Here is a 57,671-nt window from a genome sequence, read left to right as displayed (position 1 = left end):
TCGTCACGGCGCGCGCCTTGGCCTCGCTTTCGACCTTGCTGGACCTGTCGGCGCCCTGGCTTACGTCAGGCGCACGCGGCCTGTTCCACAAAGGCCGGGATTACCGCGCGGAAGTGCAAGAAAGCGCTCACCGATGGGCCTTCGATCTGGTAGAACATCCAAGCGTGACCGACCCGCATGGGGTCATCCTTGAACTGTCGAATCTGCGACCTGTCTGATTTGCTCCAGGCGACCCAAAAATGAATTTCTGGCATAGATCCATGATGAAGAATGGCCCCCGAATCATCACCGTAGCCAACCAGAAGGGCGGCGTCGGCAAGACGACCACCGCCATCAATCTGGCCACTGCGCTCGCGGCAATCGGTGAAAAGGTGCTGATCATCGACCTCGATCCGCAGGGAAATGCGAGCACCGGCCTCGGCATCGACCGCAAAGATCGGACGGTCTCGTCCTATGACGTGCTGACGGGCGAACTGGATCTGGAAGCCGCGGCGATCCCGACGGCTGTGCCTGGCCTGTCGATCGTGCCGTCAACGCTCGATCTGCTCGGCATCGAGATGGAGATTGCTTCGGCGCCGGACCGGGTGCTGCGGCTGCGCAACGCCTTGCGTGCCTCGGCCGACCGTTCGGCCGGCTTCGGCTATGTGCTGATCGACTGCCCGCCGTCGCTCAATCTTTTGACGCTGAATTCGATGGCAGCGGCCGATTCGGTGCTGGTGCCGCTGCAATGCGAATTTTTCGCGCTGGAAGGTCTCAGCCAGTTGCTGGAGACCGTCGAGCAGGTGCGCCGTTCAATCAATCCGGATCTGACCATCCAGGGTATCGTGCTGACCATGTATGACGGCCGCAACAATCTCGCCAACCAGGTGGTGCAGGATGTGCGGGCGCACATGGGCGACAAGGTCTACGAGACCATCATTCCGCGCAATGTGCGGGTGTCCGAGGCCCCGTCCTACGGCAAGCCGGCGATCCTTTACGATTTGAAATGCTCAGGCAGCCAGGCCTATCTGCAGCTTGCGTCGGAAGTGATCCGCCGCGAGCGCAAATTGCGCGCCGCTTGATTAGCTGGAATGCATAATTAAAAGCCGATTCGATACCGAAACGATCAGGAATGTTAACTGGAAGTGTTATGAGCGAAGACCTTTCGAGAAAAAGACTGGGGCGTGGACTGGCAGCACTGATCGGCGAGATCGATCGCCCGGCCGCACCTGAAAAGCCTGGTATGAGCGCCGACGGCAAGGTACCGATCGAGTTCCTGACCCCCAATCCGAAAAATCCGCGCCGGCATTTCGGCGAGGCCGAGCTGACCGACCTCGCGCAGTCGATCCGCGAACATGGCGTGGTCCAGCCGGTGGTGGCGCGGCCGTCGCCGACGCTGGCCGGCCGCTACGAGATCATTGCCGGCGAGCGGCGCTGGCGTGCGGCGCAGCGCGCCGGGCTGACCGAGATTCCGGTCATCATCCGCGAGGTCAACGACCGCACCGCGCTCGAGCTGGCGATCATCGAGAACGTCCAGCGCACCGACCTCAATGCGGTCGAGGAAGCGCTTGGCTACCAGCAATTGATCGACGATCACGGCTACACCCAGGCCGACCTCGGCCAGGTGATCGGCAAGAGCCGCAGCCATGTCGCCAACACGCTCAGGCTGTTGAAGCTGCCGGATGTGATCCGCGACATGCTGGTCGACGGCGCGCTGTCGGCGGGCCATGCCCGCACGCTGGTGACGGCGGAGGATCCGGCCGGCCTTGCCAAGCGCATTGTCGAAGAAGGACTCTCGGTGCGCCAGGCCGAGGCGCTGGCGCAGATGCCGGCCGGCAGCACGCCAAAGGAAGCCAAGCCGGCCGCAAGCCCGGAACAGAAGGACGCCGACACGCTGGCGCTGGAAAAGCTGTTGACCGACACGACCGGCATGATCGTGTCGATCGACCACAAGAGCAAGGGCGGCACGCTTCGTGTCGCGTATCGTTCGCTGGAACAGCTTGATGAATTGTGTCGCCGGCTAAAACAGGAGCGGTAGTTAGCCGGCGAAGTTTCTGACCTGGAAGCTCCGTCGCTAGGGTCTGAACTCAGCCGATCTGGGGCGAGCCACTGCCAACGTTGAAGGCCTCGCGCGGCCCCACCTTCTCCCACAAAGGGGAGAAGGTCAGGCGAGGTCCCGCCCGCGTCGACACGAGTGGTGTCTACCGTTGCGCCAGCCGGCTGCTTTCCACGACAATGCCGAGCAGCGCCTGGCGCGCCAGTGCGACGGAAAGATCCGGCCGCCGGCGCGTCTGCAGCACGGCGGTCTGCAGCCGGGTCAGCGCGCGGCCGAGGGCTTCGCTGCTCCAGCGCTCCAGCGCTTTCTCCACCAGCTTGCGCCGCGAGAAAAACACCGGCGGGCGGGCCGCGGCAACCACCGAAGCCGCGTTGCGGCCAGCAGAGTCCATCTGGCCACGCATGGCCTGGATACTTTGCAGCTGCCGCATCGCCGAGGACAGCACCAGGAACGGCTGGCCGCCGGATTGGCAATGGCGGGTGAAGGCGGTGTCGAAGTCGCCGACCTTGCCTTCGAGAAGTGCGTCGACCGCGTCATCGAACGAGGCGCCGGACACGTCTCCCGACATCGCCCTGACCTCTTCCAGCCCGATCTCCTTCTGGCCATGCGCATAGAGGATGAGCTTTTCGATCTCGCCGCGCGAGGCCAGCCGGTCGCCGCCGAGATTGCGGCGCAGCGCCTGTCTGGCTTCCATGGTCATCGACATCCCGGCCTTGTGCAGTTCGCCATCGATGACGGCGTCGATGTCGCGGGCCTCGTCGGCATAGCACGGCAGCGCCATGGCAATGTCCGCCGCCTCGACGATGGCGCGCAGCCCGACGCCCTTCTTGAGATCGCCGGCCTCGATCAGGATGATGGCGTCGCGCGGCGGCTCTGCCGTCAGCGCCTTGACGTCGTCGGCAAGCGTCTTCTGGCCGCTGGCATTGCGCACCCACAAAAGGCGCCGGTCGGAAAACATCGGCACGGTGCGCGCTTCGTCAAGCAGCCGGCCCTCGTCGCGGTCGACCTCCGAGCCCTCCAGCCTGACCACGGAGAACGGATCGTCGAGCGGCAGGCCGGTCTTTTCGGCAAAGGCTTTTGCGCGCTCGGCGACGAGGCCGCGATCTGGACCATAGAGCAGGACGATCGAGATGCGCTGGTCCGGCCGGGCCAGCCAGGTATCGACCTCGAAAGCTTTCTTCTGTGCCATGGAGGGTGGTTAGCACAGGGCGAGTGCGAGGTGAACGGCGATCGAGCGAAACGGCGGAGCGCGATCTCCCCCCTTGTGGGGGAGATGTCCGGCAGGACAGAGGGGGGCGCTGTCCCGCCGACCTCTCTGTCGGCTGCGATGTGCCCCAAAAGCCTGTTTTCGGCTGTTTCTAAAGCGAGCAAAGTGGTGATCCTTCACGCCCCCCTCTGCCCTGCCGGGCATCTCCCCCACGAGGGGGGAGATCGGCGGCTCCTGCCGCTGCACCAGTCGCCCAATCCGCCCCCAATCACCTTATCTTCCGGCAAACCTCGTGCAATCTTGCCCCTAATTGCGCGTCGCTGCCCAACATCGACAAGAAATTTCGCGGACATATCTTCATCCTGTGCTGGGGAGGCTGCATCGGCCGGCGCGGCCGGGACCGAGGCCCGAAGGCTTGCCCGACGAATTCGCACTGGTCTGGCGGCGCAGATATGCAAATATCCTTGGCCAGGCAACATTGGAGGACAAAGGTCATGGCCGATGCTGGGATGTTGCGTTTTCACGTTCCGGAACCGGAAGTGCGGCCGGGCGGAACGCCTGACTTTTCCAACGTGCCCATCCCCAAGGCCGGCTCGGTGCCGCGCCCCGACATTGATGTCGATCCGCGCACCATCCGCGAACACGCCTTCTCGATCATCCGGGTGCTGAACCGCAATGGCGAAGCCGTCGGCCCCTGGGCGGGCCTGCTTTCCAGCGACGAGATTCTGGCTGGCCTGCGCCACATGATGACGCTCAGGACCTTCGATGCCCGCATGCAGATGGCGCAGCGCCAGGGCAAGACCTCGTTCTACATGCAGCATCTGGGCGAAGAGGCGGTGGCCTGCGCCTTCCGCAAGGCCCTCGCGCCCGGCGACATGAATTTCCCGACCTATCGCCAGGCCGGCCTGCTCATCGCCGACGGCTATCCGATGGTCACCATGATGAACCAGATCTATTCCAACGAGGCCGACCCGCTGAAGGGCCGGCAATTGCCGATCATGTATTCGTCGAAGGAGCACGGCTTCTTCTCGATCTCCGGCAATCTGGCGACGCAGTATATCCAGGCGGTCGGCTGGGCGATGGCCTCGGCGATATCGAACGATTCAAAGATCGCCGCCGCCTGGATCGGCGACGGCTCGACGGCCGAATCCGACTTCCATTCGGCGCTGGTGTTCGCTTCCACCTACAAGGCGCCCGTCGTGCTCAATGTCGTCAACAACCAGTGGGCGATCTCGACTTTTCAGGGCATTGCGCGTGGTGGCTCGGGCACTTTCGCGGCCCGCGGCCTCGGCTTCGGCATTCCGTCGCTGCGCGTCGACGGCAATGATTATCTCGCCGTCCATGCGGTGGCCAAATGGGCGGCGGAGCGTGCGCGCAGCAATCTCGGGCCGACGCTGGTCGAATATGTCACCTACCGCGCCGGCGCGCATTCGAGCTCGGACGATCCCTCGGCCTACCGGCCAAAGACCGAATCCGACGCCTGGCCGCTCGGCGATCCGATCGTGCGGCTGAAGAACCATCTCATCCAGCTCGGGGTCTGGTCGGACGAGCGGCATGCGCAGGCCGAGGCGGAAATCCTCGACACGGTGATCGCGGCGCAGAAGGAAGCCGAAAGCCACGGCACGCTGCATGCCGGCGGCAAGCCGTCGACGCGCGACATGTTCGAGGGGCTCTATGCCGAGATGCCGCCGCATCTGCGGCGCCAGCGCCAGCAGGCGGGAGTCTGACCATGCCAAGACGGACCATGATCGAGGCCATTCGTGATGCCATGGATGTGTCGATGGGGCGTGACGAACGCGTTGTCGTGTTCGGCGAGGATGTCGGCTTCTTCGGCGGTGTCTTCCGCTGCACGCAAGGCCTACAGGCCAAATACGGCAAGAGCCGCTGCTTCGACGCGCCGATCAACGAATCCGGCATTGTCGGCTCGGCCATCGGCATGGCCGCCTACGGGCTGAAGCCCTGCGTGGAGATTCAGTTTGCCGACTACATGTATCCGGCCTACGACCAGCTGACCCAGGAGGCGGCGCGGCTGCGCTATCGCTCGAACGGCGATTTCACCTGCCCGATCGTGGTGCGCATGCCGACCGGCGGCGGCATCTTTGGCGGCCAGACGCACAGCCAGAGCCCGGAGGCGCTGTTCACCCATGTGTCTGGGCTGAAGACTGTGGTGCCGTCCAATCCGCATGACGCCAAGGGGCTGCTGATCGCGGCGATCGAGGACCCCGACCCGGTGATCTTCCTCGAGCCGAAGCGGCTCTACAACGGGCCGTTCGACGGCCATCACGACCGGCCGGTGACGCCTTGGTCGAAGCACGAGCTCGGCGAGGTCGCCGACGGCCACTACACCGTGCCGCTCGGCAAGGCGGCGATCCGAAGGGCGGGCTCGGCGGTCACCGTGCTGGCCTATGGCACCATGGTCTATGTCGCGCAGGCCGCTGTCGAGGAGACCGGCATCGATGCCGAGATCATCGATCTGAGAACCCTTTTGCCGCTCGATCTCGATACGATCGTCGCTTCGGTCAAGAAGACCGGGCGCTGCGTCATCGTGCATGAGGCGACGCTGACCTCGGGCTTCGGCGCCGAGCTGTCGGCGCTGGTGCAGGAAAACTGCTTCTACCATCTGGAGGCGCCGGTGGCGCGGGTCGCCGGCTGGGACACGCCCTATCCGCATGCGCAGGAATGGGACTATTTCCCGGGTCCCGCCCGCGTCGGCCGGGCCCTGCTTGAAACCATGGGAGCTTAAGATGGGCGAACACATCATCAAGCTGCCCGATGTCGGCGAAGGCGTCGCCGAGGCCGAGCTGGTCGAATGGCACGTCAAGATTGGCGACATCGTTCGCGAGGACACCGTGCTCGCCGCCGTCATGACCGACAAGGCGACGGTCGAAATCCCGTCGCCCGTCGATGGCGAGATTCTTTGGCTGGGCGCCGAGATCGGCGACACGGTGGCGATCGGCTCGCCGATCGTGCGGCTGAAGGTGGCGGGCGAGGGCAATGTGAAGCCGCAAGGCGGCGACGTGGAAGCGGTGGCCGCTGAACCGCCGGCGAAGCTGCCGATCCCGAAGCCCGAGACTGCCGCGCCAGCCGCGAAGGCGCCGCCAAAGGCGGGCGGGACAGACGCGAAACCTGCACCGGCCGTGTCGAAGAGCCCGCAGCAGCCTTCCGTCTCCGGCGCGCCACGCCCCGAAGGCGAAAAGCCGCTGGCCTCGCCGGCCGTCCGCCTGCGGGCAAAAGAGACCGGTATTGATCTCAGACAGGTTTCGGGAACCGGCCCGGCCGGCCGCATCGGCCACGAAGACATCGACGCCTTCCTGGCGCGCGGTCCGCAGGTCGCCAGGGCATCCGGCCTCGCCCGCAACGACGCGGTCGAGGACATCAAGGTGGTGGGCTTGAGGCGCAAGATCGCCGAGAAGATGACGCTGTCCAAATCGCGCATCCCGCACATCACCTATGTCGAGGAGATCGACGTCACCGCGCTCGAGGATCTGCGCGCCGCGCTCAACAAGGAAAAGCGCGCGGGCAAGGCGGAGCGGCCCAAGCTGACGCTGCTGCCGTTCCTGATGCGGGCGATGGTCAAGGCGATATCAGACCAGCCCAACCTCAATTCGCTGTTCGACGACGAGGCCGGCATCATCCACCAGCATGGCGGCATCCATATCGGCATTGCCGCGCAGACGCCGTCGGGGCTGGTGGTGCCGGTGGTCAAGCATGCCGAGGCGCGCGACATCTGGGAGTGCGGCGCCGAGGTGATCAGGCTTGCCGAGGCGGCCAAGTCGGGCACCGCGACACGCGACGAGCTGTCCGGCTCGACCATCACCATCACCTCGCTCGGCGCCATGGGCGGCGTGGCGACGACGCCGGTCATCAACCATCCGGAAGTGGCGATCATCGGTGTCAACAAGATGATGGTGCGGCCGGTGTGGGACGGCACCCAGTTCATCCCGCGCAAGATGATGAACCTGTCCTCCAGCTTCGACCACCGGGTGATCGACGGCTGGGACGCCGCCGTCTTCATCCAGCGCATCAAGACGCTGCTGGAGACGCCGGCGCTGATTTTTGTGGATTGAGGGAACGATCGAGATGCCGGCGGGACAGCGCCCCCCTCTGCCTTGCCAGGCATCTCCCCCACAAGGGGGGAGATCGGACGTCACGCCGGCTTTCGCCAATTTTCACCGTTTGAGGAGTGAGCGGAGCGCCGATGCAGCCAATCTCCCCCCTCGTGGGGGAGATGTCCGGCAGGACAGAGGGGGGGCGCGAAGGATCGCGGCAGAGTGTTCTTTCCGATCCAGCGCGACAACGAGTTAGGGTGCCACGATGAAAGAAATCTCCTGCAAGCTGCTCGTCATCGGCGCCGGGCCCGGCGGTTATGTCTGCGCGATCCGTGCCGGCCAGCTCGGTGTCGATACGGTGATCGTCGAGGTCGGCAAGCCCGGAGGCACTTGCCTCAATGTCGGCTGCATCCCCTCCAAGGCGCTGATCCACGCGGCGGAAGAGTTCGAGAAGGTGTCGCATATGGCCGGCGGCAACAGCCCGCTTGGCATTTCGGTCACGGCTCCCGTGCTCGACCTTGCCAGGACCGTCGCCTGGAAGGACGGCATCGTCAGCCGGCTCAACAGTGGCGTCGCCGGTCTGCTCAAGAAAGCCGGGGTGAAGACCGTGCATGGCTGGGCGACGTTCCGCGACGGCAAGACCGTCGCGGTCGAGACCGAAACCGGCGTGCAGGTGATCCGGGCCGAGGCGATCGTCATCGCCACCGGCTCGGCGCCTGTCGAACTGCCGTTCCTGCCGTTCGGCGGCCCGGTGATTTCCTCGACCGAGGCGCTTGCGTTGAGCGAAGTGCCGAAGAAGCTCGCGGTTGTCGGGGGCGGCTATATCGGCCTCGAGCTTGGCATCGCCTTTGCCAAGATGGGGGCTGAGGTGACCGTGGTCGAGGCCTTGCCGCGCGTGCTGGCGCAGTACGACGCGGAGCTGACCCGGCCGGTGGTCAAGCGGCTCACCGCACTCGGCATCGAGGTGATGCTGGGTGCCAGGGCCAAGGGGACCAAGGGCGACGCGCTGCTGGTCGAGACCGCTGATGGCAAGAGCGCCAAGGTCGCCGCAGACAAGATCCTGGTGACGGTCGGGCGCAAGCCGGTGACCGAAGGCTGGGGGCTCGACCAGATCGATCTTGATATGGCGGGAAAGTTCATCCGCATCGACGATCAGTGCCGCACCTCGATGCGCGGCGTCTTTGCCATCGGCGACGTCACCGGCGAGCCGATGCTGGCGCACCGGGCGATGGCGCAAGGCGAAATGGTCGCCGAGTTCGTTGCCGGCCACAAGCGCAGCTGGGACAAGCGCTCAATTCCCGCGGTTTGCTTCACCGATCCCGAACTGGTGATGGCTGGCCTGTCGCCGGAGGAGGCCAAGGCTCTTGGCGGCGAAATCAAGATCGGGATGTTCCCGTTCGCCGCCAATGGCCGGGCGATGACGAAGCTTGGCGAGGATGGTTTCGTTCGTGTTGTCGCCCGCGCCGACAATCATTTGGTGCTCGGTATCCAGGCGGTTGGGCAGGGCGTGTCGGAACTGGCGGCGGCTTTCGGGCTGGCGCTGGAAATGGGTTCGCGGCTGGAGGATATCGCCGGGACGATCCATGCGCATCCGACGCAAGGCGAAGGGTTCCAGGAAGCAGCGCTCAAGGCGCTGGGGCATGCGCTGCATATCTAATTCGCGACGGCGCAAAACGCAGTGATGCCGGCGGGACAGCGCCCCCCTCTATCCTGCCGGACATCTCCCCCACAAGGGGGGAGATCGGCTGTTACCGCCGCTTTCGCCAACCTTCCAACATTGTAGAATGTGCGGAGCGCCGAAGCTGCCAATCTCCCCCCTTGTGGGGGAGATGCCCGGTAGGGCAGAGGGGGGCGCGAAGGATCGCGAACCTATCTTATTCCAGACACTCAGCTCGCGAGCCGGCTCACCATCTCGTGTTGCGCGTAGGCGCGACCAAAACGGTTGGCGAGGAAGGCGTCGAGCGCGATGTCTTCCTGTTTGACGAAACCGGTCGCCGGCAGGCTGCCGTCGGCCAGCATGTCGAGCACGGCGCAGATGCCGGAGGCGGTGGTGATCTGGATGGCGCTGCGCACGACGTCGCCGACGCGCTTGGAATAGATCTTGTTGGCGTAGGTTTCCTGCAGCAGGCGGCCGTTCTTGCGGCCCGAGACGGTGACGAAGACGATGACGACATCCTGCAGCGTCGCCGGTAGGGCGCTTTCAAAGATGTCCTTCAGCACGTCGCGGCGGTGGCGCAGGCCAAGGTCGTTGAGCAGCGCCTTCATGATCGCGGCGTGGCCGGGGTAGCGGATGGTGCGGTAGTTCAGCGTGCGCACCTTGCCCTTCAGCGTCTCGGCCAAAGTGCCCAGTCCGCCCGAGGTGTTGAACGCCTCATAGGTGACGCCGTCGAGCGAGAATTCCTCGCGCTCCTCCAGCGGCGGCACTTCGATCAGCTCGCCCTCGACGATCGCCTCGCAAGGCTCGCAATATTCGTTGATGACGCCGTCGGTGCTCCAGGTCAGATTGTAGTTCAAGGCATTCGACGGATACTGTGGCAGCGCGCCGACGCGCATGCGCACGCTTTCCAGCGAATCGAAGCGGCTGGCGAGATCATTGGCGACGATCGAGATGAAGCCCGGCGCCAACCCGCATTGCGGGATGAAGGCGCTCTTGCCCGAACGCGCCAGTTCCTTGACCCGCCTGGTGCTGACGACATCCTCGGTGAGGTCGAGATAATGCACGCCGGCGTTTGCCGCCGCCTCGGCGATGCGCGTCGTCAGGTGGAAGGGCGCGGCGCTGAGCACCGCGAACTTGCCCGCCAAAACGGTTTCAAGCGTGCCTGATGCTTCGATGTCGAGTTCCAGCGTGGCAACCGTTGCCGGCAGTTCGGCAGCAGTGAATTGCGCCGCCGAGCGGTCGACGAGGGTGACCTGATAGTCACCCGTGGCGGCGAGCATCTCGGCAATGGTCGAGCCGATCTTGCCGGCGCCGACAACAACAATATTCTTCATGACCGATCCCTCACGCAAATGCCTTTGTTCCCACTAGATTCGCAGCTTGCCCGTCGAAAGGAAGCGTGGAATTGTTCGAAACGAAACTCTGATTGCGCACTCTGCCGATGGGATTCGTCGAAATGCTCAGTGAAGCCGAACAGGCCCTGCTTTCCCTGCTGCGCGACAACGCCCGCGCCTCGACCGCCGAACTTGCGCGCAAGCTTGGCGTGTCACGCACGACGGTGCAGAGCCGGATCGAACGGCTGGAGCAGCGCGGCATCATCACCGGCTATGGCGTCCGGCTGGCGCCGGATTACGAACAGGGGCTGGTGCGGGCGCATGTGCTGCTCACCGTGACGCCCAAGCTCGCCGACAAGGTGGTGCGCGGCCTGCAGGCGCTGGCGCCGGTCAGGACGCTGCATTCGGTCAGCGGCAATTTCGACATGATCGTCATCGTCGACGCGCCGTCGATCCGCGACCTCGATATGCTGCTCGACGAGATCGGCGCCATGGACGGGGTCGAGCGGACCCTGTCGTCGATCATCCTGTCGACGCGCATCGATCGGTGAGCGGGCTTGCCGAAAGTTTGCCGGCTAACCCGGCGCTAGCGGAAAACTCACCACCACGGCAAGCCCCGGCCGGCAATCGTCAAGGGCAATGGATGCGCCATGCAAATCGGCGATGGCCCGCACAAGGCTGAGGCCGAGGCCGCTGCCCGGCGTCGACCGGCTTTGGTCCAGCCGGTATAGCCGCTGAAACACTTTCTCGCGCTCGTCGGTGGCAATGCCTGGTCCATTGTCGGCGACGCCGGCGACAATGCGTTCGCCCTGGCGCGCCACCGACAGTTTGACGGTCGTACCGGGCGGGCAATGGCGCAGCGCATTCTCCACCAGATTGGCGAACATCTGCGTCAACAGCTCGCAATCGCCATGGATCCGGTCCGCCGTTTCATGCAGTTTGGTCGATGACAACACCTTGCCGTCGTCCTCGGCAACGTCGGTGTAGATCTCGGCGATGGTTTGCAGGATCTCGCCGAGATCGACATCGGTAAAGCGCGCCTTGCGGGCGCCGGCCTCGATCTGGGCGATCCGCAACAGCGCATCGAAGGTCTCGTTGATCTGATAGCCCTCGGCGCGCGCATCGGCCAGATCGTCGGAGACCTCCTGACCTTGCGCGGCTTTGTCGGCGGCGCCTTCCAGGATCATCTGCAGCCGGTTGAGCGGCGTCTTCAGATCGTGGGCGATGTCGGCGCTGACCTGTTTCATGCCTTCGACCAGCGCCGACAGGCGGTCGAGCGCCGCATTGATCTGGCTGGAGACGATGTCGATATCGTCGTCCTTGCCGGTCAGCGGGATGCGGGTGTCCAGCCGGCCATGCGAGACGTCAACCATGGTGGCGGCGATGCCGTCGAGCCGGCGCTGGACGCGCGAGGCGAGCAGTGCGCCGCCGGCGACCGCCAGCCCAGTGATGATCAGGGTTGCCCAGCCGAAGCTCATCACCTCCGTTTCGGAAAGGCTGAAAGCGACCGTCAGATTGTTGCCGCCGACCGAGCCGGAATAGGCCCGGTACTCGGTGTCCGGCGGGACGCCGGGCAGTACGGCGTCGAACATCGAGAAGCCGTCGGGAAGCCCCGCCGCGGTGAAGTTGCCGGCCAGATGATTGCCGGCCGCGTCGGTCAGCGAAAACAGCTGCTCCTTCCTGGGGTTGAGCTTTGCATGGCTTTCGATCGTGGCAACCAGGTCCTCACGATCATTCCCGGCGTAGGTCGCCGTCACCACCGAATAGGTTTCCTTGATGGTCTCGTCGAGCCGTTCGGCAAGATCGGCGCTCATCATCTGATAGACGATGGCGCCCGACAGCACGAAGGCCAGCATGAACAGGAAGGCGAACGTCAGCGCGAGCCGGAACGGCGTGCTGCGCAGCAGGCGGGACCATGTCTCCGTCATGGCGGTGCGTGCAGGCTGTAGCCGGTGTTGCGGACGGTGTGGATGAGCTGGGTTTCGAACGGCTTGTCGACCTTGGCCCGCAACCGGCTGATATGGGTTTCGACGACGCTGGTCCTGGGATCGAAATGAAAATCCCAGACGCGCTCCAGAAGCATGGTGCGGGTGATGACGCGGCCTTCGCCGCGCATCAGCACCTCCAGCAGGCTGAACTCCCGCGGCTGCAGGTCGATCGGCTGGCCCCGCCGCGTGACGCGGCGCATGATCAGGTCCATTTCGAGGTCGGCAACCCGCAAAACGGTCTTCTGCTCCTGCGCAGCCGGCCGGCGGCCAAGCGCGTTGATGCGGGCGAGAAGCTCGGAAAAGGCGAAGGGCTTGACCAGATAGTCGTCGCCGCCGGCCTCGAGCCCTTCGACGCGGTCGTCGACGCCGCCGACGGAAGTGAGGAAGATCGCCGGTGTGCGCACCCCGGCGGCGCGCACCGCCTTGATCATCGACAGGCCGTCGAGATCCGGGATCATGCGATCGGCTATGATCACGTCGTAGCTGCCGCTGGTCGCCGCGAAAAGCGCGTCATGCCCGTTGCGCAGCAAGTCACAGACATGGCCGGCCTCGGTCAATCCCCGGACGATGTAGTCGGCCGTCCTGTGGTCGTCCTCGACAAGCAGAAGTCGCATGGCTGTTCCGGTCCGTGATCGGCGACAGGCTAACACCGGCATGGGTCTGTTCCTAGGATGGCAGGAGGCCGCGGGCATTTGGGACGCCTCCCAACTTCGTCATCCTCGGGTCTGCGCTGTGTCGCTGCGCTCCTTGCTCCGCCCGTGGATGACGAAGCGATGGGCCTAGTCCGACTCCAGCAGGATTTCGTCGGCCTCGTCGGCTGTCTTCTTCAGGGTCATGTAAAGAACAAGTGCGATGATGCAGCCAAGGAAGATCAGGCTGGTGAAAATGGTGCCGAAACCCAAGCCGCCCTGTTCGACCGGTTGCGACAGCAGATCGCCTAAGGAGGCGCCAAGCGGCCGCGTCAGGATGTAGGCGAGCCAGAAGGCCAGGATGCCGTCGAGATGGAGCAGGTAATAGGCAAGCGCAATGAGCGCGATGACGCCGCCGAACAGCAGGCCTGAGGTCAGATAGCCCATGTCGAAGCTCTCGGCGACCAGGTCGCCGGCGGCGGTGCCGAGCGAGAAGGTGAACAGGATCGCCAGCCAGTAGAAGATCTCGCGACGGGTGGTGACGATGGTGTGGATCGACAGCGTTCTTTCGCTGGCATACCAGACCGCGAATGTCGCGGCGAGCGCCACCGAGAAGGCGATGGTCGTCGTCTGCAGGCGCACACCGAAATTGTCGACCAGATTGTCGGTGATCAGCGTGCCGACGCCGCTGATCGGCACCACCGCCACCCAGTAGGCCCAGGGCACGTAGCGCTTCTGCGCGAACTGCAGGACAAGGGCAGCGATCAGCAAGCCGGTCATGATCAGCGAGGTAACCGTCAGCCCAAGGCCGAGGTTGACGGCGAGATAATCGGCCGCCGTTTCACCCATGGTCACCGCCATCAGCTTGATCAGCCAGAAATCGACGGTGACGTCCGGGACCCGGTTGTGGCTCGGTGCGGCGGGGTGTTGCGTAGTGGGAGAGAGCATGGCGGACGTCCCAATGGATGCGGCGGAGCGAATCGATCCGGCATCCGCACAGTAGGCAGCAGAGTTCACGCTCGCCTGTCCGGCGGCTTACAAATTCGTAAGAATGGGCGCGGACCGCGCGAAAAGCCTTTACGAACGCCTCGCCGTGCGCTGATAGAAGGCCGATGCCATGCATCCGCCATCAATGGGGTGGCCCAGTGTCCGCAAGCTTGCCAAACGCCCGCTTGCCAGCGCGCCAGGAAACACGATGACCTACGCTTCCCTAAAACCGGTTTCACGGGCCTTCGACCAGCGCAAGCGGCTGATCTTCGTGCGGGTTGCGGCGGTGCTGGCGGTGCTGCTGCTTTTTCTCACCAAACCGGCTTTCAGCGAGGGTTCGAACGGGCACGAGACGCTCGAATTCTTCGGCTTCTGCCTGGTGCTGGTTTGTGTTGCCGGACGGCTGTGGAGCATCCTTTATGTCGGCGGCAAGAAGAACGAGGAGCTGGTCTCGACGGGACCGTTTTCGATCACCCAGAACCCGCTCTATTTCTTCTCGACGGTCGGGGCGGTCGGCGTCGGACTGCTCTACGGCTCGCTGCTGGCGGCCGTCGCGCTTGGCCTTGCCAGCTTTTTCATCTTCCGCGTCACGGCGCGCAAGGAAGCCGGATTTCTGCTGGGCAAGTTCGGCCCGACCTACCTTGCCTATGTCAAGAACACGCCCCGGTTCTGGCCAAATCCGCTTCTGTACCATGACCATGACCAGATGCTGTTTTCGACGCAGGCGCTGAAGCGCACGTTCTATGACGGGCTCTATTTCCTCGCCATTTTTCCGGCCATCGAACTGGTCGAGCATTTCCGGGCGACCGGCCTGCTGTTTCCGGCCTTCGTCACGCTCTACTGATCATCTGATCATCGACGCCGTATCTAGCCGCCAAGCGGATGCGGCATGTAGCCGACGAAGCCTGCGATCTTCCAGCTTCCGCCGACCTTGGTGCAGAAATACAGCGTCTGCCATTTCAGCCTGTCGACGCTGCCGTCCGCCTTGGCGACCGACCCGTCGAATTTCTTGTGCAGCACGGCGCGGTCGCCGTCGACATCGATGTCGCGCATGTTGGTGACGCGAAACAGCGCCTCGCGCAGCGGCTCGGCGAATTTTGTCGTTGCCGTCTCCTTGGCCTGGCGCAGCCACTCGTCGCGATAGATGTCCAGCCGCGGAAACTGCAGCCGCCAGGCGTCGGCATTGCCGAGGAAATGCGCGTGCATGCCGAAGAAGCTCGAGGCCACGAAATCATCCTCGACCATCGACCAGTCCTGGCCGATGAAGGCGTCGATGTCGCGCCGTACCAGCATTTCCCAGAGCGCGTGGCGATCGGCATCGCCGGCCGGAAACGGGTTCTTGTCGTAGGTCATCTTTTTACTCTCCCGGTCTGGAAAATGCGTCTGTGCGTTGCAGCGCCATAGCCGCCGACGGCGCGCACGATGCAAGCGCTTCTGTAATAAAGCAACATGAATTCCTGGGAATGTTGCTTTCCAACAAGGCCCCTATGAGGATCGCCCCGATCGCGGTAAATGTCGACCGAAGCGGGCGCCGCGACGGCATCCCGCCCTGTCATCAGAGGAGGTCATCCCTTGCCGAAGCAGTGTTTTGGAACGTCGCATGTGCCGTTGTCGCCGGCAGTGCGCGCCGGCGATTTCGTCTATGTCTCGGGCCAGGTTCCCATCGGCAGCGACGGCATCGTGGTCAAGGGCGGCATAACGGAACAGACCGAACAGGTGCTCGCCAATGTGAAGGCCGCACTGGCGCTGGCCGGCTGCACCCTGGACGATGTCGTCAAGACGACCGTCTGGCTGGAAGACGCGCGCGATTTCGGCGCCTTCAACGCCGTCTATGCCAGGCATTTTCCGAAGAACCCGCCGGCCCGCTCCACGGTCGAATCGCGGCTGATGATCGACATCAAGATCGAAGTCGAGGCGGTCGCCTACCGGCCCGCCTGAGGAGACTGTAGTCTCTGAGGCGGCAAAACAACGAACCGGAGGTGACCTCCATGCAATTCGACCTCCTGCTGAAGGGCGGCCGGCTGATCGATCCGGCGTCCGGGCTCGATGCGCCGCGCGACGTCGCCATCGCCAATGGCCGCATTGCCGCGGTCGATGCCGATATCCCGGCCGGCCGCGCCGCGCAGGTCGTCGATGCCAGCGGCTGCGTCGTCACGCCCGGCCTCGTCGACCTGCACAGCCACGTCTACTGGGGCGGCACCTCGCTCGGCGTCGACGCCGACCGGCTGGCCGCCAAGAGCGGCACCACCACCTTCATCGATGCGGGCAGTGCGGGTGCGGGCAATTTCCTCGGCTTCCGCCGCCACGTCATGGAGCGCTCGAAGGTGCGCATCCTGGCCTATGTCAACATTTCCTTTGCCGGCATCTTCGGCTTTTCGCAGACGGTGTCGGTCGGCGAGTGCAGCGATCTCAGGCTCTGTGAGCCGCGCGAGGTCGTGGCTACGGCGCGCGAGCACCGCGATGTCGTCGTCGGCGTGAAAGTCCGCTCCGGCCGCCATGCCGGCGGCACCAGCGGCATTGCCCCGGTCGACCTGGCGCTGGAGGCCGCCGACCAGGCCGGCCTGCCGCTGATGGCGCATATCGACGAGCCGCCGCCCGGCCGTTCCGAAGTGCTGCCGCGGCTGCGCAATGGTGACATCCTCACCCATTGCTTCCGGCCGTTCCCCAACGCGCCGGTGTTCGCCTCCGGCGCGGTGCGGCCGGACATGCGGCTGGCGCGCGAGCGCGGCGTCATCTTCGACCTCGGCCATGGCATGGGCTCGTTCGATTTCGCGGTCGCGCGGGCCATGCTCGAGGAGGGGCTGGCGCCCGACGTGATCAGCAGCGACGTGCATCTCTACTGCGTCGACGGGCCGGCCTTCGACATCCTGGTCTGCATGTCGAAGCTCTTGGCGCTCGGCATGCCGCTGGTCGAGGTTTTGCGCGCGGCGACGCAAGCGCCGGCTCGGGCGATCGCCAGGCCTGATCTCGGCACACTGGCGGTTGGCACCGTCGGCGATGTCGCCGTGCTCCGGCAGCGCCCGGGCCGCTTCACCTTCGTCGACGCGGTCGGCGCCTCGCTGGTCGCCGACCAGCGGCTGGTTTCGGAAGGCATCGTCATCGGCGGCACCTGGTGGCCGAACGAAGCGGTCAACGATGCCAGCGAGACCGAGCGTTTCGAGGCGCATGCGCACCACACCCATATCGAGGTCGCGGCCCGGCATTTCGGGCACCGGCATGAGTGACAGCTTACGACCGGCCGGAATTGCTCGGCGCCCCATAAACCGGCGTTGCGATGCCTTCCATCCGTGCCTTGATCTGCAGCGCGACGTATTTCGAATAGAAGCGCGATAGAGCCAGATTGCCGCCGTGGAACCACAGCGCCTCCTGCGCCGTCGGCTTCCACATGTTGCGCAGCTCGCCTTGCCATGGTCCGGGGTCGCCTTTCACGCCCGAGCCGAGCCCCCAGCAGGGGCCGACCTTGTCGGCGACCTCGCGCGAGACGATCGCGGCCACGGTCTCGTTCATCGACTGATAGCCGGTGCAGGCGATGATCGCGTCGGCGGCAAGCTCGCTGCCATCCTCGAAAAGGATGCCGGTAGGCGTCAGCGACTTGATGGCGACGCCGCTGCGGACGCCGATCTCGCCGTCGATGATCAGGTCGGAGGCGCCGACATCGATGTAGAAGCCGGAGCCGGTGCGGTAGGCCTTCATCAACAGGCCAGTCTCGTCATCGCCGAAATCGATGGCGAAGCCGGCGGCGCGCAGGCGGTCGTAGAAGGCCGCGTCGCGGGCCTTGATCACCTCGTAGAGTGCCCGCTGGCCCTTCGGCACCAGCGCGAAGGGCGTCGAGGCGACGATCATGTCGGCCTTCTCGGTGCTGATGCCGCGCGCCAGCGCGTTCTCCGAGAAGATCTCGAAGCCGACCTCCATCAGCGTGTCCGATTTGACCACCGTCGTCGGCGCGCGCTGGATCATGGTCACCTCGGCGCCGCTCTCCCAGAGATCGACGCTGACATCATGGCCCGAGCTTGCCGCGCCGATGACGGCAACGCGTCTGCCACGGAATTTCTCGCCGCTGGAATACTGGCTGGAATGCAGCAACTCGCCCTTGAATTGATCGGCACCCGACAGATCGATCCGCCGTGGCGGACCATAGGCGCCGGTGGCAAAGACGATGTGCTTGGGTTTCAGCGTGATGTGCCGCCCGACGCGGTCGACGACGACGGTCCAGACCTTTTCGGCCTCGTCATAGGAGGCGCTGAGGCACTTGGTGGCGACCCAATAATTGAGCTCCATGACGCGCGTGTACATTTCCAGCCAGTCGCCCATCTTGTCCTTGGGCGTGAACACCGGCCAGTTTTCCGGAAACGGAATGTAGGGCAGATGGTCGTACCAGACCGGGTCGTGCAGCACGAGCGAGCGGTAGCGGTTGCGCCAGGAATCGCCGGGCCGCGCGTTCTTCTCGATGACGATGGTGGGCACGCCGAGCTGGCGCAGCCGTGCGCCCAGCATGATGCCGCCCTGGCCGCCGCCGATGACCAGGCAGTAGGGCTGTTCCCCGGCGCCGAGGTCGCGCGTCTCGCGCGCCCGTGCCTCCGACCAGGTTTCGCGGTCGGGGTCGGCCTTGTGGCGCACGCCCAGCGGCCGCGCCGGTCCCTTGCGTTCTTCGAACCCCTTGAGGTCGGTCATCGCCGTGAACAGGGTGCGGCAGCGGCCATCGCGCAGGCGCATGACGCCCTGGCCAGAAGCATCAGCTGTTTCGAAGCTGAACCAGGCCTCGATGGTGCCCTCGTCCGAGGTCGCCTCGCCGGTCAGCTGCCACGCGGCCGGCTTCGTCGTCGCCAGCGTCGACGCCAGCATGCCGGCGATCGCCTCGCGACCTTCCATGGTCGTGATGTTCCAGGTGAAGGTCAGGAGATCGCGCCAGTAGCAGTCGTCGACGAACAGGTTGCTTGCCGCTGTCCCATCGCTCGCTTCGAGCGCCTTGGCAAAAGATCCGAGCCATGCGGCTGCCTGTTTCGATGGTGCCATGTCGAGCATTTCTGTCCTCTTTCTGCCATGTTGCACGGCCCGGTCTTCCCTTCTCCCACAAGGGGAGAAGGAAAAGGCCCCGCCTCAATCCCCGAGCGGCTCCATCTCCTTGCCGGTGCGGTGGATCTGGGCGTTGTACTTGATGCGGCGCACGGTCTCGCGGGCCGAGCCGTCGAGCCTGTAGGCGGACGCCACCGCCAGCAGGTCGATCGCCGCCAGGAAGGCGAATCGCGAGGCCGTCGGCTTCAGCGTGTCGGGATATTCGGGCACTGCCACCGTCAGCCGGATATCGCAGGCGCGCGCGAGTTCGGTGTCGGGCGCCGTCACGGCGATCGCGTTGGCGCGGTAGTGCTTGGCGAGTTCGACGGCCTCGATCACTTCGCGCGTGCGTCCCGTCGCCGAAATGGCGATCACCAGGTCGCCCGGCTTCAGGGTCGAGGCGGTCATCCGCATCAGATAGGGGTCGCACTGGGCGCTGATGGTGATGCCATAGCGAAACAGTCGGTACTGGGTTTCCTGCGCCAGCGCCGAAGAGCTGCCGCCGAGGCCAAAGACGGTGACCTGGCGTGCCTTGGCGATCAGCTCGGCCGCCTTCTGCAGCTGTGCCGGGTCGAGCTGCCGCTCGGCCTCCTGCAGCGCCCGGCGGGCTTCGCCGAACACGGCGTTCCAGAATGGCATGCCATTGTCGCCGCTGGTCGGCAGTGGCTTGCTCAGATAGAGCGCGCCGACGACGAGGCTCTGCGCCAGCTTCAGCTTGAAGTCGCGCACGCCCTCGCAGCCGATGGCGCGGCAGAACCGGGTCACCGTCGGTTCGCTGACCCCGGCACGCTGGGCCAGGGCGGCGTTGGAAGCATCGACGGCGTATTTGACGTCGTCGAGCACGACATCGGCGACGCGGCGTTCGGCCGGGCGCAACTCGCTGTAGGAATCCTTGACCATCGAGATGATGTCAGGGATGCGCCGGACAGGTTCGCACCCCTCCGCATCGCGGCTTGGAACAGGCTCTTCCTGGCTGCCAGCTTCGGTCATGAAGTCATGTCTTTCCCGGCGTTTCACAGAGCTGGCTTCTTACCATGTTTGCACGCCATGGCTCCATGCAGCGGGCTACGATCTCTTCGCCGGCGCTAGGGACTGGCCTAGGCTACCCAATCGTCTCCAGCCGCCTTGGCAAACGGTTCATGGCAACAGGCCCGTCCGGCGTGATCAGGAACTGGTCCTCGAGATTGAAGCTGGCGAGGCCGTCGATGTAGAGCGGGATTTCGAAGGCCAGCACCATGCCGGTTTCGATCACGACATCGCTGCCGGCCGCAATGAACGGCCATTGTTCGGAAAAGACCGACTGGCCGACGCCATGGCCGAAATGGCCGCGGCGGTAGGAGCGCAGCCCTTGCCGCGCCAGGCTGTTGCTGGCGGTGCGGTGCACGTGGCCGAGCGCGTTTCCCGGAATAAGGGCTGCGAGCCCATCCTCGAAGGCCTGCTCGGCGATCGCGTGCAGTTCGGCCTGTTCGGCGGATGGCGGCCCGAAAATGAAGTTGCGCGACATATCGGAAGCATAGCCGCCGACGGTGCAGACCATATCGCATTTCAGCGGATCGCCGGGCATGGCCTTCGCATCGGCGCCTTTGGCCCGGGCGCCCAGCGTCACATATTCGGCGGTCGCGACCGGATGCGACAGGCCGGCCGCGGCCGTGGCAACACCTTCCCGGTAGAGGGAAATGAGATCGCCCTGGCGCATGCCGGCCATGGCATCCACCTGCAGCCGGTCCAGTCCGGCTTCCGACAGGATAATGCCTTGCTGGAGCAGCTCGATCTCGCGTTGCGACTTGATCGCCCGCAACCGATCGAGCACCGCCGAACCGTCGACCATCGGACAGCCCGGCAGCATCGCCTGCAGGACCGAAAAATCGGTGACGGCGATGAAATCGAGATCGATGCCGATCGTGGCGTGGTCAAGCCCGAACCCGGCGAGGATCTGCTTCAGCTCGCGGGCGGAATTGGCCAGCTCGAATGTCGCCGGTCGGGAAAAGTCCGGCGGCCGACCAGAGGATGCGAGACCGGCCTCGATGCGTTGCGCCAGCGCGGAGGTCGAGGCGTCAAGCGTGGTGGATTCGATCCAGATCGGGTGGCTGCGGAGCACGGCGTCCGGCAATGCCGCCTGCAACTGTGCGGCGTTGAAATCCGCCACGACGACGCCGATCGGCAGCTCTTGCCGGGCCGGGATGACGACGAAGCCGGCGCCCGCCCGCCGGAACAGCCCCGCCGGGCCGATCCAGGCACCGGTCGCATAGTGGAATGCCTCGGGCGCGCAGAGTACCAGCGCCTCAATGCCGGCGCGTTCCATCAGTTGCGTCGCGCGCAGGCGGTCGACAAAGCCCGTCATGAATTTTCTCCGGATGTCCGAAGCGGCAACGGAGCATTACGGGTATGGACAATCAAGCTGGTTTCATGGGGCAGAGGTGTTGATGGGTCGGATGTACCCGTGTTGACGGACCGCATGCGTTTGGCGATTAGCGAAGACGCCCATCGCTTCGTCATCCACGGGCGGAGCAAGGAGCGAAGCGACGCGGCGCAGACCCGAGGATCCATGCCGTGAACTTCGAGCGCTGCTAGGGTGCAGAATTCTGCTCCGCCGCACTCTTCGGTTGATGCCACGGCATGGATCCTCGGGTCTGCGCCGCGTCGCTTCGCTCCCGCTCCGCCCGTGGATGACGAATGCAGGGTTCGACTAATCGCGGCTATAGCAGACGGCGTCAGCTATTTGATGGATTCCAGTTTGGCGACGGCGGCCGTGAAGCCAGCCAGCGACACCGGGATGGTGACCGGCTTGCGGGTGACCGATTCCATGCCGATGTTCAGATTGGTTCCCGACTTCATGGCCTTGATGAGGTCGGCTGACAGCGGCGTGGCGGCATAGGCGCCGTTCTGGTCGCTGGTCTGGATGGCAAGCGTCGTCTTCTGCCCCTGGTCGATCTGGAAGGAGGCGCCGGAGGGCAGGAACAGCCCGTGCGGCAAGGCCAGCAGCATGGCCAGGCCGCCATTGCCGCTTTCGCGGCGCACGGTCACGGTCAGCACGCGCTGCCCGGACTTGGCTTCGGTCAGGTTCTGCGACACTTGGCACTGAAGCTCGGCGCTCGCCGAGCCGCTGGAGCAGTTCACCGCCCACGGATTGGCATCAGCGGGTTTTGGACTGGCGTCGGCAGGCTTCGGCTGTGCCGGCTTGGCCTCTTCGGCAAGGGCCGGTCCAGCGGCCGCCAAGGTCAGCCACAGGGCGGCCGAACTCGCGATCAATAGATTAGTGCGAGCTAAAATTACTGCCATGTTCTTTATACCCCGCATTCTTTCTTGCCTCCGTCAGGTATTCTCTTCGGTGGGATTTGATACAACACCCCCGACTGTTTAGGAAGTCGTGCCGGAGCCAAGAAAGCCGGCAAAAGTACTGTGACCTTTCGGACACACGAAAGAAAATTGGAGGAAACCCCTAGAAATCGAAGGGTTCGAGACTCGCTCTACAATACAATTCGAGTAAGAAATAACACGCGGGACGTGCAGTCCCAGAAGGACTCGCCAGGGATGGGCACTACCGAGAATTCTCGGCAAGTTGGTGAGATGGCGGCGCGTGGGGAGGATTTCCGCGTGCGCGCCGGCTATCGCCGTTCGTATTTTGCAAGACATCTCTGGAAGACGACGGCGCTCACGACGCTGGCGCTCGGCCTTTCCAGCATGGCCGCCTATGCCGACCCGAACGGGTTGTGGCAGCCGCAGATCCGCGCCATCGTCGGCGCCGACAACAATGGCGGCAACGCCGCGCTCGAAGGCTTCATCCCGCTCAAGCAGACCGCCGAATCAGTGCTGTTCCTGGATCTCCGGGCCAAGCACGATTTCAAGGATGGCTTCGGCCAGGATGTCGGCCTCGGCATCCGCCGCATCGTCAATCCGGACCTGATGATCGGCGGCTACGCCTATCTCAATGTCGAGAACTTCAACAGCAACCAGTTCACCGCCGCGACGCTCGGCGCCGAGGCGATCACGCCGCATTTCGACGCGCATGTGAACGTCTATCTGCCGATCAAGGGCGACTACAACGATCACTCGACCAACTCGACCCTGTCGCTGGTCGGAAACCAGCTGCTCGAGCAGATCTCGGTGCTTGATCATCGCCAATACGCGGCATGGGGCATCGAGGGCGAGGTCGGCGCACAGGTGCCGATCAACCTACCCGACAAGCATTCGCTGCGCGTGGATATCGGCGGCTATCACTTCGAGGACCCGCACGGCGACGACCACGGCGTCACCGGCGCCAAGGCCGGGTTCGAGTATACGATCGGCGATGTCTTCGGCAGCAACACCTCGCTGGTCTTCGCCGGCGAAGTCCGCAACGACAATCGCGACGACACCCAGTTCGCCGGCAGCGTCCGGCTGAACATCCCGTTCAATCCCGGCCATGGCTCGGACAATGCCGACAATGGGGCCGACAATGGGGCCGACAACGGGCCGGAGCCGGTCTATCCGGCCAGCGAAGGCCTGCGCAAACGCGTCAACGAGCGCGTGCGCGGCGATATCGGCGTGAGGATCCAGTCGCAGGACGTGGACGGCGGCACGACGACGCGCATCGCCATCAATGCCGCCACGGGCGCTGCTTTCGGCAATTTCTTCTTCGCCGATGGCGGCAACTCGCTCGGCCTCGGCACCATTGGCGATCCGACGACGCTGGACGATGCCGTCACCAAGGCCGGTAGCGGCTTTGTCGTGGCGCTTGGCGGCGCCGGCAACCTGACGACCGCCGGTGTGACGCTTGCCAATGGCGAGACCGTCATCGGTGGTGGCAGCAGCGTCACCGCTTTGCTTGCCGGCGGCAGCACCAGCACCTTCAACCTGGGCGGTAGCAACGGCACGATCCAGGGCACCAATCCGGCCAACAATGTCATTACGCTGGGCAACGGCAACACGCTGAACGGCATCACCATCACCGGCGGCGCCGACGGCATCTTCGGCAACAACATCACCGGCGCCACGCTGACCCATGTCACTGTGACAGGGACCGGTGGCAATGGCGCCGACTTCACGGGCACCTCGACCGGCATCAAGGGTTCGGACTTCACCGCGAAGAACAATGGCCTCGACGGCCTGCACATCGAGGGCGACGGCACCTACAATTTCACCGGCACGACGCTGTTGCAGGGCAATGGCGACGACGGGCTCGATGCCACCGGCAAGGGCACCTATACGTTCGCCACGCTCAATGCGAAGGACAATGCCGACCGCGGCATCACCGTGCAAGGCACCGCGACATCAGGCAGCTTCACCACCAGCGGCGGCACCGTGTCGGGCAATGGCGGCACCGCCGTGTTCATCGATCCGATCACCGCGCATGTGGTGCTGGATTCGATCACGCAGTCCGGCGGCATATCGGGCGTCGTCCTCGATCAGGTCTCGGGCAGCTTCACCGTCAGCGGTGCGACGACGATCTCGAACACGACCGGACCGGCGATCGACATTTCGGATTCGCCGGCGGCGATCCGCTTCGGCGATATCGCCATCTCGGCACCTGGCGGCGACGGCATTTCGTTTGCCGGCGTCAATGCGGCGGTGGTCGCCGGCAACATCGTCATCTCCGGCCTCGGCGTCGGCACCGGCCTCGACTTCTCCGGCAGCCATACGAATTTCACCGCGCAGTCGCTCAACATCACCGGCACCGATGCTGCCGGCTCGATCGGCATCGATCTTTCGTCGCCGACCTCGGGCGGGGCTACGATCGTCATCACCGATGGCGGTGCGATCGCCGGAGTCGCCACCGGCGTGCGCTTCGGCATTTCCGGCTCGCTGGCCAATTCGGCCAATGCCGAGTTCAGCTTCGGCGGCGGTTCCATTGCCGGCACCACCGCTTCGCTCGACGCGCGCGGCCTCAACCAGACGCTCGGCCACTATGCGTTCGGCTCGACCACGTTCAGCGGCCCGCAGCAGTTCGACGTGCAGAATGTGATCTTCGTCGGCGCCTCCGCGACAGGCACCGGCACCGGCTCCTCGCTGCTGGACCTGGCCTCGATCGCGACGGCTGATGCCAACACCGACGCCGACGCGATCTTCGTGCTGGTCAATCGCGGCACGGCCATCGACGACGCTGGCGGCTTCTTGCTCGGCGCCGGGCAGACGCTGGCCTCGTTCGCCAACGGGCGGACCTTCTCGCTCGGCGGCATCCCGGTCAATGTGACCGGCGACAATGTCACCCACACCGATGCCATCTCGGATGCAGGCGGCGCGGCGACGCTGACCAATAGCGGCGCCGGCGATGTCGTCACCTTGGCCAGCAACAGCTCGCTGCTCGATTTCAACGTCGCCGGCGGCAGCGCCAACGGCGTCCATGGCAGCAATGTCAGCAATGTCACGATCTCCGGCCTGACCGTTTCGGGCGCCGGTCTCAACGGCGTGCTGTTCGATGGCACCAACAGCGTCACCGCCGACAATTTGAACTCGAGCGGCAACGGCGGCATCGGCCTGTTGATCAACGGCGGCAGCAGCACCTTCAATTTCACAGGCACGACGACATTTTCGAACAATTCCGACACCGGTCTGTTCATCGTCGGTGACGGATCTTATGGATTCGAGACGCTGGAAGCGAACGACAACAGCAAAGGGGGCGTCGCGCTTGCTACGGTTGGCGCCTTACAACTGACGATAGCGGGCGGTACGGTTTCGGGAAACGGCATTTCGGCGTTCTCCGGCGGCGGCGTTGGCGGGTTTGGCGTCACCATTCTCGATGTCACGCTGAACACAGTGAGCCAGTCCGGCGGGCAAGCTGGGATCGACCTGTCCAACGCCACCGGCAATTTCTCCGTTGCCGGCACGACGACGATTTCCGACACCTCCTCGGATGGCATTTCCATCTCCGACAGCTCCGCCACGGTGAACTTCGGCGGCGCGGTCACCGTCACCCAGACATCCGGCAACGGCATCTCGCTCACCAACGATTCCGGCGCCGTCACGCTCGGCCAGGTGACGATCAATCAGCCGGCCCAGAACGGCATAGCCCTCAATGGCAATTCCGGTGCCGTCACGTTCGGCGATGTGAGCGTCGGCCAGCCGACCCAGAACGGCATCGACGTTTCGGGCACCAACGGCGCGATTTCCTTCGGCAATATCGACATCACCGGCCTGCCGACCGGCAAGACCGGGCTCGACCTGTCGGGCAGCCAGTCGACCTTCACCGCCACCTCGCTCGACATCACCGGCGCCGGCACTTCGACCGGCATCGACCTTTCCGGCACCACAGGCGGCTCGGTGACGATCGGCACCGGCACCATTTCGGCCGGCACCGGTGTGCAGATGGGCACGCATGGCGCGGCTGGAACCACCGCCAACACGGACTTCTCGTTCGGCGGCGGTTCGATTACCGGCACGACGGCTTCGCTCGACATGCGCGGCCTGAACCCGGGCAGCGGCACCTATGCCTTCAACGATACGGCGCTGAACGGGCCGCAGCTGTTCGACGTCGCCAATGTCATCTATGTCGGTGCGACCAGCACGGGCCTCGGCGATGGCTCCAGCGCCAGCAATTTGATCAATGCGGCGGCGGCAGACGACCTGACCACCGTTGGCAACACGATCTTCGTTCTGGTCAAGACGGCGGCTGTCCAGACCACCAACACAGACGCCGACGGCTTCACGCTCGCCAATGGCCAGTCGATTGTTTCCTTCGCCAATGGCGGCACCGTCACGCTGGGCGGGCCGCCCGCCAACGTCACTGGCGCCCATCTCGTCACCGGCGCGACGCAGGCCGATCCGTTCGGCTTTGGCGGGGCAACGCTCAACAACGCCGCCAACAACACCATCGACCTCGCCAACGGCAACCTCGTCAAGAATCTCAGCGTCAGCAGCTCCGGCTTTGCGATCGACGGAACGGGTAGCAACGGCGCAACGATCGGCGGCGTGACGATCAGCGGTGCCGCGTTTGGCCTTTTCCTTCACAACACCACCGGCATCGTCACGGTCAACAACCTGACCGTCCAGAGCGCGAGCACGACTGGCATCGTGCTTCTCGATTCAAGCGCGACCGTCAATTTCACCGGCAACACAAAGATTGCCAATGCCAACAGTGTCGCGCTGTTCGCCAACAATTTCGACGGCACCGCCACTTTCGACGATCTCGATATCACCGGCGGCGGCACAGGCGTCAGCGTCCTCGGGGGCTCGAGTGGAACCTTGAACTTCGGGGCTGGGAGTTCCATCGCCAACACCGGCAGCAACGCCTTCTCCATCGCCAATTCATCGGCCAACGTCACCTACGGCGGCACCATCAACCAGACCAGCGCGGCAAGCGCGGTGAAGGTTTCCTTCCTGACCGGCGGCAGCGCTTCGTTCGGCGGCAAGATCACCGCCAGCACTGGCGCAGTCAATGCGATCGACCTGACCGGCAACACCGGCAGCACGATCAACTTCAGAGGCGGGCTCGATCTCACCACCGACGGCGGTTACGGCTTCAGCGCCATCAATGGCGGCACGCTGACGGTGACCGGAACCAGCAATACCGTGGCGACAGGCGCCGGGCTGGATGAGAAGGGGATTCTCATCGGCGGCACTGGAATGACGATCGGCGCGGCCGGCGTCAATTTCTCCAGCGTCACCGTGGATGGCTCGGGCGGTGCCGTTTCCAGCGGCATCGTCATTCAGAACACCAGTGGCGGCAATGTTACCTTCGGTGCCGTCGATATCAACCGAGTCAACGGCGACGCCATCCGTCTCACCAATGTCGCCAGCGGCATCTACAGCTTCCACGGCACGACGAAGATCGACACAGTCGTCGGCAACGGCCCCGGCTTCGTGGTGCAAGGCAGCGCCGCGACCGTCAATGTCTCCAGGCTGGAGACGACGCTGGTTTCCGGCGCCGATGTCAGCCTGACCAACAACACCGGCACGGTCGATATCGGCGGCGGCGACATCACTAATTCCGGCAGCGGCGACGGCGTCGTCGTCTCCGGCGGCAGTGCAGCGATTACTGTGTCGGCCAAAATATCCAGTTCGGCAAGCGCACCGGGCACCGCGGTCAAGGTCGACGGCACCACAGGCGGCTCGGTAGATTTCGTCGACGTCGTCTCGACCGGTACCGGCAACCTGTTCGCCATTGGCACCACGACGGCGCCGACCAACACCGCGATCAGCTTAGGCGAAATGGGGGGGCTGGCGACAGGCGGCGGCAGTGCCGTGATTGGCGGGCTTGGCGCCGGCGCTAGCTTCAATGCCTCTGCGCTGCTCTCCATCACCAATGCAACCGGAACCGGGCTTGTCGTTTCGAATGTCGCTGGCACCGCGTCCGCCACCTTCGCCGCGGTCAACGTCAGCGGCAGCACCACCGGTATCGGCCTGTCGACCAATTCGGGCTCCATCACCTTCAGCGCCACCAACGTCACCAACGTCGGGCTGAACCAGACCGGCGTCAGCGTTTCCGGCACCAATTCGGGCACGCTGTCCTTCGCCAGCCTCGGCATCGCCATGACCGGCGACGGATCGACCGGCATCACTTTCGCCAATGCCGTGGTCAACGGCACCATCACCGCGACCGATTTCGACCTGACCAGCGCGAGCTCGACCGGCACAACGGCGGTCAACCTCACCAACACCACCGGCACCGGCACCATCCAGCTCGGCGATCCCGGCGCGCCCGCCAATCTGACCGCTTCCACCATCGGCGGCCCCGGCAATGGTCCCGGCATCGGCTTCCAGTTCAGCAGCACGACCGCCGTCAATTTCATCTATGGCGACGGCGAAGGCACGGCCGACAAGCTGTCGACGGTCAAGGCGGTCGACATATTGAATTCGACCGGCGGCTTCCCGGCCGGCGGCACCTACAATTTCAAGGATGTCAACGGCCCCACCGGCTTCATCGGCGACATCTCCGAAGCGCAGGGCTCGACCATCTATTATGTCGACCCGAACGGCACCGGCGACGGCACCGCCGACAATCCGGGCTCGATCGCCGGCGCGGAAGCGTCGGGCGCCAAGATCATTGCGCTGGTCGACCGCTCGCAGAACGGCACCAGCAATCTCATCAACATGATGCTGGCGCAGCAGAATGGCGGCGGCAACAACACGCTGAACCTTGCCGACGGCCAGATCCTGATCGGCCTCAAGGCCGGCGATTCCATCGATACCGCGCCCTATGGCGGAGTTGGCGGCACGCTCGGCGGCAACTTCAAATTCAGCAACATCAATTCGTCGAGCATCATCGATGCGCCTGATGGTGTCGACACCGTGCTGCCGACGCTGACCACGGCGAGCGGCAACACGGTCGACTTCACCGGCCGCGCCAGCATAGACAACGTCATCATCACCAACACCGGCAGCGGCATCGGTGTGCACGGCACCGGCATCACCGAGTTCGTGCTCAACCGGGCGACGGTCGCCGGTGGCGACGGCGGCGCGCTGTCGCTGAGCGACGGTGCGGCCAACAGCGAAATCGCGCTGTCAAACCTCACGCTTTCGGCAACGGGTGGCGATATCGCCTCGGTCGATGGCTCGGTCGGCGTCGGTACCATGAAGGTCAGCGCCTTCTCCGACATCACGCTTCTGGGCAACAAGGGTGAAGTCGGCGGCTTCTCGCTGGACACCGTCGTTTTCGACGCCAACGCGGCCACAGTCGGTATCGACCAGGTCGACGGCGGTGCCTTCGTCGCCGGCACCACGACGAACCGCGTCGGTGGCTACGGCCTCTCCGTGAGAGCAGCTGCCGGCGATCTCAAATTCGACTCAACCAATGTTGCGGTCAGGACCGCAAGCAGCGTGAGGTTTGGTGCTCCAGGCGCGATCGGCGTCTACGCGGCTAACGCGGCGGGCGGCGGCAACAGCATCGACCTCGGCACGGCCACTCTCAATGTCGACGGCACCGGGGCCAATCCCGGCCTGGGGGATGCCCTGTTCGCGCAGATCGGCATTGGCAATCGCGTCGGCTTCTCCGGCGTCGTGACGGTCAACACCGTCAACGCCGGAGGCCTGTTGTCCAACTTTAGCGGCACGCTGTTCTTCGGCGCGGCCGGCAACACGGTGACGACCACCGGCCAGCCGGCGATCTGGTTTGCCAGCACCAGGATCGAAAACGGCTCGGGCGGCTCGGCTCAGTTCGGTGCCATCAATTCGAGCGGCGGTGGCCTGAACGGCATTTATCTGGCTAACATCTCCGCTTCGCCGACGCTGCTGTTCAACGGTCCGGTGACGATCGACGGTACGCTGTCCAACGCCATCCAGATCCAAAATACCAGCACCCTCGCCGCGACATCGGTGACTTTCGCCGGTGCGGTCTCGATCACCAACGCCAGCGGCGGCGGCGTCAATTGGCAGCGCCTGGCCGGCAGCACCGACACGCTGACCTTCTCGGGTGGCCTCGCCATCCAGAACAGCGGCGGCACCGGCTTCTCCGCCGACCGCGGCGAGGTGGCGCTCTCCGGCACGAACACCGTTTCCACCACCAACGGCACCGGCGTCAGCATCAGCAACGCCAGCGTCAGCGGCGGCTTCACCTCGGTCAGCGCCAGCTTCGCCGCCGACAACGGCATCAACCTGCAGAACCTGACCGGCTCGCTCAACCTCGGTACCGGGACGCTGACCAACACCGGTTCGGGCGCCGCCTTCAATGTCGGTTCGGCCACCAACGCAAGCGGCGGCAACGCGGCCATCTCCTATGCCGGCACCATCGCCAGCAACGGCAGCGGGGCGGCGGTTTCGATCCAGGAACTGACCGGCGGCTCGGTGACGTTGTCGGGCAATCTGACCGACGGCAACGCGGCGGCCGGCGGCAATATCGTCGTTGCCAACATCGACAACGGCACGGCGGCAACCATCACCTTCTCCGGCGCCAGCAAGCAGATCAAATCGGGCGCGACGGACGGCGTCAGCCTGACTGCCAATCCGGACGGTATCGTCGACTTCACAAATGGCGGCCTTGCCATAACGACGACAGGCGGGGTGGGCTTCGCTGCCGGCACCGGCACGGTCACCGTCACCGGCAGCAGCAACACGATCACCACGACGACCGGCACCGCGCTCAAGCTCGACGGCGCGACGGTCGGCGCGGGCAGTGTCAATTTCAGCTCCATCTCCGCCACTGGCGCCGCCACCGGCGTCTCGCTCAACAATGTCGGCGGCGGCGGCATCATCCTCGGCACGGTCAACCTGCAAGGCATCACCTCGCGTGGCTTCGATGTCGCAGGCACGCTCGGCTCGGCGCTGAGCATTACCAGCCTCAACATCGGGCTCGGTGGTGCGAACGCCATCGGCCTCGATCTCAACGGCGCGGTCATCAGCACGGGCATCAACGCCGGTGATTTCGACGTCGCCGGCGGTGGCTTTGCCGGTACGCTCGGCATCGACATGGCCGGAACCACGAGCGCCGCCTCCATCCAGTTCGGCGATACGGTCAATCCCGGCGGCGCCCAGACGTCGACCATCACCAATGTCGCGCAGGGCATCCAGTTCTCCAGCACGACCAATGCAACGCTGGTGTTCGGTGACGGCGCAGGGCCCGCCGAATCGCTGATCCAGACCACCGGCGGCCAGGTCATCCACGCCACCGACACCTTGCCGCTCAGCGGCAATTACGATTTCGACGACGTCACGTTCGTCGGCGACATCTCGAACCTGTCGGCGATCAGCGTCTACTACATCGACGCAGCCGGCGAGATTTCGGGCACCGGTGACGGCAGCTTCCTCAATCCGGGCAGCGTCGCCCAGGCGGAGGCTTCCACCGCCAATGTCTTCGTGCTGATCGACAAGACCGTCGACACGAACCAGGCGACCATCAACATCGGCAACAGTTCGCTCGACCTCAAGGACGGGCAAGCGGTGATCTCGTTCATGTCCGGCGATGCGGACATCGACGTGGGGCCGCTCGGCGTCGGCGGCGGCCTTGGCGCGCCGTCCTCCTTCCACTTCACCACCATCCAGGCTTCGACGGTCGTCACGAACCCCGGCGGCCTCGACAATTCACACCCGATCCTGGCCAGCAGCGGCGCGGCCGCGACGATCAACCTGCCATTCAGCGGCACCGGCGTCATTACCGCCGGCGTCCAGAACGTCACGGCCCTCAACAGCGGCAGCGGCGCCGGCATTTTCGTCAATGCCACGCTTGCCTCCAATTTTGTGATCCGGGACAACATCATCACCGCCGGCGGCAACGCACTCGACTTCTCGACCACCGGTGCGGCTGCCAACACGCTTCTCGCCACGATCGACGGCAACACGCTCAGGTCGACCGCGTCCGGGCTGGCGGCGTCCTTCGTCGGCCAGAACATCAATGCGACGGACAATTCGATCGCGATCCGGTCGTTTGCCGGCAACAAAGTGACCGGTGGCGCCGGTAGCGGCGGCATCGTCTTCAACAATGTCCGCTTCGATTCCAACGGCGTGGGCGGCACCGTCAGCGCCGACACGCTCGGCATGGGCACTCCCGGCACGCGGATCCAGGGCAACGGCCTCAGCTTCACCAACACCAGCGGCACCTTCGATCTGGGCACGCTCAGCCTCGCCAACACTGGCGGCACCGGTGTGATCGCCAACACCAAGACCACCACCTTCACGCTGAACAGCAGCGCCGGCGTGGTCACCACCATCAACGGCGCGGCCTTCGATCTCGATCCGCTGACCGTCAACATGACGTTCTCCAGCGTCAGCGCCGTTGTCAACGGCGTCGCCAGCGGCATCACCTTCGACGGCGTTGCCGGCACCTTCACGGTCACCGGCGCGACAAGCGTTTCCAACACGACGGGCTTCGGCATCGATACCATCAACGTCAACACGGGCACCTTCAATTTCAACACGGTGACGGTGAACAACGCCTCGACAACCGGCGGCGGCATCCATGTCGCGACGGGCACGCTCAACGTCACCGGCCTCGCCAACATCGACACGACCAGCGGCGTCGGTCTCTCGCAAGGCGGCGGCACGACCAGCTTCACCGGCGGCCTGACCATCGACACCACCACCGGCACCGGCATCCTCGGAACCGGCGGCACGATGGGCATCACCGCTTCCGCGGCCGCCGAGACCGTGAATGCCACGGGTGGCCAGGCGATCAACCTCTCCGGGGTCGTCGCCACCATCGCGCTGGATTCGACCTCGTCGGCCGGCGGCGTCAACAATGTCAGCCTGACCAGTGTCGGCGGCACCGTCGGCCTCGGCTCCGGTGCGCTGAGCGGCGCTTCGGGCGCTTCGTTCAATGTCGTCGGCGGCACGGCCGCTGTCACTTATGGCGGCAACATCACCCAGGCGAACAACGCCGCCCTGGTCAGCGTTTCGGCCGGACACACCGGCACGCTGACTTTCAACACTGGCACGCTTTCGGCGACCAACGGCACTGGCCTGCAGTTCGCCAATGCCGACGGCACCTACAATTTCAACGGCACCACCACGCTCAATGGCGGCGATGCCGGCGTCGATATCACGACCGGGTCGAGCGGCACCTTCACCTTCGGCACCGGCACCTCGATCACCAGCCCGACCGGCACGGCGTTCAATGTCGACACAAGTTCGGCGAGCGTCACCTACAACGGCAACATCACCCAGGCCAACAACGCCGCGCTGGTCGCGGTCACGGGCCACACCACCGGAACGATCACCTTCCAGACCGGCACGCTGTCGGCGACCAACGGCACCGGCCTGCAGTTCAACAATGCCGACGGCACCTATCAGTTCAACGGCACAACAACGCTGAATGGCGGCGACGCCGGGGTGGACATCCTCACCGGATCGGGCGGCAGTTTCGGCTTCGGCAGCGGCACCTCGATCACCAGCCCGACCGGAACCGCGTTCAACGTCGTCGGCGGCACCGCCGCCGTCACCTATGGCGGCAACATCACCCAGGCGAACAATGCCGCCTTGATCAGCGTTTCAGGCGGCCACGCCACCGGCACGCTGACCTTCAGCACCGGCACGCTGTCGGCCACCAACGGCACCGGCCTGCAGTTCGACAATGCCGACGGCACCTACAATTTCAACGGCACCACGACGCTGAATGGCGGTGACGCCGGCGTCGACATCCTCAATGGCTCGGGAGGCACATTCAGCTTCTCCAGCGGTACTTCGATCACCAACCCGAGCGGTGTCGGTTTCCTTGTCGCCGGCGGCACGTCAAACGTCACCTACAACGGTACGATCAGCAAAACCGCCGCGGCAGGCAAGATCGTCGATATCTCCGGCGTCACCGCCGGTACCATCACGCTGGCCGGCAATCTCACCGCCACGGGCGGCTTCGACAACGGTATCTTCGTCCACGGCAATACCGGTGGCACCTTCAATTTCAGTGGTGGCACCAAGACGCTGACCACCGGCGCCTTTACGGCGGTCGACCTGGTGACCAACACCGGCGCCACCGTCAATTTCCCCGGCGGTGGGCTGGCGATCAACACCACCACCGGCATTGGTTTCAATGCCACCGGCGGCGGCACGGTCAACGTGACGGGCGGCACGATCAATTCCACCGGCGCGCAGGCGGTCAACCTCAACGGCGTCGCCACCACAACCGGCATCAATTTCACCTCGACCACCTCGGCAGGCGGCGTCAACAATGTCGTGGTCAGCGGCGTCACCGGCGCCGGCACGGTCAGCCTCGGCACCGGCTCGCTGACCGGCGCGAGCGGTGCATCGTTCCTCGGTTCGGGCGGCACGGCGAACGTCACCTACGGCGGCAGCATCACCAAGACCAGCAACGGCCGCACGATCGACATCCAGAACCGCACCGGCGGCACGGTCACCTTCAACGGCACGATTTCCTCGACCGGCACCAGCGACGGCATCTTCCTGAATATCAACACCGGCTCGACGATCAATTTCGCCAACACGCTGACCATCGACACCTCGGCCAGCAACTCTGCCGGCTTCACCGCGACGGGCGGCGGCACAGTGAGCGCGGCCGGCGGTACCGGCAGCACGATCAATTCGGGCAGCGGCACCGCGCTCAACGTCGCCAACACGACGATTGGGGCTTCGGGCCTGACGTTCCGCAGCATTTCGGCCACCGGGGCCGTCAATGGCATAGTGCTCAACAGCACCGGCTCAAGCGGCGGGCTGACGGTGACGGGCACCGGCACGACCGCGGGCAGTGGCGGCAACATCGTGAACTCGACCGGCGACGGTGTCAGCTTGACATCCACGCAGAATGTCAGCCTGACCAACATGAATATCACCGGCTCGCAGGGCAATGGTATCCTGGGAACTGGCGTGAACGGCCTGGTGCTAAACCGTGACACCGTATCCGGCAGTGGCAATTCGACCGCCGGCAATGGCGAGGGCAACATCTATCTGTTCGAATTGACCGGCGACGCAACGCACCTGACGACATTCGACAACCTCACCGTCAGCAATGCCTATGTCCACAACGTGTTTATCCAGAACACCGGTGGCACCCTGGCCGATCTGGTGGTGACCAACAGCACCTTCTCCAACAACGGGGCCTCGACGGTTGCGGGCGATCAGTTCGAGATCGACCTGACCACCGGCGGCCTCGCCGGAACGCCGACCGCGACGGTTCATGCCACGCACAACACCTTCAGCGGCAACCTGTCGGCACCGGCGACGTTCACCGCAACGGGCTTTGCGGGCTCGGTTGACGATGGCACGCTCAACGTCCATCTCGGCGACGGCACCGCTGGCGGCCTGAACACGTTCGACACCAACAATTCGGGTATTACGCTGACGGCCACCGGTTCCAGCACCCTCAACTTCGACGTGAACAACAATCTCGTCACACACAATCGCGCGGTGGGCATAGCCATCAATCACTTTGGCACCGCCAACGTGACGGGCTTCCTGCGCAACACGACCGTCGGCACACAGGGTGTCGCGGGTTCGGGAGCGCTGATCGGCAATGGCGTCGACATCCACGACGAGTCCACCAGCGGCACCATGACGCTGAGCGTCACCAACAACATCGTGCAAAGTGTGGGCGACGGGGCCGGAAGCGGCTTTGAAGGCATCCTCGTTCAGTCGGGTAACGGCACCCAGAATTCGGCGAGCACCCTCAATATCACGCTGACGGGCAACACAATCCGCGACATCCTCGATGACCGCGGACTGTTCATCAACAACTTCAATACCGCTGGGGCCAGCGTCATCAACGCGCTGGTAAGCGGAAACACCTTCTCGAATGCAAATGCCGGCGGCGGCACCACCACCGCGCGAATCGGCGGAGCGCCTGGCGGTTCTGACCATGTCAACGTCACGCAGGCCGATGCGAATGCTCTCGCGGCGGCGAATGGACTTACCGCCAGCGCAGCGCCGGGAAACACGATGCGCGTCGACACCAATGTCTTCTTCAGTCAGGCCGCGCCGCCACTGCCGCCGCCCACGCCTTGATCGCAACATTCAAGTGTAAACAGTTTGGCAACAGCTCGGTAACCAATGTTCATGGTTGGACAGAAAAAATCCTCTGTCGCCTGACGAATACTTATCGACGACAAGAAGTAAAATATGTAGGCTGTATTATTGGCGCACGAGGGGGTTCAAGATGGGCACACCTTATCTAGGTGAAGTCAAAATTATTTCTTGGAATTTCGCCCCGAAGGGCTGGGCTCTTTGCAACGGGCAATTTTTGCCAATCAACCAGAACCAGGCACTGTTTTCGCTTATAGGCACATACTATGGCGGCAATGGTCAGACCACCTTTGCCCTGCCGGACCTTCGCGGCAGAACGCCCGTGCATTCTGGCGGTCCGATTGGCGCAAATGTCGGCAATAACGGCGGCTTTGAATTTCACACGCTGACGGCGGGCGAAAACCCGTCGCACTATCACCTGATCAACGCGTCGCAGACCCAGGGCGACAAGAATACTGCCTCCGGCAACGTGCTCGCCCGGGAAGTGGGTGTTCCCTACGCGGCCTTTGGCAGTGCGACAGCGTTGAACGCGGCTTCAATCTCCACTGTCGGTGGAAATCCGCATGAGAACCGTCAGCCTTTGCTGACACTGAATTTCGTCATCGCCCTGGTCGGCGTTTTCCCGTCGCAAAACTAGAGGAGCGGCTATGAGCGATCCTTATGTCGGTGAGATTCGCATGTTCGGCGGCAACTTCGCGCCGAACGGCTGGGCTTTCTGTGACGGCAGCTCAATATCCATCTCCGAAAACGAGACGCTCTTCAATTTGATCGGGACAACTTACGGCGGCGATGGCCAAGAGACATTCAACCTGCCCGATCTTCGCGGCCGTGTTCCAATCCATGCGGGCCAGGGTCCGCTTATCACCCAGAACTATGTGCTTGGCGAAGTTGCGGGCGTCGAATCCGTGACGCTGACGGCAAATCAGATGGGTGCTCACAATCATGTTCTGATCGCATCTTCCAACACAGCCACGGATGCCAATCCGGCTGGCAATGTCCTGGCAACCTCTCCGACGGTCTCCAGCTTTGTCATCGACGTCGCCGGGCCGGCGCTTGCGGGGAATTCGCTGACCACCGCCGGCGGCAACAGTCCTCACGACAATTTCATGCCCTATCAGTGCGTCAATTTCATTATCTCGCTATTCGGGATTTTCCCGAGCCAGAACTAGAGGGTGTCATGTCCGAGCCTTTCGTCGCGGAAATTCGTATTTTTGCCGGGGTTTTCGCGCCGAAAGGCTGGGCGACCTGCAACGGCCAATTGCTGGCTATTTCGCAAAATACGGCGCTGTTTTCACTGCTCGGGACCACTTATGGAGGCGACGGCAAGTCGACCTTTGCACTGCCAGATCTGGCCGGGTCAGCGCCGATGCATCCGGGAACCGCAACTGGCGGGACGATCGATCACGTGTTGGGCGAGACCGGGGGGACTACGACCGTCACCTTGACTCCCAACGAAATGCCGACCCACAATCACAGCATTCTGGCGTCCACCGAAAACGCGACGCTCAAATCGCCTTCCCCGACCGAGCATTTAGGCCGCTCCAAGGCAGGCACGATCTACCAATCGAATACGGCAAGCAACCTGGCGCAGATGAACGTTCAGGCTGTCGCGCCTGCGGGCCTTTCGCAGGCCCATAACAATCTGCAGCCCCACGTGGCCTTGACATTCATCATCGCGCTGCAAGGCGTTTACCCGGCACGCCCCTGATTTTTCGATGAACCCATTTCGCGAGGCGGTTTCGACCGACTGGGTACGGGCGGCGGGCGCCGGGCTGATGTTTCGCCCAGCCACGGATGCCGATCTGCCGTTTCTAGCGCGGCTTTACGCTTCGACCCGCGCCGAGGAACTTGCGGTCACGTCCTGGACCGACGTGCAGAAGGCGGCGTTCCTCGACATGCAGTTCCGGGCGCAGCACGCGCATTATATCAAGCATTATCCCGGGGCCGACTGGCTGGTAGTGGAGCGCGCCGGAGAGGACATCGGCCGCCTCTATCTCGAGCGTGGGTCATTCGAGCGTGGTTCGGGCCAGCATACGATCATCGACATCGCCTTCCTGCCGCCCCATCGCGGCAAAGGGTTTGGCACCGCGCTGCTCAGCGATCTGATCGAGGAAGCGGGGTTAGCCGGCAAATCAATGTCGATCCATGTCGAGAAGAACAATCCAGCCAGACGGCTCTATGTGCGGCTGGGATTCGCCCTCGCCGAGGACAAGGGCGTCTACGACCTGATGATCCGTTCGCCCTGACGGCCACGCCAGTCGTCATCCCCCGCGATACCAGGAGACGATGGTGAAACGTTCGTTGCGCGTGACCGGGGTGACCTCGTGCGTTGTTTCGGAACGAAATGCGACGAGCGAGCCCGGCAATGCCGGCATGGCGACGCGCAGGTCGGGACCGCTATAAGGTCCATGCAGGACCAGCGAGCCGCCCGCATAGGTTTCGGGCGAAGGATCGTCCGATTGGCGGTTGAGAAAGATCACCGCCGAGATCCTCCTGAACCGCGACTCGTCGTGAATGAGCGGCGTGTTGCCATCCTGGTGCGGCACGAAGAAATCGCTTCCCGATAGTGGAGGAACTGCGGCTTCTCAGCACGGCCGAGCACGACGCCGAAATGCCGCTCCAGGGCCGTCTTCTGCTCCGCCAACAGGCCATTCACCAGCACTTCGGTGGTTGCTGAGACCTCGGCGCGCGTGGTCTTGCGGACCTCAGGCCATGCCGGCTTCTGGTCGTCGCGCCCCATCAGGCCGGCCGGACGGCCGTGGGCCGCCCGAATTTCCGCGCACAGCGCGCTGCACGCTGCTTCGTCAAGCACGCCCGCGATCTCGATATGGTCGATCATAGGTCCAGCCGCCCTCTGTGCATCGCCGGATGGTCCGATCGTCGCCCTGACCGGCCGGACCGCCGAAAATCAAAAATCAGTTGAAGACGGCCTCATAGAGATAGCCGGTCGCGTCGGCTGAAATCGGTACGATGAAGATGTCGTCGGCGATGGCATCGCCGGTGAGGCGGTAGATGGCCTGCGGCAGTGCTATGTCGCGTGGCCCCTTGAACATGAGCGTGAAGCCGCCGCCGGGGCGCGGGCTGACGGCGATCTGGTGGACCGCGGTCAGCTCGAGCGAAACCGTCCTGCCGTCAATCGCGACAGTGAAAACCGACCCCACCGCCAGTTCGAAATCCGATGCCGACGCCATGCCGTTCGCCTCAATCTGTCCGCCGCCGGCGGCACTGTCGCCGCTTCGCCGCAAGCTGTCCAGAGGCCCCGGCCGGCTGCCGGCGTCGGGCCAAGTCAATTCGCCGGCGCAAACCGCAAAATACAGCAGTGCCCGTCCTTTTATGCGTGCAAGAGACACTGTAGTACTTTGCTCCTGCGCGGGATTGTTTCCAGACCAAGATCAGCGCAGCAAAACAGATCCCGGTTTTCGGGGTCCGGCAGTGGCGGCCTGATCGGCTTGCGGGAGAAGGGACGGACGATGGCAGGTGCAAAGACGGACGTGGCAAGCGATGCGATGCCGTTGTTCTATTCGACGCCGGAGGCGCTCAATCCGGTGCGGCACGGCTCGCTCGGCCTGACCGCGCGCAGCGACTTCGGCTTCGCCCGCTCGGCGCACGCCATTCCGGTGGTGGCGTCGGAAATGCCGGCGGCGATGCGCTCCTACCCGATCGTCTTCATCGGCGCGGCCAAGGCGCCGGTGATCATCACCGGCGTGCGCCAGGACGAGAACCTGTTCGTCGATGCCGACGGCAAATGGACCGGGCCGCACTACATCCCCGCCTATGTCCGCCGCTATCCCTTCATCATGGCCGAAGACCCGAAGTCGCCCGGCCGGCTGACGCTGTGCATCGACCGGGCCAGCGACCGCGTCGTCGACCAGTTGCTGGCGCCGTTCCGCGACGAAAAGATGCTGCCGTTCTTCAATGGCACCGGGGGCACCGGGGGCACCGAGCCGACCGAGGCGACCAGGCAGGCGCTCGCCTTCTGCAACCAGTTCCAGATCGATTTCAACGCCACCCGTGCGATGATCGAAAGGATCGACGCACACGGCCTGTTCGCGCCACGCCAGAGCAAGGTGACGCTCGAAGGCGGCGAGGTGCTCAACCTCACCGACTTCCAGGTGATCGACGAGCCGGCCTTCAACAAGCTGAGCGACGAGGCGTTTCTCGACCTCCGCAAATCCGGCGCGCTCGGCCTGCTCTACTGCCACCTCGCCTCGACCAACAGCTGGACATCGCTGGTCCACCAGGCATCGCTGCGGAAGGCGGACGGGGCAAAGAGCGGCTGAAGGCGTAAGCTGTAAAAGAGCTGACTAGCCGCAGCCCTCCTGTCGTGCCGACCTTCCCTGGCTCCTCGGTTAGCTTGTCGCAAGCAGTTGCTGTGCAGCCTTTGTCCTCGAGGCGTGCAACCAAGGCGTCAAGTTGTTAACAATTCATGCAATGTGGCGCAGATATTGTTGATCTGCAGCAGCATTAGAAGTGGGCAATTCTATTGCGCAATACCTCCACCGAGGCAATTGACTTGCAGCTTGTCATTCACAATGACGACCAGACGCCGTGGGAGTTCGTCGTCGATCTCGTTCGCTCGGTCTTCGACCGATCGGAGGCGGAGGCCGAGGCCTTCGCCGCAACAGTGACGCAGCAGGGAAAGGCCGTGTGCGGCAGCTATCCTTTCGCGGTCGCGAAGGCGATGCTGGATACGGCGCAGCAGCGCATCGAGGCGGCCGGTCACCCGCTTCGCATCACCGCCGGTCCTGGCGGAACCGAAGGCGCCAACGCGCCCGACCATCCGGCACAGGTTTCGCGCAACAAAAAGTTCAAGTATGCCCATGAAGCAATCGCCTGGCATTTTGCGGGACTGGCGCACGACGAGATCATCGCAACTTCCCGCCAGTTTCCCGGCCATATGCGCGCCGACGTGCAGGTGGCGCTCAACAAACTGTTCTCAACCTCGCCTGTTCGCTTCTTCGGTCTCTACGAGCAACATCGCTACGAGACGCTGACCTATGCCGCGTTGACAAAAGAAGGACAGTTCGCCGTCACCATCTCGGCTGCGCAATACCAAGATGTCGACATCGGCGAAAGCGAGCCAATAAAGTGTCTCAGCAACGGCTTGTGGCTCAATCGGGACGGCGACCTACACTACGCGGTCGTGCTGTCGTTTCACCGCGAGTACGGCCGCGAAGCCGGAACCTGCGTCGAGATCGCCGTGCCGGCCGGCGAGGATGGCGTGGCCCTGGTGGATCGCTGCTTCTCGCAGTTGGAGGCTGCCATCAATGCCGCGCGATCCTACCGCGGCAAGGTTCTCTCGCTCGAAACGGAAGCGGATTATCAGGGCCGCTCCAAAGGCGTAATGGTCCATCGCCTGCCGCACGTGCAGCGCGACGCGATCATCCTGCCGGAACAGACTCTGAAGCTTCTCAACCGCAACGTGATCCGGTTCATCGAGAGCCGGGAAGCGCTGAGACGGCTTGGGCAATCGACGCGTAAGGGCATCTTGCTCTACGGCCCGCCGGGCACTGGCAAGACGCACACCATTCGCTACCTCGCCGCGAATCTCCCTGGCCATACGACACTCATCATCACGGCCGGCCAGATGGGCCTGCTGTCGCAATATATGACCCTTGCGCGCCTGCTGCAGCCGGCTACGGTGGTGATTGAGGACGTGGACCTGATTGCCCGCGACCGCGAGAATATGGGGGGTCCGTGCGAAGAATCTCTCCTCAACACCTTGCTCAACGAGATGGACGGATTGAAGGACAATGCCGACATCCTGTTCATCCTTACCACCAACCGGCCCGAACAACTTGAAGGTGCGCTCACGGGGCGGCCAGGGCGTATCGACCAGGCCATCGAGGTGCCGCTGCCGGACGACGATTGCCGGGAGAAGCTGGTGCGCCTTTATGGCGGCGGGTTAAAACTTTCCGACAAGATCGTGGGGGAGGCAGTGGCGCGCACGAAGGGCGTCAGCGCGGCCTTCATCAAGGAACTTATGCGCCGTACCGCCCAAACGAGCATCATGCGGGGTGACGGAGAGATTGTGACCTCCCAGGATCTCGCCGAAGCCCTGGACGACATGCTGTTCACGGGCGGCCGGCTCAACGTCAGGCTGCTTGGCGGAGCAAGCGACGGGCCATCAAACTGAGCCGGCGTCGAATTGCGGGCAGGTGACAGAGACCTGCCCGTTGCCTTGGCGGAACGACGGAGTTCGAACTATCGATACTGAATGGCGCGCCCGAAGAGATTCGAACTCCTGTTGGGAATTACTGAATAGTCCTCAGGCGCAGCCCGGGCCGCGTAAATTGAGGTTGAGGGAATGCGAAACGCGACGGTGGCTGCACTCATATACGAGTTTCTATTCGACGTTTACCGGCTAATCGACGCCGAGCGAGGGCATAACGAGTGGCTGCCAGACGAACATGGCGTGGTGCGCGAAGCCTTCTATCACAGTTACATAAGCTGCTGGGAGTGGAGTACCTCCATGCTGGAGGAGGTCGGCGCCACCAAGACCCTCAGGCTGCCGCACACTAAGCAAGACCCGAACAGGAGCAGTCCGTACAGCTACCCCCTAATGAATTTGGATCAATGTCGCGTTGCGGACTTTTCAGGGTTCGAGACCTTCGACAATTATTGCTACGCAATGTTCACCTTTTACCAATTGATCGGTCAAACTTCGGGGCGTGAGGACGAGGTCAATCTGGCTGTTCGGTCTCCCCAGTTCTTGGAGACGGTCGCATCCAAGGATGATGTCTTCCTGATCGAGGACATTCATTGCGTCAAATTTAGAAGAGATCGCTTCGAGGAAAAAGTGATGACGCGTTGGCGTGAGATGCAACATCGCATATTTCGACGCAAGGACTGCGCGTAAAGCGAGCAAAAGCAGTACTCTGAGTCACGTCGAACCGCTCATCTGTGCCGGTCCAAGGGCTGTTCACCTCACGCGTTCGGCTATTGGCCGGACGAGTGCGCAGGGTCGCAGCGGATCGCCAATGTCTCGATCGTTGTGCATGGCGCGACCTGCCGGCGATCGTTCGCCGGTCAGATCATGGCGTTGGCGTGCAGGTTGCTCTCCACAACGGGTTGGCGGACCTCCCAATGCTCGACGAGCTTGCCTTCCGCTAGCCTGAAGACATCGACGATGGCCAGCCCGGCTTCCTCGGGCTCGCGCCTAGCGTGCATGTGCACGATGACGAAATCGCCGTCGGCAAAAATCCGCTTGACCTCGCCGCGCACCAGCGGAAAGGCCTGCCGGAGCTGTTGGAGATACTCACGGAAACCCCGGACGCCATCTTCTATGTTCGGATTGTGTTGCGTGTAGCTCTCGCCGAAATGAACCGAGGCGGCATCGATATCCCCCTGGTTTACCGACTTTTCAATAAAGTCGAGCACAGCGGCCTTGTTCCTCTCGTGCCTGATGTTGGAGGTTTCCGCAGACTGAAGCTGATCGTGCATGATGTCTGTCCTGTCGCTGGATGTTTGGGGGCTGGTCGCTGCACACTGACCCGGTTGACGCCGTAGCCATTGCCGGCACTTATCGGCGATAACAATGAGATAACCGATAGGCTGGGCTTGCACATTCTTATCCAGGCGTCTCAACTTGAGCGCGCCGGGTTGTGCAAAGGATGATGTGCATGGACGTGTTGTCGGATGTTCTGGCTTCCGTGCGGCTGGGAAGTGCGGTGATCGGCAGGGCCAGGTTGAGGCGGCCATGGGGTATCTCGGTCGATCCGATGCGCAATACCGCCATTCACGTCGTGCAGGGCGGCGAATGCTGGCTGCGGCTGGCTGGTGGCGGGGAGCCCATTCATTTGTCCGAGGGCGATGTGATCCTCGTCGGCAGTGGAGTGGGGCACACGCTCAGCGACCCGCCCGAAGCGCCGGCATCGCCAATAGGCGCCATGCTTTCGGCAAGGCTGAGCGACGAAGATCGGCCAGGCGAGCATGATGTGACGACGCTTCTTTGCGCAAAATATACGATGGACGGCCCGCATCCGATGATATCGCGGTTGCCGCCGCTCATTCATCTGACCCGTGCGCAGATCGCGGCGAATGAACCGCTGCGGCTGGCAACGGAGCTTTTGCGGGTCGAGGCAAGCGGCGACTTGACCGGTCATGACCTCGTCGCTCCCCGCCTTCTCGACAGTGTGCTGGTCTTCCTGCTGCGGGCCTGGATCGAAAGCCAGCCGCTCGGAACGGCCGGCTGGTTCGGCGCCCTGCGCGACAAGGGCGTGGCGCAAGCGCTGCGTCTCGTCCACGAGCGGCCGGCCGCACCCTGGACCGTGGCATCGCTGGCCGCTGGCGCGTCGCAATCACGGGCCACCTTCGCGCGGCGGTTCACGCGGCTGGTTGGAGAGCCGCCGCTGGTCTACGTCACACGATGGCGGATCAATCTCGCGGCCAGGGCCTTGCGGGAAACCAACCGGACCATCGAGGAGATCGGCCGCGCCGTCGGCTATGAGTCGTCGCCTTCGTTCTCGCAGGCTTTCACCCGCCTCACCGGCCAGGCGCCTGGCCGCTATCGCAGAAGCCTACAGTTGGCCGACGTTAAAACCAACGATCCGCGTGCCTGACCGGCAGTCCCAGAAAACGAAAAAGCCGCGGGAACCCGCGGCTTTTCGATGCTTGATTCCCTAGGAGGAAACTGGAGCGGGTGAAGCGATTCGAACGCTCGACCCCAACCTTGGCAAGGTTGTGCTCTACCCCTGAGCTACACCCGCTCACACGGCGTCTTGGCCGCAAGCCGGGCCTATATGGCTGAAGAGCGCGGCGATTGCAACAGGGAAATGTCAGGCATTTTGCAATGCGGCAGGCGATGCCGGCAAGCCGCCAGCGCTAATGCATGTCGCCCAAAAGTGGCCCCGGTTTTGGGCGACCGACATGCATAAAAACAAAGAGGCTAAAGCGCGTCGCCTGAATCCGTTCAAACGCGACGCGCTTTAGTCGGCGGGCGCGTTCACTGCCATGTCGCATGACGGTCTTGTGTCGGTCGCCCCATTGGCCGTAAACGGCTTGGCAGGAAACGGGACGAAGACGAAAACCGATGCCGAAGACCGAAGCTGACCTGATGGAATTTCTTGCCGAACTCGGGATCGCTGCCTCGACGCGGCGCCACCCGCCGCTGTTCACGGTTGCCGATTCGCAAGCGCTGCGCGGCGAAATCGCCGGTGGCCACACGAAAAACCTGTTCCTGAAGGACAAGAAGGACAATTTCTTCCTGGTCACCGTCGGCGAGGAGGCGGTCGTCGACCTGAAGCAGATCCACCAGGTGATCGGCGCCGCCGGCCGGGTCTCGTTCGGCAGGCCGGAGATGCTGATGGATCTGCTCGGCGTGGCGCCGGGCGCGGTCACGGTCTTCGGCCTGATCAACGACATTGCGGGCCGGGTCAAGGTCGTTCTCGACAAGGCGCTGATGGATCATGCGATGATCAACGCGCATCCGCTGACCAATGAGGCGACGACGTCGGTCGCGGCGGGCGACCTGATCAGATTCGTCGAGGCAACCGGGCACGATGCTGTTATCTTGAAAGTCTCCGCGTGATCGCCACATGGATGGCTTAAGTCAGATTGTCTGAAAGGCGCCTAGCCGCCGCCGGCCGCGCCACGGAAGGGTAAAGAGATGAGCGACAACAATCCGTTTGGCAGCAATGGCGGCCAATACTCCACCACCGTGCAGTATGGTGGAACCGGGGCCCCGCGCGCGAAAGTCGCGCTTGGCGAGGCGCCGCCGGCCCCTGCCGCCCCAGGGGCCACCGACGTCATCAAGGATACGACGACCGCCGCCTTTGCCGCCGATGTCATCCAGGAATCGCGCCGTCAGCCGGTGCTGGTCGATTTCTGGGCACCCTGGTGCGGGCCTTGCAAGCAGTTGACGCCGCAGTTGGAGAAGGCGGTCAAGGCCGCCGGCGGCAAGGTCAAGCTGGTCAAGATGAACATCGACGACCATCCCTCGATCGCCGGCCAGCTCGGCATCCAGTCCATTCCCGCGGTCATCGCCTTCAAGGACGGCCAGCCGGTCGACGGCTTCATGGGCGCGATCCCCGAGAGCCAGATCGCCGAATTCATCACCAAGGTCGGCGGCAAGGGTAATGGTGCGCCGCCGGTGGCCGAGGCCCTGGCCGCGGCAGCCGAGGCGCGCGAGGCCGGCGACATGCAGACCGCGGCCGACATCTACGACGCCATCCTGGCGCAGGCGCCGGATACGGTCGAGGCGATTGGCGGGCTGGGCGACCTGATGTTCGAGGCCGGTGACATCGAAGGCGCCGAGGCCTTGCTGGCAACAGCGCCGGAGGCGAAGAAGGATGCGCCGCCGCTGGCAGCCCTGCGCGCCAAGATGGCGCTGGCGGCGCAAGCTGCCGCCCTTGGCAACCCAGCCGAGTTCGAGCGTCGCCTGACTGAGAATCCCAAAGACCATCAGGCGCGCTTCGACCTTGCCATGATCCAGAACGCCAACGGCGATCGCACGGCGGCGGCCGACAATCTGCTGGCCATCATCAAGGCCGACCGCGCCTGGAACGAGGATGGTGCCAGGACGCAATTGCTGCAGCTGTTCGAGGCCTGGGGCATGACCGACGAGGCGACGCTTGCGGCGCGCCGCAAATTGTCGGCGTTGCTGTTTTCCTGAGCGGTTGTTTTGCCGTACGGGCTTGCGGCCGGCGATGATTGCGCCAGATTACCAAACTTCAATGCATGTCGCGCAAAGTGGCCACGGTTTTGTGAGAACGACATGCATAGAAACAACACCCGCTTCCCTATGGAAGCGATCGGAGGAATGAGGTGCAAGCGGGAAACGCGCATTACCGGCTCGCCAAGCATTTGCCGTCGACGATCCCGATCTTTCCGCTCGAGGGTGCGCTTTTGCTGCCGGGAGGCCGCATGCCGCTCAACGTCTTCGAGCCGCGCTATCTGCAGATGGTGGATGAGGCCATCACCGGCTCGCGGCTCATCGGCATCATTCAGCCCCGCCTCGACGGCGCGCTGCGCGAAGACGGCGAGCCGGAACTCTGCAATGTCGGCTGCGCCGGGCGCATCATTGCCCTTTCCGAGACCGGTGACGGCCGCTATCTGATTTCGCTGCAGGGCGTGTGCCGGTTCCGCATCGCCCACGAACTGACGGTCAAGACGCCGTTTCGCCAGTGCAAGCTGGCGCCGTTCCTTACCGATCTCGACGAGGACCAGGCGGCTGATGAGATCGACCGGCCATCGCTGCTCAGGGCGTTTCGCGCCTATCTGCAGGCCAATGACCTCGAAGCCGACTGGGAAAGCGTCAGCCGGGCCGAAAACGCCATGCTGGTCAACGCGCTGTCGATGATGGCGCCCTATGGGCCAGCCGAGAAACAGGCGCTGCTCGAAGCGGCGGATTTGAAGACCCGGGCCGAAACGCTGATCGCCATCACCGAAATGGCGCTGGCGCGCGAGAATGAGGACTTTGGTTCGAGCCTGCAGTAAGATGCATTGATATTCAGGTGATGCCGGCCTGCAACCGGCGGCTTCCTGCGCTTCCGGTGCTCACGTACGAAAAGTACGCTCCGCTCCGGTTCTCGGAACCCACCAGTTTCGGCTCGGCCTGACCTGAATCTCAACACATCTTAGGCCTGCAGTTGGCGAGAAAGAGGAACTGATGGCAGCGGACGGACGTGACGGGAAGAAGATCAATGTCGACCCCAAGCTGCTGGAGTTGCTGGCCTGCCCGCTGACCAAGGGGCCGCTGACCTGGGATCCGGAGCGCGGCGAACTGATTTCCAGGGTCGCCAAGCTCGCCTATCCGGTGCGCGACGGCATCCCGATCATGCTGCCCTCGGAAGCGCGGACGCTCTCCGTGGAGGATGTACTGTCGCCGCCGCGTTTGAGCGGGCCGGCTTGAGAGGCGAAGACCGCTGCGGCGCAGAAATTTGCCGGAGGCTGGCGGGACAGCGCCCCCCTCTGCCCTACCGGGCATCTCCCCCACGAGGGGGGAGATCGGCAGCTTCGCCGACCAGCCTGCCTTTCAACGTTGGAGATTCGCGAAAGCGGAGATGACGGCCAATCTCCCCCCTCGTGGGGGAGATGTCCGGCAGGACAGAGGGGGGTGCGAAGGATCGCCGGCGTTCTGCTTCGCGTTTGCCCCGGCGGCCGCGCCTACTGAAAATTGCGGCCCTTGGGCATGACCCTTTCCGCCTCTTCCGACAGCGTTGCGAGATCCTGTCCATTCCCTATCGCGGGTCGGCTGTCGCGATCCGGACCGCTGACGAGGTGTTCCGGAGGATCGGCGACCGGCAGGCTGGCCTGGCTGACCTTCTCCAGAAGCACGGTCAGCCAGGGTGTCAGGTCCTCGATCTTCTCGGCGACGATATGGATGACATCCGATTCCGATTGCAATTTGCCGGTGACGCGGACGAACCTGGCGCCCATGATGACGGGCCGATAGCGGTCGAAGGTTCTCTGCCAGATGATGATATTGGCGACGGCCTTGTCGTCCTCCAGCGTCAGGAAGATCGCGTTGCCCTTGCCGGGGCGCTGCCGCACCAGCACGAGGCCGGCGACCGAGACACGCCTGCCATCGCGCACGGATGGCAATCTGGCATTGGGCGTGACGCCAGCGCGGTCGAGCCGCTCGCGCAGGAAGGCGACCGGATGCGCCTTCAGCGACAGGCCGAGCGAGCGGTAGTCGTGGATGACATGCTCGCCGAGCGGCATTTTGGGCAGCTTCGTCTCGGGCTCCAGCTCACGCAGGCGGATATCCTTCTGGTCGAACAGCGGCAGCTTTTCAGCAGCACTCTTGCCGTCGAGCGCGCGCACCGCCCACAAGGCTTCACGACGATCAAGGCCGAGCGAACGGAAGGCGTCGGCTTGCGCCAGCCTTTCGATCTCGTCGACATCGAGGCCGGAGCGCAGCCAGACGTCCCTGACGGACTCGTAGCCTGAACCGCGCCGCTCGACGAAAGCGTCCATGCGCTCCTCCGACAGGCCCTTGATCTGGCGGAAGCCGAGCCGCAGCGCATGATTTGTCTCGATGACGCCACGCATCGAGGCATGGCGTTCGAGGATGCGGGCCGGATCGAAAGATGCTTTCTCCAGCGTGCAGTCCCAGACGGAGAAATTGACGTCGACGTCGCGGATGTCGACGCCATGATCGCGCGCGTCGCGGACGAGCTGGGCCGGCTGGTAAAACCCCATCGGCTGCGAATTCAGGATCGCGGCGCAGAACACGTCGGGATAGAAGGTCTTGAACCAGCAGGAGGCATAGACGAGCAGGGCGAAGGACGCGGCGTGGCTTTCGGGAAAGCCATATTCGCCAAAGCCCTCGATCTGCTTGAAGCAGCGCTCGGCGAAGTCCTTTTCGTAACCCTTGCCGACCATGCCGTCGATCATGCGCTGGCGGTAATTGCCGATGGTGCCGGTGCGCTTGAAGGTGGCCATGGCGCGGCGCAGTTCGTCGGCCTCGCCCGGCCTGAAGCCGCCGGCGACGATGGCGATCTTCATCGCCTGTTCCTGGAACAGCGGAACGCCCAGCGTCTTGCCGAGAATTTCCTTCAGCTCCGGCTTGGGGTATTCGGCCTGCTCCTTGCCTTGCCGGCGGCGCAAATAGGGGTGGACCATGTCGCCCTGGATCGGGCCCGGCCGCACGATCGCCACCTCGATGACGAGGTCGTAAAAAGTGCGCGGCTGAAGGCGCGGCAGCATCGACATCTGCGCGCGCGATTCGATCTGGAAGACGCCGAGCGTGTCGGCGCGGCAGATCATGTCGTAGACGTCGTCATCTTCCGGCGGCAGGGTGGCCAGCACATAGGGTTGCCCAAACGCATCCCGCGCATCTGGATAGTGATCCGTAAGCAAGGTGAAGGCGCGCTTCAGGCAGGTCAGCATGCCGAGCGCCAGCACGTCCACTTTCAGGATCTTCACCGCGTCGAGATCGTCCTTGTCCCATTCGACCATCTTGCGCTCGTCCATCGCCGTCTTGACGATGGGCACGATCTCGTCGAGCCGGTCCCTGGTGATGACGAAGCCGCCGACATGCTGCGACAAATGACGGGGAAAGCCCATGATCTCGTTGGCGCGTTCGAGCACATGCCGCGACACCGGGTCGGTGCGGTCGAGGCCGCCGGCGCGGGCTTCCTTCTCGCCGAGCTCCGAGGTCGACCAGCCCCAGATCGAGCCGGACAGCGATCCCCTGACATCCTCCGACAGGCCCATCGCCTTCGACACTTCGCGCAGCGCCGAGCGGCCGCGATAGCTGATGACGGCGGCGGCCAGCGCGGTGCGCTTGGCGCTGTATTTCGTATAGATGTACTGGATGACGGTTTCGCGTTTTTCATGCTCGAAGTCGACGTCGATGTCGGGCGGTTCGTTCCTCTCCTCGGAAATGAAGCGCTCGAACAGTGTGTCGATCCGCTCCGGCCCGACTTCGGTGATGCCGATGCAGAAGCAGACGATCGAATTGGCGGCCGAACCACGCCCCTGGCAGAGGATATCCTGGCTGCGGGCGAACTTGACGATGTCGTAGACGGTCAGGAAATAGCGGGCGTAGTTGAGGCGCTCGATCAGAGCGAGCTCCTCCTCGATGCGCTTGGTCACGGACGCAGGCACCCCCGCCGGATAACGGTTGGCCGCCCCCTCCCGCGCCAATCGTTCCAGCTCGGCCTGCGGCCCGAGACCTGATTCCGTCGGCTCGTCGGGGTAATTGTACTGGAGGTCGCTGAGCGAGAAGGTCAGCTCCTGCGCAAAGCGCAAGGTCTCGGCCAGCGCCTGCGGATGCCCGCGGAACAGGCGCGCCATTTCCATCGGCGGCTTCAAATGGCGCTCGGCATTGGCGGCCAGCTGCAGCCCGACGTCGGCGACGGGCGTGTTGAGGCGGATCGCGGTCAGCACGTCCTGCAACGGACGCCGCTCAGTCGTGTGGTAGAGAACGTCGTTGGTCGCCATCAGCGGGATGCCGGCACTTTCGGCAAACGCCGCTGCCTGCTCGATCCGGAAACGGTCATTGCCCGCATAGTCCGGCGAAACGGCCAGACGGAGATTCCTCCCGAAACGACCCTTGAGCTGGCGAAGCAGAGCGAGACTGTCTTCCGTCCCCGCCGTCAGATCGGGCAGGACCGCCAGCGACATCAGATCCCCCCATTCAAGCAAGTCACTGCGCTGGAGAAGGGTGGCGCCCTTTTCGTTCTCGTCGCGCAGATTGGCTTGCGTCAGCATGCGGCAGAGATGCCCCCAGCCCTTGCGGTCCTGCGGATAGGCGAGAATGTCAGGGGTGCCGTCGCCAAAAACCAGCCGGCAGCCGGGATGGTAGGAGAGCGTCTCGACCTTGGCCTGCTGCCAGGCGCGGACCACGCCGGCCACCGTGTTGCGATCGGCAAGCCCGATCGCGGAAAAGCCGAAAAGCTTGGCGGCGACCACCAGCTCCTCCGGCTTGGAGGCGCCGCGCAGGAAGGAGAAATTCGACTGGATGCCGAATTCGGCATAGGGAATGACGGTCAGCGCGTTCATGCGAAGACCCCGTGCATGAACCAGCGCGGCGGCACCTGGGTGCCGCCATAAAGGCCCTGCCGGTAGAGCCAGTAGCGGCGGCCGTCGGCATCCTCGATGCGGTAATAGTCGCGCGTCGATGCCGCCTCGTCGCTCGCGGCCTCGCGCCACCATTCGGCGGCAATGCGTTCCGGCCCCTCGGCGCGCATCACCCGGTAGAGCGCGCGCCGCCAGCGGAAGTTCAGCGGCGGGCCCTCCGGCATTTCGGTGGCCGGCACCTCGATGGGTTCGGGCGAGCGGAACAGACGGATCGGCCGTTCCGGCGGGAAGATGGTCATCGGCGCCTGCAGCCGGTCCGGCTTCTTCGGCGGCGTGGTCCGGCGCGGGGCCGCGGTGAAGGGGATTGTCGCAACCGCACGCTCCGGCAGATGGCTTTCCACGGTGATCGGCTGCAGGACCGCGCCCTCGCCGAGCCTTGCGCGGATGCGGTCGGCGAACAGCGCGATATCGGCGCCGTCGTCGGTCACTTCGCCGGCAAGGTCGGCCTGCTGCATGTCGAAAGCGGCGGCCGTCAGCACCGAGAGCCGCACCAGATCGAAGCCATAGCCGGCATCGATATCCTGTTCGAGCGCGGCCAGCCTTTCATGGAACAATTTCTGGATCAGCTGGGGTTCGCGCATCGGCCGCGAGGTGCCGATGGCGATGCGGCTGACGGCGCCGTCGACGCGAAAGAGCAGCAGCGCCAACGTCCTGGCACCCTCGCCGCGACGCTCGAGGTCGGTCTTCAATGCCGCCGCCAGCATGCCCACCAGCCGTTCGATGTCCTCGGTCAGGGTGACGGGCTCGGAGAGATGGCGTTCGACCGAAAGCGGTGCGACGGGAAGGCGCGGCGACACCGCCTCGTCGAGGCGGCCAAGCGCCTGGTCGAGGCGCAAAAGCAAGGAGGCGCCGAAGCGGCGGGCAAGCGGCGCGCGCGGTGCCGCCATGACGGCGCCCGCCGTGCGCAGGCCGACACTTTCCAGGCTGGTGCGGATCGCCGGCTCGATGCGCAGTGCTGCCAGCGGCAAGGGCGCCAGCAGCGCCTCCTCCTCGCCGCCTGCGACAATACGGTCGCCGGAAAAGCGTGCCGCCGCCCAGGCAGCGCCCGGTGTCGCGGCAAGTCCGGCGCGGACATCGAAACCCTGATGGAAAAAGCGCGACAGGATATCGTCCAGCATGGCGCGTTCGCCGCCGAAAAGATGGGTGCAGCCGGTGACGTCGAGAAACAGGCCGTCTGTCGCGTCCAGCGCGACCAGCGGGGTGTAGCGGTCGCACCAGTCGGCAAGGCCTTCAAGCAGGCGGCGGTCGGCCTGCGGATCGGCCTCGACGATGTCGATCGTCGGATGCATGGCGCGCGCATCGGCGATGCCCATGTCGCGTTTCAGGTGCAGCGCCTCAGCTCGCTCGTCGAGGGCTGAGATGCGCTGCGCGTTCCCACGGCGATGGCTGATCACCAGCGGCAGGTGATCCGACGGCCGGGAACGCCAGGACCGCCCCAGACGCTGCCGCAGGATCCTTTCCACTGCCAGATAGGGAAACCACAGGGACAGGATTCTTTGCTCTTTCCTCGCCTCTTCTTTCCTCGCCTCTTCTTTCGTCGCCCCATCTTTCGTCGAATGCGCGTTCATCGGGATTCCACTCCAGTGTGAATTGTCCAGGCAGGGCCGTGCGGCTCTTGCCGATGGTGAGGGTGAAGGCCGGGCGGCCGATCGAGCCGGCGAGTGGCCCGGCGATGGTGTGGCGTGGCACTGACGGCGCCGACGCGACGATGAGACGAACCGGTGCGGCCGTCGGTTCGGGCTCGGCGGCCTGCCGCAGCAGGAACACCGGCCGGCCGGCACTCTGCGCCCGGGCATGCAGCCGGCGCGTCGCGGTCAGGCCGAGCCGCTGCGGATTGCCGCGGATCTCGAGGATGACGGCCGCGAGCGCCGTCATCCTTGCGGCCTCCTCGGCGACCCACAGCGCATCGACAAGTTTTGGCGCCTCGGAAAACAGCAATTGCTCGGGTTCGATGCCGAACGAGGCATGAAGCCCCCTCGCATAGGGAAACCCCGCCTCGCGAAAAATCTCCGATGTGCCGATCCACAGCACCGGCAGCCCTTGCGTCTGCTTGAGGATCAGGCTTGCGAGCGACAAAGCGAAGCCGGCGACGGCTCCGGCATCGCGGGTTTCAATGCCATGGATTTCGCTCAAGGCAGCTTTCGGCAGGCCACCGCTCAGGGCGGTATCGAGCCGCTCGACGCCGGTGGGCAAGAACGCATCCGGCAACGCCGCGGCAATGCCGCGCCGGACAATTGTGACATCGGTGTTGGAGGTGACATTGGTGCTGACGCCAGCATCAGGGGTCGCCGCGACCGGCGCCTGCAGGCGCTCGGGCAACGTTCCCTCGATCTTCGCGATCTGGCGGCGCAGGGCAAAAACAGTCTCCCGCGCCACGGCGGTCATCGCCATGACGGTCAGCTTCCACTCACAATTGTTCCTGTTATGTTCCTATAGATTCCAGAGGGGACCCCAAGAGTCAAGCAGAGTCATGGGGAATTTATTCCTCTGCATTCGGCCAGTAGCCTGAAGGCGGGAGTCGTCGTGACGAAGCGATAGGCGTTTCCGCTCATCGCCAAGGTACGAGGTCCGTCAAGGCAAGCACCACCGACCCCATCGTCGAGAAGCTAGCGCTGGCTGCCGAAGGCGAGCCGTGCCGCAAGCCCTGCAAAGACGGTTCCCAGAAGAATCTGCGGCGCCCGCCGAAACCGCGTGCGCCTCGACAAGGCTGCACCGATCCGGCTTGCGGTCAGGATGACCAGGCCATTGACCACCAGTCCGATCAGGTTGAGCACGGTCGCCAGCACCAGGATCTGTGCCGCCACCGAGCCGGACTGCGGCTGCACGAACTGTGGGAACAGCGCCAGCACGAACAGCGCCATCTTCGGGTTGAGCAGGTTGGTCAGCAAGCCCTGCCGGAAGATGCGGCCTTGCGAGTAGCGCGGCAGGCCGGCGACCGGTGCAAACGCTGTTCCACCGGAGCGGAACGCCTTCCAGGCGAGATAGGCGAGGTAGGCCGCGCCAGCATAGCGGACGATGTCGTAAGCGATGGGTGCGGCAAGGAACAGTTGCGACAGGCCGAAGGCGGCGGCCAGTGCATGGCAATAGGTGCCGGCGGCGATGCCGGCATAGGTCGCCAGGCCCGAGGGGCGCCCCTGGCTGGCGCTGCGGGAGGCGATCAACAGCATGTCCGGCCCCGGCGTCGCGGTCAGGGCGAGGCAAGCAATCGCGAAAAGTCCAAGAGTGGAAAGGTCCGGCATGAGAACTCCCTGTTACATGGCCGGAACTGACCCCTACGCGATTCCCCCGCGGCGGCAAAGCATCTGAACCAGGAATTGCCGCGCCATTTGCCGATTCCGGCGCGAAAGCCTATATGCCGGGATCAAAGGACAAAGCATGGCCCGCATCTACAAGACCCGCACCTGGCACGACGAACTTTCGCCCTCGATGGAGGAAATGGAGTTCCTGGCGCTGGAGGCTTACGCGCATCTGCCGGAGGATTTTCGCAAGCTGACCGGTGAGATCGTCATCCAGATCGCCGAGTTCCCGACCGACGAGATCATGGACGATCTGTCGCTGGAAACGCCGTTCGACCTGCTCGGCCTGTTCGAGGGACGCGGCATCGCCGAGCGCTGGAACCCGCAGACCGGCGAGGGCCCGAACCGCATCACGCTCTACCGCCGCGCCATCCTCGACTACTGGTCCGAGAACGAAGAGACGCTGGGCGACATCGTCACCCACGTGCTGATCCACGAGATCGGCCACCATTTCGGCCTGTCGGATGACGATATGGAAAAGATCGAAGAGGCTGCGGAGTAAGGCCCTATGCTTCGTCATCCCAGGGCGAAGCAGGAGCGAAGCTCCGTCGCGAAGACCCTGGGATCCATGCCGTGACGTTGGTGCAGTGCTCCGGCAGAACAGAGCCGGGCGGCCATCCCGATCGTCGGTCTGATCGCACCAATCCTCGTCCGTCGTGATTTTCGGCGGAGGTAGCGGCATGGATCCTAGGGTCTCCGCAGTCGCTTCGCGACTACTACGCCCTAGGATGACGAAGGAAGGAAAAGCTCAGTGAAAGCCTACCAATCACTCAGCTTGGTGTCCGGCCCGTACTCCTGGCCGTCGATATCCTTGACCACGGCCTGGCCGCAGCACATCGTCTTGGCTTTCTTGTCGTAGGCATAGGTCGGCGAGCCGAACAGGTGCCAGCCCTTGTTCAGGGCCGCCGTCACCTTGTGGCAGAAGCTGGCATCGTCCGGGCCAGTCAGAAAGCGGTAGAGTTTCATGTCTCAAGTCCTGTCGTGAGTACCTTAGCCGGCAAGCATGGGCATGATATCATGCGCCGATGGCGGCCGCCTTCGCCAGCAGTTTTTCAGCCTGCGCCAGGTGCAGCCGCTCAACCATCTTGCCATTCAGCGCGATCACGCCTTTGCCGGCATTTTCCGGAAGCGCAAAGGCATCCTTCACCAGGCGCGCCGCGGCCACTGCCTGCGGGGACGGCGCGAAGGCCAGGTTCGCCGCTTCGATCTGGGCCGGGTGAATGAGGCTCTTGCCGTCGAACCCCATGGCGGCCGCTTCCGTGCATTCATGGGCGAAAGCGTCGAGGTCGCGGAAATCGTTGGAGACGCCGTCGAGCATGTCGAGGCCGCCGGCGCGCGCGGCCAGCACCATCTGCATCAGCCACGGCACGAGATAACGCCGGTCGGGCGTTGCCAGAACGCCGGTGTCGTTGAGCAGATCATTTGTTCCGGAAACGAAACAAGCCAGGCGCGAAGCCGGATCGCGGCCGAGTTCGGCAATGGCGCCGATGTTGAGCAGCGCCTTGGGCGTCTCGATCATCGCCCATAGCTTCACGCTGTCGGGGGCAAAATTGTCGTCGAGCACGTCGCCGGCCTCGAGCAGGTCGCGCGGCGTGTCGACCTTGGGCAACAGGATGCCGTCGGGCTCGCAGCTTGAGGCAGCCAGCAGGTCATCGGCGCCCCATTCGCTGGCCAGCGCATTGATGCGCACCACCATCTCGCAGCGCCGGCCAATGTGGTTGGCAACTGGGCGGTTGGCGAAAATGCCGGCCAGTTTTTCACGCGCGGCGATCTTGTCGACCGGGGCCACGCCGTCTTCCAGGTCGACGATGACGGCATCGCAGGCAAGCTGCGCGATCTTGGCCAGCGCCTTGTCGTTGGAGGCCGGGATGTAAAGCACCGAGCGGCGCGGGCGATAGGTTTCCATGGCTGATCTATGCCGTCTGTGGTTGGTCGAGGCAAGCGCGCAGGGCAATCGCTTTTGAGTCCACCAATTGTCAGAGTTGGCGCCGCCCCTCATTACCCTGCCGGGCATTTCTCCCCGTAAACGGGGAGAAAGAGGCTGTCCGCATCTGCTGCGCCCAATTGGCGAAACCATCGACAACAGCGCCCCTCGCCCCGTTTACGGGGAGAGGATGCCGGCAGGCAGGTGAGGCAGCGCCAACCTGCAGCGTTTGCCCTGCACGAAAACTGCACACGCTTGCGGAAAACCTCCTCGGATACGCCCCACCGTCTCCCGGCCGGTCTGCGAGACAGGCGGCATGCAACAGCGAGCAAAACCCCGTTGGTCCCTTCCCTACCGGTTGCGCAGCGAAGGCTGGTGGCTGATCGATCCGCCGCGCGCGAATCCCGTGGCGATCCTCATCCCTTTTGCCCGCAAGTGCCCGCCAACCGCCCGGCCGGAAGCGACCAGGAGGGCCAGGTCATGACAGCATTCTTCTCTGCCGCGCCGAGCTATTGCGCCCGTCTCGGTGTTGCCGTGGTGCTGGTCGCGCTGGCGGATTTTCTCTTCTACGGCCAGCCCGCCGGCATCACGGTTTTCCTGTTCGCCATCCTGATGGCCGCCGCGGTCGTCGCCGTGCATCCCGCTGCCTTCAGCGACGGCAGGCTGTGGCTCAAG

Annotated in this window: 46 protein-coding genes, 1 tRNA gene and 1 pseudogene (2 of these 48 running past the window's edge); 26 read left to right on the top strand and 22 right to left on the bottom strand. The window is 64.1% G+C overall.

Annotated elements, in window-relative coordinates; all coding sequences use genetic code 11:
* The 3 genes from rsmG to ACFFNA_RS21975 form a co-directional block, all read left to right on the top strand.
* Positions 1-218: the final stretch of a 16S rRNA (guanine(527)-N(7))-methyltransferase RsmG gene (gene rsmG, locus ACFFNA_RS21985; protein ID WP_378921559.1), read on the top strand. 415 nt of this gene lie to the left of the window's left edge; 218 of the gene's 633 nt are visible here — the last part of the coding sequence; its start codon lies off the left edge, out of view; its stop codon occupies positions 216-218.
* A 42-nt stretch (positions 219-260) separates the two neighbouring features.
* Positions 261-1,061 (top strand): ParA family protein, encoded by an 801-nt coding sequence (locus ACFFNA_RS21980; protein ID WP_378921557.1) that lies wholly within the window; start codon positions 261-263, stop codon positions 1,059-1,061.
* 68 nt (positions 1,062-1,129) lie between these two features.
* Entirely contained in the window at positions 1,130-2,017 is an 888-nt protein-coding gene (locus ACFFNA_RS21975; RefSeq protein WP_378921555.1) for a ParB/RepB/Spo0J family partition protein, read from the top strand.
* A 163-nt stretch (positions 2,018-2,180) separates the two neighbouring features.
* Here the strand turns inward: ACFFNA_RS21975 and holA are convergent, their stop codons facing one another.
* Entirely contained in the window at positions 2,181-3,224 is a 1,044-nt protein-coding gene (gene holA / locus ACFFNA_RS21970; RefSeq protein ID WP_378921553.1) for a DNA polymerase III subunit delta, read from the bottom strand.
* A gap of 512 nt (positions 3,225-3,736) precedes the next feature.
* Between holA and ACFFNA_RS21965 the strand changes: the two genes are divergently transcribed.
* The 4 genes from ACFFNA_RS21965 (at position 3,737) to lpdA (ending at position 8,948) form a co-directional block, all read left to right on the top strand.
* Complete coding sequence (locus ACFFNA_RS21965; RefSeq protein ID WP_111544049.1) at positions 3,737-4,969, top strand: 3-methyl-2-oxobutanoate dehydrogenase (2-methylpropanoyl-transferring) subunit alpha; 1,233 nt, start codon at positions 3,737-3,739, stop codon at positions 4,967-4,969.
* Positions 4,970-4,971: 2 nt separating this feature from the next.
* Positions 4,972-5,985: an alpha-ketoacid dehydrogenase subunit beta gene (locus ACFFNA_RS21960; protein WP_378921550.1), complete on the top strand. Its 1,014-nt coding sequence runs from the start codon at positions 4,972-4,974 to the stop codon at positions 5,983-5,985.
* Position 5,986: 1 nt separating this feature from the next.
* Positions 5,987-7,309 (top strand): dihydrolipoamide acetyltransferase family protein, encoded by a 1,323-nt coding sequence (locus tag ACFFNA_RS21955; protein ID WP_378921548.1) that lies wholly within the window; start codon positions 5,987-5,989, stop codon positions 7,307-7,309.
* A gap of 247 nt (positions 7,310-7,556) precedes the next feature.
* Positions 7,557-8,948 carry a dihydrolipoyl dehydrogenase gene (gene lpdA, locus ACFFNA_RS21950; RefSeq protein WP_378921546.1) on the top strand — a complete coding sequence of 464 codons (1,392 nt, stop codon included), beginning with the start codon at positions 7,557-7,559 and terminating at the stop codon, positions 8,946-8,948.
* A 230-nt stretch (positions 8,949-9,178) separates the two neighbouring features.
* On the opposite strand, the gene ACFFNA_RS21945 is transcribed toward lpdA, so the two are convergent.
* Positions 9,179-10,282, bottom strand: a complete 1,104-nt coding sequence (locus ACFFNA_RS21945) for a saccharopine dehydrogenase family protein (protein ID WP_378921544.1) — start codon at positions 10,280-10,282, stop codon at positions 9,179-9,181.
* A gap of 122 nt (positions 10,283-10,404) precedes the next feature.
* Between ACFFNA_RS21945 and ACFFNA_RS21940 the strand changes: the two genes are divergently transcribed.
* Positions 10,405-10,833, top strand: coding sequence for an Lrp/AsnC family transcriptional regulator (locus ACFFNA_RS21940; protein WP_378921542.1), 429 nt, complete (start codon positions 10,405-10,407; stop codon positions 10,831-10,833).
* A gap of 24 nt (positions 10,834-10,857) precedes the next feature.
* Here ACFFNA_RS21940 and ACFFNA_RS21935 read toward each other — a convergent pair whose 3' ends face one another.
* From ACFFNA_RS21935 to ACFFNA_RS21925, 3 genes are all read right to left on the bottom strand, one after another.
* Positions 10,858-12,210: a sensor histidine kinase gene (locus tag ACFFNA_RS21935; protein ID WP_378921540.1), complete on the bottom strand. Its 1,353-nt coding sequence runs from the start codon at positions 12,208-12,210 to the stop codon at positions 10,858-10,860.
* Positions 12,207-12,884 (bottom strand): winged helix-turn-helix domain-containing protein, encoded by a 678-nt coding sequence (locus tag ACFFNA_RS21930; protein WP_111544054.1) that lies wholly within the window; start codon positions 12,882-12,884, stop codon positions 12,207-12,209. Before ACFFNA_RS21930 ends, ACFFNA_RS21935 begins: the two co-directional genes overlap by 4 nt.
* A 165-nt stretch (positions 12,885-13,049) precedes the next feature.
* Positions 13,050-13,847, bottom strand: coding sequence for a COG4705 family protein (locus ACFFNA_RS21925; RefSeq protein ID WP_378921538.1), 798 nt, complete (start codon positions 13,845-13,847; stop codon positions 13,050-13,052).
* Positions 13,848-14,094: 247 nt separating this feature from the next.
* Between ACFFNA_RS21925 and ACFFNA_RS21920 the strand changes: the two genes are divergently transcribed.
* Entirely contained in the window at positions 14,095-14,730 is a 636-nt protein-coding gene (locus ACFFNA_RS21920) for a methyltransferase family protein (RefSeq protein WP_378921536.1), read from the top strand.
* A 23-nt stretch (positions 14,731-14,753) separates the two neighbouring features.
* Here the strand turns inward: ACFFNA_RS21920 and ACFFNA_RS21915 are convergent, their stop codons facing one another.
* Positions 14,754-15,239 carry a hypothetical protein gene (locus tag ACFFNA_RS21915; RefSeq protein ID WP_378921534.1) on the bottom strand — a complete coding sequence of 162 codons (486 nt, stop codon included), beginning with the start codon at positions 15,237-15,239 and terminating at the stop codon, positions 14,754-14,756.
* Positions 15,240-15,458: 219 nt separating this feature from the next.
* On the opposite strand from ACFFNA_RS21915, the gene ACFFNA_RS21910 reads away from it, so the two are divergent.
* Positions 15,459-15,824: a RidA family protein gene (locus ACFFNA_RS21910; protein WP_378921532.1), complete on the top strand. Its 366-nt coding sequence runs from the start codon at positions 15,459-15,461 to the stop codon at positions 15,822-15,824.
* Between the two features lie 50 nt (positions 15,825-15,874).
* On the top strand, positions 15,875-17,110 hold the full coding sequence (locus tag ACFFNA_RS21905) for an amidohydrolase/deacetylase family metallohydrolase (protein WP_378921529.1): 1,236 nt from the start codon (positions 15,875-15,877) through the stop codon (positions 17,108-17,110).
* Positions 17,111-17,114: 4 nt separating this feature from the next.
* On the opposite strand, the gene ACFFNA_RS21900 is transcribed toward ACFFNA_RS21905, so the two are convergent.
* The 4 genes from ACFFNA_RS21900 to ACFFNA_RS21885 all read right to left on the bottom strand — a co-directional run bounded on the left by ACFFNA_RS21900 (position 17,115) and on the right by ACFFNA_RS21885 (position 22,187).
* Positions 17,115-18,908: an NAD(P)-binding domain-containing protein gene (locus tag ACFFNA_RS21900; protein ID WP_378921527.1), complete on the bottom strand. Its 1,794-nt coding sequence runs from the start codon at positions 18,906-18,908 to the stop codon at positions 17,115-17,117.
* A gap of 75 nt (positions 18,909-18,983) precedes the next feature.
* Complete coding sequence (locus tag ACFFNA_RS21895) at positions 18,984-19,928, bottom strand: MurR/RpiR family transcriptional regulator (protein ID WP_378921525.1); 945 nt, start codon at positions 19,926-19,928, stop codon at positions 18,984-18,986.
* Between the two features lie 112 nt (positions 19,929-20,040).
* The gene (locus ACFFNA_RS21890) at positions 20,041-21,279 is read right to left on the bottom strand and encodes a M24 family metallopeptidase (RefSeq protein WP_378921523.1); all 1,239 of its coding nucleotides are present in this window, start codon (positions 21,277-21,279) and stop codon (positions 20,041-20,043) included.
* A gap of 374 nt (positions 21,280-21,653) precedes the next feature.
* A complete protein-coding gene (locus ACFFNA_RS21885) occupies positions 21,654-22,187 on the bottom strand; it encodes an invasion associated locus B family protein (RefSeq protein WP_378921521.1) in 534 nt (177 codons plus the stop codon).
* Positions 22,188-22,505: 318 nt separating this feature from the next.
* Between ACFFNA_RS21885 and ACFFNA_RS21880 the strand changes: the two genes are divergently transcribed.
* From ACFFNA_RS21880 to ACFFNA_RS21860, 5 genes are all read left to right on the top strand, one after another.
* The gene (locus tag ACFFNA_RS21880; protein WP_378921519.1) at positions 22,506-36,230 is read left to right on the top strand and encodes a hypothetical protein; all 13,725 of its coding nucleotides are present in this window, start codon (positions 22,506-22,508) and stop codon (positions 36,228-36,230) included.
* A gap of 151 nt (positions 36,231-36,381) precedes the next feature.
* Positions 36,382-36,885 (top strand): phage tail protein, encoded by a 504-nt coding sequence (locus tag ACFFNA_RS21875; protein ID WP_378921517.1) that lies wholly within the window; start codon positions 36,382-36,384, stop codon positions 36,883-36,885.
* A 10-nt stretch (positions 36,886-36,895) separates the two neighbouring features.
* Positions 36,896-37,417, top strand: a complete 522-nt coding sequence (locus ACFFNA_RS21870; protein WP_378921515.1) for a phage tail protein — start codon at positions 36,896-36,898, stop codon at positions 37,415-37,417.
* 8 nt (positions 37,418-37,425) lie between these two features.
* Positions 37,426-37,956 carry a phage tail protein gene (locus ACFFNA_RS21865; protein WP_378921513.1) on the top strand — a complete coding sequence of 177 codons (531 nt, stop codon included), beginning with the start codon at positions 37,426-37,428 and terminating at the stop codon, positions 37,954-37,956.
* A 7-nt stretch (positions 37,957-37,963) separates the two neighbouring features.
* Positions 37,964-38,494 carry a GNAT family N-acetyltransferase gene (locus ACFFNA_RS21860; RefSeq protein WP_378921511.1) on the top strand — a complete coding sequence of 177 codons (531 nt, stop codon included), beginning with the start codon at positions 37,964-37,966 and terminating at the stop codon, positions 38,492-38,494.
* A gap of 15 nt (positions 38,495-38,509) precedes the next feature.
* On the opposite strand, the gene ACFFNA_RS21855 is transcribed toward ACFFNA_RS21860, so the two are convergent.
* The 3 genes from ACFFNA_RS21855 to ACFFNA_RS21845 all read right to left on the bottom strand — a co-directional run bounded on the left by ACFFNA_RS21855 (position 38,510) and on the right by ACFFNA_RS21845 (position 39,439).
* Positions 38,510-38,794: a 2OG-Fe(II) oxygenase gene (locus ACFFNA_RS21855; protein ID WP_378921509.1), complete on the bottom strand. Its 285-nt coding sequence runs from the start codon at positions 38,792-38,794 to the stop codon at positions 38,510-38,512.
* The gene (locus ACFFNA_RS21850) at positions 38,725-39,087 is read right to left on the bottom strand and encodes a hypothetical protein (RefSeq protein ID WP_378921507.1); all 363 of its coding nucleotides are present in this window, start codon (positions 39,085-39,087) and stop codon (positions 38,725-38,727) included. The genes ACFFNA_RS21855 and ACFFNA_RS21850 overlap by 70 nt, the downstream gene beginning before the upstream one ends.
* Before the next feature lie 76 nt (positions 39,088-39,163).
* The gene (locus tag ACFFNA_RS21845; protein ID WP_378921505.1) at positions 39,164-39,439 is read right to left on the bottom strand and encodes a DUF6916 family protein; all 276 of its coding nucleotides are present in this window, start codon (positions 39,437-39,439) and stop codon (positions 39,164-39,166) included.
* Positions 39,440-39,718: 279 nt separating this feature from the next.
* Between ACFFNA_RS21845 and ACFFNA_RS21840 the strand changes: the two genes are divergently transcribed.
* From ACFFNA_RS21840 to ACFFNA_RS21830, 3 genes are all read left to right on the top strand, one after another.
* On the top strand, positions 39,719-40,528 hold the full coding sequence (locus tag ACFFNA_RS21840; RefSeq protein ID WP_378921503.1) for a SapC family protein: 810 nt from the start codon (positions 39,719-39,721) through the stop codon (positions 40,526-40,528).
* A gap of 203 nt (positions 40,529-40,731) precedes the next feature.
* Positions 40,732-42,384: an ATP-dependent Clp protease adaptor ClpS gene (locus ACFFNA_RS21835; RefSeq protein WP_378921501.1), complete on the top strand. Its 1,653-nt coding sequence runs from the start codon at positions 40,732-40,734 to the stop codon at positions 42,382-42,384.
* Positions 42,385-42,555: 171 nt separating this feature from the next.
* Positions 42,556-43,107 (top strand): hypothetical protein, encoded by a 552-nt coding sequence (locus ACFFNA_RS21830; protein ID WP_378921499.1) that lies wholly within the window; start codon positions 42,556-42,558, stop codon positions 43,105-43,107.
* 170 nt (positions 43,108-43,277) lie between these two features.
* Here ACFFNA_RS21830 and ACFFNA_RS21825 read toward each other — a convergent pair whose 3' ends face one another.
* Positions 43,278-43,691: a nuclear transport factor 2 family protein gene (locus tag ACFFNA_RS21825; RefSeq protein ID WP_378921497.1), complete on the bottom strand. Its 414-nt coding sequence runs from the start codon at positions 43,689-43,691 to the stop codon at positions 43,278-43,280.
* Between the two features lie 179 nt (positions 43,692-43,870).
* Here ACFFNA_RS21825 and ACFFNA_RS21820 point away from each other — a divergent pair, with 179 nt between their 5' ends.
* Complete coding sequence (locus ACFFNA_RS21820) at positions 43,871-44,809, top strand: AraC family transcriptional regulator (protein ID WP_378921495.1); 939 nt, start codon at positions 43,871-43,873, stop codon at positions 44,807-44,809.
* Between the two features lie 72 nt (positions 44,810-44,881).
* Here the strand turns inward: ACFFNA_RS21820 and ACFFNA_RS21815 are convergent.
* Positions 44,882-44,956: transfer RNA gene (locus tag ACFFNA_RS21815), tRNA-Gly, on the bottom strand.
* A gap of 323 nt (positions 44,957-45,279) precedes the next feature.
* Between ACFFNA_RS21815 and ACFFNA_RS21810 the strand changes: the two genes are divergently transcribed.
* The 4 genes from ACFFNA_RS21810 (at position 45,280) to ACFFNA_RS21795 (ending at position 48,099) form a co-directional block, all read left to right on the top strand.
* Positions 45,280-45,777 (top strand): prolyl-tRNA synthetase associated domain-containing protein, encoded by a 498-nt coding sequence (locus ACFFNA_RS21810; RefSeq protein ID WP_378921493.1) that lies wholly within the window; start codon positions 45,280-45,282, stop codon positions 45,775-45,777.
* Between the two features lie 78 nt (positions 45,778-45,855).
* Positions 45,856-46,860, top strand: a complete 1,005-nt coding sequence (trxA, locus tag ACFFNA_RS21805) for a thioredoxin (protein ID WP_111544063.1) — start codon at positions 45,856-45,858, stop codon at positions 46,858-46,860.
* 152 nt (positions 46,861-47,012) lie between these two features.
* Positions 47,013-47,684: an LON peptidase substrate-binding domain-containing protein gene (locus ACFFNA_RS21800; RefSeq protein WP_378921491.1), complete on the top strand. Its 672-nt coding sequence runs from the start codon at positions 47,013-47,015 to the stop codon at positions 47,682-47,684.
* A 172-nt stretch (positions 47,685-47,856) separates the two neighbouring features.
* Positions 47,857-48,099: a Trm112 family protein gene (locus tag ACFFNA_RS21795; protein ID WP_378921490.1), complete on the top strand. Its 243-nt coding sequence runs from the start codon at positions 47,857-47,859 to the stop codon at positions 48,097-48,099.
* A gap of 254 nt (positions 48,100-48,353) precedes the next feature.
* Here the strand turns inward: ACFFNA_RS21795 and ACFFNA_RS21790 are convergent, their stop codons facing one another.
* The 4 genes from ACFFNA_RS21790 to ACFFNA_RS21775 all read right to left on the bottom strand — a co-directional run bounded on the left by ACFFNA_RS21790 (position 48,354) and on the right by ACFFNA_RS21775 (position 55,015).
* A complete protein-coding gene (locus ACFFNA_RS21790) occupies positions 48,354-51,698 on the bottom strand; it encodes an error-prone DNA polymerase (protein WP_378921488.1) in 3,345 nt (1,114 codons plus the stop codon).
* Complete coding sequence (locus ACFFNA_RS21785; protein ID WP_378921486.1) at positions 51,695-53,170, bottom strand: DUF6504 family protein; 1,476 nt, start codon at positions 53,168-53,170, stop codon at positions 51,695-51,697. The genes ACFFNA_RS21790 and ACFFNA_RS21785 overlap by 4 nt, the downstream gene beginning before the upstream one ends.
* Entirely contained in the window at positions 53,112-54,167 is a 1,056-nt protein-coding gene (locus ACFFNA_RS21780) for an ImuA family protein (protein ID WP_378921484.1), read from the bottom strand. Before ACFFNA_RS21780 ends, ACFFNA_RS21785 begins: the two co-directional genes overlap by 59 nt.
* Positions 54,168-54,382: 215 nt before the next feature.
* On the bottom strand, positions 54,383-55,015 hold the full coding sequence (locus tag ACFFNA_RS21775) for a LysE family translocator (RefSeq protein WP_378921482.1): 633 nt from the start codon (positions 55,013-55,015) through the stop codon (positions 54,383-54,385).
* A 136-nt stretch (positions 55,016-55,151) separates the two neighbouring features.
* Between ACFFNA_RS21775 and ACFFNA_RS21770 the strand changes: the two genes are divergently transcribed.
* Positions 55,152-55,574 (top strand): metallopeptidase family protein, encoded by a 423-nt coding sequence (locus ACFFNA_RS21770; RefSeq protein ID WP_111544069.1) that lies wholly within the window; start codon positions 55,152-55,154, stop codon positions 55,572-55,574.
* Between the two features lie 257 nt (positions 55,575-55,831).
* Here the strand turns inward: ACFFNA_RS21770 and ACFFNA_RS21765 are convergent, their stop codons facing one another.
* The 3 genes from ACFFNA_RS21765 to ACFFNA_RS21755 form a co-directional block, all read right to left on the bottom strand.
* Complete coding sequence (locus ACFFNA_RS21765; RefSeq protein ID WP_023763029.1) at positions 55,832-56,038, bottom strand: DUF1737 domain-containing protein; 207 nt, start codon at positions 56,036-56,038, stop codon at positions 55,832-55,834.
* A 49-nt stretch (positions 56,039-56,087) separates the two neighbouring features.
* Positions 56,088-56,978: an HpcH/HpaI aldolase/citrate lyase family protein gene (locus ACFFNA_RS21760; protein WP_378921479.1), complete on the bottom strand. Its 891-nt coding sequence runs from the start codon at positions 56,976-56,978 to the stop codon at positions 56,088-56,090.
* A gap of 369 nt (positions 56,979-57,347) precedes the next feature.
* Positions 57,348-57,635, bottom strand: a complete 288-nt coding sequence (locus tag ACFFNA_RS21755; RefSeq protein WP_378921701.1) for a hypothetical protein — start codon at positions 57,633-57,635, stop codon at positions 57,348-57,350.
* On the opposite strand from ACFFNA_RS21755, the pseudogene ACFFNA_RS21750 reads away from it, so the two are divergent.
* Positions 57,531-57,671, top strand: a pseudogene (locus ACFFNA_RS21750) (DUF4153 domain-containing protein) (it continues 1,315 nt past the right edge of the window). The gene ACFFNA_RS21755 and the pseudogene ACFFNA_RS21750 sit on opposite strands and share 105 nt — an antisense overlap.

The organism is Mesorhizobium kowhaii (genome assembly GCF_042431665.1).
Lineage (GTDB): Bacteria > Pseudomonadota > Alphaproteobacteria > Rhizobiales > Rhizobiaceae > Mesorhizobium > Mesorhizobium kowhaii.
Note: the sequence above shows the minus strand (reverse complement) of the source record. Positions and strands in the feature narration are given on the sequence as shown.

Bases quoted from the DNA above. Each gene is read 5' to 3' on its own strand.
- ACFFNA_RS21920 (WP_378921536.1), top strand. From the start codon at position 14,095: ATGACCTACGCTTCCCTAAAACCGGTTTCACGGGCCTTCGACCAGCGC.
- ACFFNA_RS21955 (WP_378921548.1), top strand. From the start codon at position 5,987: ATGGGCGAACACATCATCAAGCTGCCCGATGTCGGCGAAGGCGTCGCC.
- ACFFNA_RS21865 (WP_378921513.1), top strand. From the start codon at position 37,426: ATGTCCGAGCCTTTCGTCGCGGAAATTCGTATTTTTGCCGGGGTTTTC.
- ACFFNA_RS21755 (WP_378921701.1), bottom strand. From the start codon at position 57,635: ATGCACGGCGACGACCGCGGCGGCCATCAGGATGGCGAACAGGAAAAC.
- ACFFNA_RS21940 (WP_378921542.1), top strand. From the start codon at position 10,405: ATGCTCAGTGAAGCCGAACAGGCCCTGCTTTCCCTGCTGCGCGACAAC.
- ACFFNA_RS21900 (WP_378921527.1), bottom strand. From the start codon at position 18,908: ATGCTCGACATGGCACCATCGAAACAGGCAGCCGCATGGCTCGGATCT.
- ACFFNA_RS21775 (WP_378921482.1), bottom strand. From the start codon at position 55,015: ATGCCGGACCTTTCCACTCTTGGACTTTTCGCGATTGCTTGCCTCGCC.
- ACFFNA_RS21840 (WP_378921503.1), top strand. From the start codon at position 39,719: ATGGCAGGTGCAAAGACGGACGTGGCAAGCGATGCGATGCCGTTGTTC.
- ACFFNA_RS21960 (WP_378921550.1), top strand. From the start codon at position 4,972: ATGCCAAGACGGACCATGATCGAGGCCATTCGTGATGCCATGGATGTG.
- ACFFNA_RS21905 (WP_378921529.1), top strand. From the start codon at position 15,875: ATGCAATTCGACCTCCTGCTGAAGGGCGGCCGGCTGATCGATCCGGCG.
- ACFFNA_RS21770 (WP_111544069.1), top strand. From the start codon at position 55,152: ATGGCCCGCATCTACAAGACCCGCACCTGGCACGACGAACTTTCGCCC.
- ACFFNA_RS21890 (WP_378921523.1), bottom strand. From the start codon at position 21,279: ATGACGGGCTTTGTCGACCGCCTGCGCGCGACGCAACTGATGGAACGC.
- ACFFNA_RS21845 (WP_378921505.1), bottom strand. From the start codon at position 39,439: ATGGCGTCGGCATCGGATTTCGAACTGGCGGTGGGGTCGGTTTTCACT.
- ACFFNA_RS21790 (WP_378921488.1), bottom strand. From the start codon at position 51,698: ATGAACGCGCTGACCGTCATTCCCTATGCCGAATTCGGCATCCAGTCG.
- ACFFNA_RS21760 (WP_378921479.1), bottom strand. From the start codon at position 56,978: ATGGAAACCTATCGCCCGCGCCGCTCGGTGCTTTACATCCCGGCCTCC.
- ACFFNA_RS21945 (WP_378921544.1), bottom strand. From the start codon at position 10,282: ATGAAGAATATTGTTGTTGTCGGCGCCGGCAAGATCGGCTCGACCATT.
- ACFFNA_RS21820 (WP_378921495.1), top strand. From the start codon at position 43,871: ATGGACGTGTTGTCGGATGTTCTGGCTTCCGTGCGGCTGGGAAGTGCG.
- ACFFNA_RS21880 (WP_378921519.1), top strand. From the start codon at position 22,506: ATGGCGGCGCGTGGGGAGGATTTCCGCGTGCGCGCCGGCTATCGCCGT.
- ACFFNA_RS21870 (WP_378921515.1), top strand. From the start codon at position 36,896: ATGAGCGATCCTTATGTCGGTGAGATTCGCATGTTCGGCGGCAACTTC.
- ACFFNA_RS21810 (WP_378921493.1), top strand. From the start codon at position 45,280: ATGCCGAAGACCGAAGCTGACCTGATGGAATTTCTTGCCGAACTCGGG.
- ACFFNA_RS21935 (WP_378921540.1), bottom strand. From the start codon at position 12,210: ATGACGGAGACATGGTCCCGCCTGCTGCGCAGCACGCCGTTCCGGCTC.
- ACFFNA_RS21925 (WP_378921538.1), bottom strand. From the start codon at position 13,847: ATGCTCTCTCCCACTACGCAACACCCCGCCGCACCGAGCCACAACCGG.
- ACFFNA_RS21765 (WP_023763029.1), bottom strand. From the start codon at position 56,038: ATGAAACTCTACCGCTTTCTGACTGGCCCGGACGATGCCAGCTTCTGC.
- lpdA (WP_378921546.1), top strand. From the start codon at position 7,557: ATGAAAGAAATCTCCTGCAAGCTGCTCGTCATCGGCGCCGGGCCCGGC.
- ACFFNA_RS21915 (WP_378921534.1), bottom strand. From the start codon at position 15,239: ATGACCTACGACAAGAACCCGTTTCCGGCCGGCGATGCCGATCGCCAC.
- ACFFNA_RS21980 (WP_378921557.1), top strand. From the start codon at position 261: ATGATGAAGAATGGCCCCCGAATCATCACCGTAGCCAACCAGAAGGGC.
- ACFFNA_RS21975 (WP_378921555.1), top strand. From the start codon at position 1,130: ATGAGCGAAGACCTTTCGAGAAAAAGACTGGGGCGTGGACTGGCAGCA.
- ACFFNA_RS21825 (WP_378921497.1), bottom strand. From the start codon at position 43,691: ATGCACGATCAGCTTCAGTCTGCGGAAACCTCCAACATCAGGCACGAG.
- ACFFNA_RS21860 (WP_378921511.1), top strand. From the start codon at position 37,964: ATGAACCCATTTCGCGAGGCGGTTTCGACCGACTGGGTACGGGCGGCG.
- ACFFNA_RS21850 (WP_378921507.1), bottom strand. From the start codon at position 39,087: ATGATCGACCATATCGAGATCGCGGGCGTGCTTGACGAAGCAGCGTGC.
- ACFFNA_RS21965 (WP_111544049.1), top strand. From the start codon at position 3,737: ATGGCCGATGCTGGGATGTTGCGTTTTCACGTTCCGGAACCGGAAGTG.
- ACFFNA_RS21780 (WP_378921484.1), bottom strand. From the start codon at position 54,167: ATGGCGATGACCGCCGTGGCGCGGGAGACTGTTTTTGCCCTGCGCCGC.
- holA (WP_378921553.1), bottom strand. From the start codon at position 3,224: ATGGCACAGAAGAAAGCTTTCGAGGTCGATACCTGGCTGGCCCGGCCG.
- ACFFNA_RS21895 (WP_378921525.1), bottom strand. From the start codon at position 19,928: ATGACCGAAGCTGGCAGCCAGGAAGAGCCTGTTCCAAGCCGCGATGCG.
- ACFFNA_RS21875 (WP_378921517.1), top strand. From the start codon at position 36,382: ATGGGCACACCTTATCTAGGTGAAGTCAAAATTATTTCTTGGAATTTC.
- ACFFNA_RS21795 (WP_378921490.1), top strand. From the start codon at position 47,857: ATGGCAGCGGACGGACGTGACGGGAAGAAGATCAATGTCGACCCCAAG.
- ACFFNA_RS21830 (WP_378921499.1), top strand. From the start codon at position 42,556: ATGCGAAACGCGACGGTGGCTGCACTCATATACGAGTTTCTATTCGAC.
- trxA (WP_111544063.1), top strand. From the start codon at position 45,856: ATGAGCGACAACAATCCGTTTGGCAGCAATGGCGGCCAATACTCCACC.
- ACFFNA_RS21930 (WP_111544054.1), bottom strand. From the start codon at position 12,884: ATGCGACTTCTGCTTGTCGAGGACGACCACAGGACGGCCGACTACATC.